Source organism: Streptomyces sp. ADI95-16, from assembly GCF_003721495.1.
GTDB classification, from domain to species: Bacteria; Actinomycetota; Actinomycetes; order Streptomycetales; family Streptomycetaceae; genus Streptomyces; species Streptomyces goshikiensis.
The window spans coordinates 2399046-2456406 of record NZ_CP033581.1; the positions used below are offsets into that span (position 1 = coordinate 2399046).

The window sequence follows — 57361 nt, forward strand, 5'->3', positions numbered from 1 at the left end:
AGGTGACCTGGAGGTGCAGGCCCTCGGCGCGGGCGTTCAGGCGGACGGTCTCGACCTGGTCGACCGCGACCGGGCCCAGGGAGGTCCAGGCGACGTTGGCCAGCAGGCCGAAGACGCCGTCCAGGTTCTGGCCGTGCGGCTTGACCAGGCGGTGGCTGAGCAGGTGCAGGCGCAGGTACGCGTCGTGCGCGTCCAGCGGCTTGTCCTCCAGGGAGGAGATCACCGTACGGACGGCCACGACCTCGACGCCGCGGACCGCGTCCTGGCGGAGCGCCTTCGCCGCGGCGGCGCCCAGCAGTTCCACGGCCTGCTCGGCGGTGAGGCGCTCGGAGCCGGCCGGGCCGGGCTCGGAGACCAGCTCGGGGGCGGGGAACCAGGTGTCGAGGACGGTGCCGTCGGGGGTGATGGTGGCAAGTCCGGCGGCGACGGCGCCGGTGGTACGCGTAGCAGTCATGCCTGAAACCTAACCGGCGACGGGCTGCGGTCGCGAACCGGTCTCATGTGCCGGTCGTGCCGCGTGTCGGCCCTGCCGCAGCGACACCCACAGCACCGCCGCGCCTGCCCCCGCCGCCAGCACCGCGCACAGCGGCCACAGCAGCCCGGGCGCCGCGGAGTACAGCGCTCCGCCGAGCGGCGCGCCGAGCACCACGCCGCTGACCGAGACACCGGCGTACAGGCTCTGGAACCGCCCGATGGCGTGCTCGGGGGCCTGGTCGGCGACGTACGCGGTCGCGGTGGTCTTGTAGAGGATCTCGCCGAGGCTGAGCAGCACCATCATGGCGACGGCGGCGGCGACGCCGATCCCGGCGAGCAGCGCCGCGTACCCGGCCCCGACGAACAGCAGTCCGACGCCGACGACGCGCAGCGGCGGGCGGTTGCGCAGGGCGCCGGCGGCGGGCAGTTCCAGGACCAGGATGACGGCGCCGTTGAGGGCGAGGATCAGGCCGTAGGCGCGGGTGTCGAGACCGTGGTCGTCGAGGAAGACGGGGAAGGTCGAGTACTGCTGCCGGTAGACGACGTCGACGACGAGGACCGCGCCGAGGAGGACGAGGACGGCGGGGCGGGCCCGCAGTTCGCGCCAGACGCCGCCGCGGTCGTGGCCCTCGCCCGGGGCGGCGGCGCGCCGGGCCGCGCCGCGGGCCGGGACGACGCGGGCGGTCCACAGGGCGAACAGGAGGGTGCCGAGGCCGTCGCCGACGAAGAGCCAGTCGTAGGAGAGGCCGGTGGCGATCAGGCCGCCGAGCGGCGGGCCGAGGGTGAAGCCGCCGTTGGCGACGCAGCGGACGACGGCGAAGGCCTGCCGCCGGGCGCCCTCCGGGACGATCACCGCCACCAGGGCGGAGTTGGCGGAGCGGACGACTCCGAGGGTGTACTGGGCGAGCGGCAGGGCGAGGTAGAGCGCGGTGGTGGGCAGCAGTGGGAGCAGGGTGAGGGCGGCGCCGCCGAGGACGGAGGCGGCGAGCAGCACGCGGCGGTGGCCGTAGCGGTCGCCGTACCAGCCGCCGGTGAAGTTCCCGGCGACCACGCCGATGCCGCCGATGCCGGTGACCAGGCCCGCCTCGGTGACGCCGAGGCCGCGGGGGCCGGTCAGGTACACGAAGACGAAGACGAAGGTGAAGCTGGCGACGGCGTTGACGAACACGCCGGCCGACAGCAGCCAGACCGCTCTCGGTACGTCCTTGAACCCTTGCAACACGCCCGGTCCCCCCGCGCCATCCGCCAGTCAGTTCCTTTTGGGAACGAACTCTGTCAGCATGGCGGTCGAAGGTCAACGACCAATGAGCGGAGCACTCATGGCCCAGCGGACGCAGCTCGGCGACGCGGACTGCGCCATCGCCCAGGCCCTCGACGTGGTGGGCGACTGGTGGACGCTCCTGATCGTGCGCGACGCCGCGCGGGGGCTGCGCCGCTTCGAGGAGTTCCAGCGCGAGCTGGGCATGTCGCGGAAGGTGCTGGCCGAGCGGCTGCGGCTGCTGGTCGAGGCGGGGGTGCTGACGCGGGAGCCGTACCAGGACCGCCCGGTACGGCACGAGTACCGGCTGACCCCGCGCGGGCGGGGGCTGCTGCCGGTACTGGTGGCCCTCCAGGACTGGGGGGACGGCTGGGTGCTGGGAGAGGGAGAGATGACCGCGACGACGGACGAGGCCTCACGCGAGGCGGTACGGGTGCACGCGCTGCGGGGTACCCGGGTGCCGGAGCTGCTGCTGCCGGACCGGTTCGGGGAGCCGCGCGACCCGGTCGCGGACACGGAGTTCACGGTGCTGTACTGCTTCCCCGGCGCGTACGCGCGGGCGGACGCGTATCCGCCCGGGTGGGCGGGGATCCCGGGCGCGAAGGGGTGCACGCTGGAGTCGTGCACGTACCGGGACCAGCTGGCGGAGTTCACGGCGGCGGGGGCGACGGTGCACGGGGTCTCCACGCAGCGGCCCGACGAGCAGCGGGCGTTCGCGGAGGCGGAGAGGCTCCGCTTCCCGCTGCTGTCGGACGCGGAGTTGGCCCTGACGACGGCCCTGCGGCTGCCGACGTTCCGGGCGGCGGGGGTGAGCCGCCTCAAGCGGCTGACGCTGGTGCTGGACCGGGACCGGGTCGTGCGCGAGGTGATCTACCCGATCCGGGACATCGAAGCCAGCGTCACCACGGCCCTCACAGCCGTCCGCACCGCCCGGCCGGCCTAGCCTCCGTCGTCACAGTGTCGCCGGTCGGGCCCGCGGCGCCGGGCGATGCGGGCCGGGCGCGCCACAGTGCCGACAAGGCCCGGGGGCGCGGGGGCGAGCTCCCCGGCGAGGGCGCCGCGCGGGCATCGCCGCAGTGCCGACAGGGCCCGGGGGCGCGGGGCGAGCTCCCCCGGCGAGGGCGCCGCGCGGGCATGGCCGCCGTCGGCGCCGGCGACGGGGTCAGCCCTCCCGCAGGACCCGGGCGAGGACCTCGCGGGCGTACGGCTCGTCGTACGGGGTGTCCGTCAGGAGGACCTGGAGGCAGATGCCGTCCATGACCGCCACCAGGGCCCGCGCCGTCACGGGGTCCGTCCACGGCGCGAGGGCGGTCGCCACCGCCTCGTACCACTCCGCCGCAACCGGCCGCAGCGCCGGCCGCCGCAGCGCGGCGAGGTAGAGCTCGTACTCCAGCTCCACCCGCCCCCGGTCCGCGGCCAGCAGGCCGCCCAGCAGCCGCGCCAGGGAGCCCGCCAGGTCCCCGGCGGGGGTGGGGGCGGCGGGCAGCGTCACCGTGAACGCCTGGTTCGCCTGTCGCAGCGCGGCCACCAGCAGCTCGTCCAGGGTCTTGAAGTGGTACGTCGTCGAGCCCAGCGGGACATCCGCCTCCGCCGCCACGCTCCGGTGGCTCAGCCCCGCGATGCCCTTCGCGCCGACCACCCGGATCGCCGCGTCGATGATCCGCTGCCGCCGCTCCGGGTCGTACCGGCGCCCACCGGCGGCCGGCCCGGCGCCCGCGCCCGCCATCAGTGCGCGCCCCCGAGGTTCAGCAGGACCACCCCGGCGACGACCAGCACCAGCCCCGCGATCTTGGCCGCCGTGGCCGCCTCCCCCATGAAGAGCATGCCGATCGCGGCGATGGCGGCGGTCCCGACCCCCGCCCATATGGCGTACGCGGTACCGACCGACATGGTCTTCAGCGTCTGCGCGAGCAGCGTGAAGGCGATGAGGTAACCGGCCACCGTCACCAGCGACGGCCACAGCTTCGAGAAGCCGTCGCTGTACTTCATGGCGGTGGTACCGGCGACCTCGGCGGCGATGGCCGCGGCGAGAAGTACGTAAGGAGGCATGCGTACAAGAGTACACATCGCTGTGTACGGGCGTACACAGCCACCGGCGTCAGCCGATCGTGAACCAGGCCGAGCGGGCCTTCTTCCACTCCGCGTGCGTGAGGTCCTTCGCCTCGGTCCCGTCCCCGTACAGGTCCGCCGAGCCGCTGTCCGTGATCAGCTGCACCCGCGCGCCCGCGGCCGTCAGGTCCGGCACGTCCACGATGGCCTCCCAGCCGCCCGGGTCGGTCGTCGGCAGGTCCGCCCGCTTGACCGGGGCGTGCCCGGCGACCCCGTCCCACGCGTACAGCGCGTACGGGTCGCTGTTGTCGTCCGCGGCCCAGGATCCGGCGAGGATCAGGTACTGCCCGGCCGCGTTCTTGCGCAGGTCGCGGATGGCGAGCCCGCCGAGGTCCAGCTCGATGCCCGCCCCGAAGGCGGCCTTGGTCCCGCTGGAGAGCACCTTGTCGAAGTTGGTCACCGGCACGATCAGCGCCTTGCCGCCCGCCACCGCCGGCGCGAGCGGGGCCCGGAAGCCCAGGTAGGCCGTGGTCGTCGAGCCGGGCGCGAACTCCAGCCCCTCCACGTTGAACCCGTCGATCTGCTTCGGCGCCTCGCCGTCCGCCGTTCCCGCCGCGAAGCCGTAGCGGTCGCCGTTCGCCCTGTCCCAGGCGACCAGGTCGTCGCGGAGCTTCTTGTACGAACGCCCGTACCCGAGCTGCGTCGCCGGCCCCGATCCGCTCACCGTGGTGGTGAACACCGTGTTCCGGGGCGCCTTGTACTCGCCGTCCTTGTTGTTGCCGAGCGAGCCCGTCCAGTAGACGGTGTCGCCGATCCGGGTTCCGCCCTCGATGTCGACCTCCTTGGCGACCCCGAGCTGCGAACTGAAGTCCCAGGTCTTCACCGGCGCGCCCGAGCCGGACCGGTCGTACAGCCGCAGCACGTTGGACTCGTCGTCCGCGACGACCGCGTACCCGCCGCCCACGTCCACGGCGGCCGACGCGTCCGCGGACCCGGTGAGGTAGCGCGCGTCGGCCGGGTTCTGGACGGCGCCGGACGCCGCGTACGACAGCGTCTTGGTGGCGGTCTTGCCACCGAGCCCGGTCACCTTGACGGTGAGGTTCGTGTAGCCGCGCCCGCGCGCCGTGACGGCCAGGCGGCGCACCGCCCCGGTCCCGGTGACGCTCACGTCCCCGGTCCCGGCGACCGAGGCCTTGCTCGACGCGGACGCGCTGACGGTCAGCGCCGAGACGTCGGCCCCGCTCTGGGCCACGGTCACGTCCACCGTGGGGTCCCCGACCGCGCCCACGGCGCCGGAGAGGTACCCGGCCGACAGCGCGATGGTCGGCGTCCCGTAACTCGCCGCGTGCGCCGGCAGGTTCAACCCGGCGAGCACGAGTCCCGCGATCGCGGCGATCCCCAGCTGCTTCTTCACGATGTCCTCCACGAATCGACCCGGCCCGAGCGGCCGTCGAGAAGATTCGGCCACCGTGGCCAACTCCCGGTGCACGCCGCCCGTCCGCCGGGCGAACAGCAGGAAGGGCCCCCGGCACAGTGCCGGGGGCCCTTCCTGGAGCGGGGTGACTCAGACGTTGAAGCCGAGCGCGCGCAGCTGCTCACGGCCGTCGTCCGTGATCTTGTCCGGGCCCCACGGGGGCATCCAGACCCAGTTGATGCGAAGTTCGTTGACGATGCCGTCCGTCGCCGACTTCGCCTGGTCCTCGATGACGTCGGTCAGCGGGCAGGCCGCCGAGGTCAGCGTCATGTCGAGGGTGGCGATGTTCGCGTCGTCGACGTGGATGCCGTAGATCAGGCCCAGGTTGACGACGTCGATGCCCAGCTCGGGGTCGACCACGTCGTAGAGGGCCTCGCGGACCTCCTCCTCGGTGGCCGGCTTGATGGACGCCTCGGGCGTCGCGTTGTCGGTCATACCGTCTTCCTCTCCGCGCCGCCCAGCACCTGGGCGGTCGCGTCCTTCCACGCCATCCAACTCAGCAGAGCACACTTCACGCGCGCCGGATACTTGGAGACGCCGGCGAACGCGATCGCGTCCTCCAGCACCTCCTCCATCTCCTCGTCCGGCTCGACCTTGCCCTTGGACTGCATCAGCTCCAGGAACACGGCCTGGATCTTCTGCGCCTCGGCCAGCTCCTTGCCGACGAGCAGCTCGTTCAGCACGGACGCGCTGGCCTGGCTGATGGAGCAGCCCTGGCCCTCGTACGAGACGTCGGTGAGCGTCTCGCCGTCGTACTTCACGCGCAGCGTGATCTCATCGCCGCAGGTCGGGTTGACGTGGTGCACCTCGGCGTCGCCGTCGCGCAGGCCACGCCCGTGGGGGTGCTTGTAGTGGTCCAGGATCAGTTCCTGGTACATCGAATCCAGCTTCACAGCGTCCTCGTAGTCCTCGTCGCCCTCGTCAGCCGAAGAAGTTCCGTACGTGCTCCAGCCCGTCGATCAGTGCGTCGACCTCGGCCGGAGAGGAGTACAGGTAGAAAGACGCCCGCGTGGTCGCGGGAATTCCGTACCGCAGGCAGACCGGGCGCGCGCAGTGGTGTCCCACGCGGACCGCGATGCCCTGCTCGTCCAGGACCTGACCGACATCGTGCGGGTGGATGTCACCGAGCGTGAACGAGATCGCGGCGCCGCGGTCCTCGGCCGTGGTCGGGCCGATGATCCGCAGGTCCGGCACCTCCAGGAGGCGCCCCACCGCGTACTCGGTGATCGCGTGCTCGTGCGCGGCGATCTTGTCCATGCCGATCGAGGTGAGGTAGTCCACGGCCGCGCCGAGGCCGACGGCCTGGGCGATCGGGGGCGTACCGGCCTCGAACTTGTGCGGCGCCGGGGCGTAGGTCGAGGAGTGCATCGAGACGGTTTCGATCATCTCGCCGCCGCCCAGGAAGGGCGGCAGGTCCTCAAGCAGCTCCTGGCGGCCCCACAGGACGCCGATGCCGGTCGGGCCGCACATCTTGTGACCGGTGAAGGCCACGAAGTCGGCGCCGAGCGCCTGGACGTCCAGCGGCATGTGCGGGGCGGCCTGCGAGGCGTCGATCAGCACCAGCGCGCCGACCTCCTGCGCCCGCCGGACGATCGCGTCCACGGGGTTGACCGTGCCCATGATGTTGGAGACCAGCGTGAAGGAGACGATCTTCGTCTTCTCCGTGATGACCTCTTCGATGTTGGACAGGTCGAGCCGGCCGTCGTCGGTGAGGCCGAACCACTTCAGCTTCGCGCCGGTGCGCTGCGAGAGCAGCTGCCACGGCACGATGTTGGAGTGGTGCTCCATCTCCGTGATGGCGATCTCGGTCTCGTGGTCGACCCGGTAGGGCTCGTCCGCCCAGCCGAGCATGTTCGCGACCAGGTTGAGCGACTCCGAGGCGTTCTTGGTGAAGATCACCTCGTCGCGGCTCGGCGCGTTGATGAAGGCGGCGACCTTGTCGCGGGCGCCCTCGTACAGCGCCGTGGCCTCCTCCGCGAGCACGTGGACGCCACGGTGCACGTTGGCGTTGTGCCGCTCGTAGTACTCGTTCAGCGCGTCGAGCACCTGGCGCGGCTTCTGCGAGGTCGCCGCGTTGTCCAGGTAAACGATCTTCTTCCCGTCGTGGACCACACGATCCAGAAGGGGGAAGTCCTTGCGGATCGCCTCGATGTCGAGGAGGCCAGGCAGCTGTGTCACGCGGTCGCGCCACCCTTCACGTACTTGTCGTAACCCTCGGCCTCCAGCTGGTCGGCGAGCTCGGCGCCACCGGACTCGGCGATGCGGCCGTTCGCGAACACGTGCACGAAGTCGGGCTTGATGTAGCGCAGGATGCGCGTGTAGTGGGTGATCAGCAGGGTGCCGACCTCACCGGTCTCGCGGACGCGGTTGACGCCCTCGGAGACGATGCGCAGGGCGTCGACGTCCAGACCGGAGTCCGTCTCGTCGAGGATCGCGATCTTCGGCTTGAGGAGCTCCAGCTGGAGGATCTCGTGGCGCTTCTTCTCGCCGCCGGAGAAGCCCTCGTTGACGTTGCGCTCGGCGAAGGCCGGGTCCATGTGGAGCTGCTCCATCGCGGACTTGACCTCCTTCACCCAGGTGCGCAGCTTCGGCGCCTCGCCGCGGATGGCGGTGGCCGACGTGCGCAGGAAGTTGGAGACCGAGACGCCGGGGACCTCGACCGGGTACTGCATGGCGAGGAAGACGCCGGCGCGGGCGCGCTCGTCGACGGACATCTCCAGGACGTTCTCGCCGTCGAGGGTCACGGTGCCACCGGTGATGGTGTACTTCGGGTGACCGGCGAGGGAGTAGGCCAGGGTGGACTTGCCGGAGCCGTTCGGACCCATGATGGCGTGCGTCTCACCCTGCTTGACGGTGAGGTCGACGCCCTTGAGGATCTCGCGGGCGCCGGTCGCCGAGTCGCCGGTCTCGACGGAGACGTGCAGGTCGTGGATTTCAAGCGTTGCCATGGATACCTCAGGACTCCTGGGTGAGGGAGACGAGCACGTCGTCCCCTTCGATCTTTACGGGGTATACGGGTACGGGGCGCGTCGCGGGCAGGCCCGAGGGCTTGCCGGTGCGCAGGTCGAAGGCCGACCCGTGCAGCCAGCACTCGATCATGCAGTCCTCGACCTCGCCCTCCGAGAGCGAGACGTTCGCGTGCGAGCAGATGTCGTTGATCGCGAACACCTCCCCCTCGGTGGAGACGATGGACACCGGCGTGCCGTCGAGCTCCACCCGCTTGGGTGTGCCCTCCTCCAGCTCGCTCAGCGCACAGGCCTTGACGTAGGTCATCAGACGGACGCCTGCAGCTCGGTCTCGATCTTCGCGAGCAGCCGCTCCTCGATGTCCGCGACACCGATCTGCTGCACGAGCTCCGCGAAGAAGCCGCGCACGACGAGGCGGCGCGCCTCTTCGGCCGGGATGCCGCGGGCCTGGAGGTAGAAGAGCTGCTCGTCGTCGAAGCGGCCGGTGGCGGAGGCGTGGCCGGCGCCGACGATCTCGCCGGTCTCGATCTCCAGGTTCGGCACCGAGTCGACCCGCGCGCCGTCCGTGAGGACGAGGTTGCGGTTCATCTCGTAGGTGTCGGTGCCCTCGGCGCTCTTCTCGATGAGCACGTCACCGATCCAGACCGCGTGGGCGCCCTCGCCCTGGAGCGCGCCCTTGTAGACCACGTTCGACGTGCAGTGCGGGGCGTCGTGCGTGACGAGGAGGCGGTGCTCCTGGTGCTGGCCGGCGTCCGTGAAGTACAGGCCGAAGAGCTCGGCCTGGCCGCCGGGGCCCGCGTAGCTGATCCGCGGGTGCAGGCGGACGACGTCGCCGCCGAAGGTGACGACGACCGACTTGAACGAGGCGTCCCGGCCGATCAGCGTGTTGTGCTGGGAGCAGTGGACGGCGGTGTCGTCCCAGTCCTGCACGGACACGACGGTGAGCTTGGCGCCGTCGCCGACCAGGAACTCCACGTTGGCGGCGCGGACGCCGTCACCGGTGTGGTCGATGACGATGACGGCCTCGGCGAAGGCCTGCACGTCGAAGACGGTGTGGCCGAAGGTCGTGCCTCCCTCGCCGTGCAGCGAGACGCGCACCGGCTCGGTCAGGACGGCCTCCTTGGGCACGGTGACGACCGTGGCCTTGGCGAAGGACGTGAACGCCTGGGCGGCGACCCGGTCCACCGGGGTGCCGGCCTTGCCGATGCGGGCGTCGTCGCGCTCGACGGACTCGATCGTGACGCCCTCCGGCGCGTCGATCTGGGCCTTCATGCTGCCGTCGGCGACCGCGGTGCCGTCGTGCAGACCACGCAGGCGGGCGAGCGGGGTGAACCGCCACTCCTCCTCGCGGCCGTGCGGCACGGGGAAGTCCGCCACGTCGAAGGACGGCGGCGCGCTCATCCGGGTGGCGACGGTGGACTCTGCGGCCACCGCGATCGAGCCGGCGGTGGTCGAACCCACCGGAATGTTCTGAGCCTCAGCCATGGCTGTCGTGTTGCTCGCTCTCTTAAAAAGAACTGCCTGCGTCAAAGAATGTTGCGAAGTCCGGACGGCCGGTCGGGACTAACCGACCGAGCCCTCCATCTGCAGCTCGATCAGCCGGTTCAGCTCCAGGGCGTACTCCATGGGCAGCTCGCGCGCGATGGGCTCGACGAACCCGCGCACGATCATGGCCATGGCCTCGAACTCGGTCATGCCGCGGCTCATCAGGTAGAAGAGCTGGTCGTCCGAGACCTTGGAGACGGTCGCCTCGTGGCCCATGGACACGTCGTCCTCGCGGACGTCCACGTAGGGGTACGTGTCCGAGCGGGAGATGGTGTCGACCAGGAGCGCGTCACACAGCACGTTGGACTTGGAGCCGTGCGCGCCCTCGCCGATCTCGACCAGGCCTCGGTACGAGGTGCGGCCGCCGCCTCGCGCCACCGACTTGGAGACGATGTTCGAGGAGGTGTTCGGCGCCATGTGGACCATCTTGGAGCCGGCGTCCTGGTGCTGGCCCTCGCCCGCGAAGGCGATGGACAGGGTCTCGCCCTTGGCGTGCTCGCCCATCAGGTAGACGGCCGGGTACTTCATGGTGACCTTGGAACCGATGTTGCCGTCGACCCACTCCATGGTCGCGCCCTCGTACGCCACGGCGCGCTTGGTGACCAGGTTGTAGACGTTGTTCGACCAGTTCTGGATCGTCGTGTAGCGGCAGCGGCCGCCCTTCTTCACGATGATCTCGACCACGGCGCTGTGCAGCGAGTCCGAGGAGTAGATCGGGGCGGTGCAGCCCTCGACGTAGTGGACGTACGCGTCCTCGTCGACGATGATCAGCGTCCGCTCGAACTGGCCCATGTTCTCCGTGTTGATGCGGAAGTAGGCCTGGAGCGGGATGTCGACCTTGACGCCCTTGGGGACGTAGATGAACGAGCCGCCCGACCACACGGCGGTGTTCAGCGACGCGAACTTGTTGTCGCCGACCGGGATGACCGTGCCGAAGTACTCCTGGAAGAGCTCCGGGTGCTCCTTCAGCGCGGTGTCCGTGTCGAGGAAGATGACGCCCTGCTCCTCCAGGTCCTCGCGGATCTGGTGGTAGACGACCTCGGACTCGTACTGGGCCGCGACACCGGCGACGAGGCGCTGCTTCTCCGCCTCGGGGATGCCGAGCTTGTCGTACGTGTTCTTGATGTCCTCGGGCAGGTCCTCCCAGGAAGCGGCCTGCTTCTCGGTGGAGCGCACGAAGTACTTGATGTTGTCGAAGTCGATGCCGGAGAGGTCGGAGCCCCAGGTCGGCATGGGCTTCTTGGCGAAGAGCTTCAGGCCCTTGAGGCGGAGCTTCAGCATCCACTCGGGCTCGTTCTTCTTCGCCGAAATGTCCCGGACTACGTCCTCCGACAGGCCACGCTTCGCAGCGGCGCCGGCCGCGTCGGAGTCGGCCCAGCCGTATTCGTAGGTGCCCAGGCCATCGAGCTCAGGGTGAGCAGTCTCCGTGGTCATGCGGGGTTCCTCCCGGCCGTACTTGCAGATGCTGATGTGTCGGTCTGTGTGGCGCCAGCGCCTCGCGGAATGAACGTCGTGCACACTCCGTCGCCGTGGGCGATGGTGGCGAGGCGCTGCACATGCGTCCCGAGCAGGCGGGAGAAGACCTCGGTCTCCGCCTCGCAGAGCTGCGGGAACTGCTCGGCGACGTGTGCGACCGGGCAGTGGTGCTGGCAGAGCTGTTCTCCGCTGTGCGGACCGGGAGCGCTCTTCGCCGTAGCAGCGTACCCGTCCGCGGTCAACGCCTTGGCAAGGGCCTCGGCGCGCTCCGCGGGGGGCGCCGCTTCGAGGCTCTCCCGGTAGGTCTCGGCCTGCGCGTCCATCCGCGCCCTGGCGAAGGCGGCCACTGCGGCCTCGCCCCGCTCCCCGCCGCCGGCGCTCTGCGCGATCCAGCGCATGGCGTCCGCCGCGAGCGAGTCGTAGGACTGGTCGAACGCGTCGCGGCCGCAGTCGGTCAGCGCGAAGACCTTGGCGGGCCGACCCCGGGTACGCGCGCCGTAGACGCGCTGCTCACGGGCTTCGACCACGTCGTCGGCGACGAGCGTGTCGAGGTGGCGGCGGACGGCGGCCTGGGTGAGGCCGAGACGCGCGGCGAGGTCGGCGACGGTGGACGGCCCGTGGTCCAGGATGGAGCGCGCCACCCGGTTGCGGGTGGACCGCTCCCCGGTAGCGAGTTCCCCCTGGGGGGTCTCGATCATCCGTTCGCCGTATTTCACAACGCCATTGTTGCGTAATTAGTCGAGTGCCGACAAGCCGTGACCGACGCCACTCCTGGTGGCATCCATCACTAAGGGTTACCTAATTTATCCACGCAGAGTTAAACGGCGGCCAGCATTCCGCGCTTGCTCCGGCCCTCGAATACTCCGCGAAATGCCTCCCACCAGCAATCCCCCGGCCGCCGGGGGCCTGACCGGCATGAACATCACCTTCGGAAAATGTCACGGAAACCGACCGGCTCCACCAGGGCCATCCGACGGAAAAGAGGCTCGGCACCCGGGATCCAGGCCCTCTTCCGGCTCTCCGTAGACTCACCCGCATGAGCAACGACCCCGCCGTGGAGATCCGCGGACTGGTGAAGCGGTACGGCCCCAAAACCGCGGTGGACGGCCTGGACCTCACCGTCCGCACCGCATCGGTCACCGCGGTCCTCGGCCCCAACGGCGCGGGCAAGACCACCACCGTCGAAACGTGCGAGGGCTACCACCGCCCCGACGCCGGCACCGTCCGCGTCCTCGGCCTCGACCCCGTCGCCCAGGCCGAGGACCTGCGCCCGCGGATCGGCGTGATGCTCCAGTCCGGCGGGGTCTACTCCGGCGCCCGCGCCGTCGAGATGCTCCGCCACATGGCCAAGCTGTACGCCAACCCGCTCGACGTGGACACCCTGGTGGAACGCCTCGGACTCGGCAGCTGCGGCCGCACCGTCTACCGCAGGCTCTCCGGCGGGCAGCAGCAGCGCCTGGCCCTCGCCATGGCCGTCGTCGGCCGCCCCGAGCTGGTCTTCCTGGACGAGCCGACCGCCGGCCTCGACCCGCAGGCCCGCCGCGGCACCTGGGAGCTCGTACGGGAGCTGCGCGCCGACGGGGTGTCCGTCGTCCTCACCACCCACCACATGGACGAGGCCGAGCAGCTCGCCGACGAGGTCGCGATCATCGACACCGGCCGGGTCATCGCCCACGGCACCCCCGAGCAGCTCTGCCGGGGCGGCGCCGAGAACACCCTGCGCTTCACCGGCCGCCCCTCGCTCGACCTCGCCTCGCTGCTGAAGGCCCTGCCCGACGGCACCGAGGCGGCCGAGCTCACCGCCGGCGTCTACCGGGTCACCGGCGACGTGCACCCGCAGCTGCTGGCCACCGTCGCCTCCTGGTGCGCCCAGCACGGGGTGATGCCGGACAGCCTCGCGGTGGAACGGCACACCCTCGAAGACGTCTTCCTCGAACTCACCGGTAAGGAGCTGCGCGCATGAGCGCCGGTACGTTCACCCCCGCCGCGGGGGCCGCGCCCGTGTCCCGCATGATCCTCGCGCAGACGGCTCTGGAAACCCGGATGCTGCTGCGCAACGGGGAGCAGCTGCTGCTCACCGTGATCATCCCGGCGCTGCTGCTGGTGCTGTTCTCCACCGTCGACATCATCACCGTGCCCGTGCGCGAGGGGAGCGCCGCGCAGGAGCCCGTGGACTTCCTCGCCCCCGGCGTCCTCGCCCTCGCCGTGATGTCCACCGCCTTCACCGGCCAGGCCATCGCCACCGGCTTCGACCGGCGCTACGGGGTGCTCAAGCGGCTCGGCGCCTCCCCGCTGCCGCGCTGGGCACTGATGTCCGCCAAGACCCTGTCGGTGCTGGTCACCGAGGTGCTGCAGATCGCGCTGCTGACGGTGATCGCCCTCGCGCTGGGCTGGTCCCCGCAGGGGAACCCGCTGTCGGTCGCCATGCTGATCCTGCTCGGGACCGCCGCCTTCTCCGGGCTCGGGCTGCTGATGGCGGGCACCCTCAAGGCCGAGGCCACCCTGGCCGCCGCCAACCTGGTCTTCCTGCTGCTGCTGGTGGGCGGCGGGGTGATCGTGCCGCTGGACAAGTTCCCCGCGGCGGTGCAGTCCGTACTGGGGCTGCTGCCCATCTCGGCGCTGTCCGACGGGCTGCGCGAGGTGCTCCAGCAGGGGGCTTCGCTGCCGTGGGGCGACGTGGCCGTGCTGGCCGGCTGGGCCGTACTCGGCCTGGGCGCCGCGGCGCGGTTCTTCCGCTGGGAGTGAATCCCTTCCGCTGGGGTCCGCCTTCCCGCGACTATGGACGCCTCCACCTCTGAGGTGGACGACCACGAAGCCGGGGGGCGGGTATGGCGCAGCGGGAAGCCGTTCTACGGCTGGACGGACAGTGGGCACACATCCGCTCGGGCGCGGCGCACACCGAACCCGGTGAGCGCGACCGGCTGCTCGGAGAGCTGATCACCGCCCTGCGGTCGCTGCCCGAGGACCCCGAGTGCGTGGCGCGGCTGGGGCTGCGGCTCGCCGACCAGGCCGCGCTGCGCTTCGCCGCCGGGGACCGCGGCGGCGCCCTCGCCACGATCGAGGAGGCGCTGCGCAGCTCCGAGCGCGCGGCCCCGTACTCCCCGGAGTTCGCCCGCTGGTACGCGCGGGGTCTGATCAACCAGGGCGTCTGGCTGGCCTGGCCCCTCAGCGACGCGGACCGGCTGCCCCGGCACCCGCTGGGCCGGGCCTCCGAGGAGGGGCCGAGCGCCATGGAGCGGGCGGCCGGCGAGCGCGCCCGGGACGTGACCCGCGCGGCCGTGGCCCTCTGGCAGTCCCTGGACCAGCACGACCCGGTCAACCGGCGGGGCCTCGCGCAGGCCAAGGTCTTCCTCGGCGACCGGCTGGCGGAGCTGGGCCTCGCGACCGACGCGGTGGCCTGGGCGGTGGACGCGGAGGCCGATTTCCGCTCGCTGCTGCTCACGCACCCCGGCTCCGAGGAGTCCCCGGAGGCGGAGGACGCCCTCGACCACATCGGGCGGCAGCTGGAGCTGCGGCTGCGCTACCTCGACTTCGACGCGCTGGTCAGACTGCGCTCCGAGGGGCTGCTGCCCGAACGGCTGCTGCCGCAGGCCGTGGTGGGTGCCCGGATCCGCGGGGTGCCCGAGCCGGAGATCGCCGGGCGGCTGCGCCTGGGCGCCGACCAGGTGGCCACGATGCTGGAGGTCACCTCCTGGCTCGCGGTGTGGCGGGTCGACGTACGGGGTCCCGACGGGCTGTGGAACACGCTGGAGCATCCCTGGCACAGCGCGGCGGAGGTGCGGGGCGGCTCGGCGCGGGAGGTGGCGGGCGAACTGCTGAAGGGGTTCGCGGCCTCCCCGGACCACCCCGGCGAGGGCGGCCACTGGCGGCTCGGCATCTGGTGGCAGCAGGAGGGCGACCCGGCGGGCGCCGTGTTCCGGCGGGTCATCGGCCCCGACGCCGACCCCGGAAGCGACCCCGGCACCGGCCGCGACGCTCCCGCGCCGACCCCCTCGTGAAACTTTGCACAAGGCGCCGATTACGATGGGCGCCGTGTTGAACCCCCTCGCATACATCGCCAGCCGCTGGACCCCGTCACCCCGGATCGTCCAGCGGGCCGCGTTCGCCGCGCTCCTGATGAGCGTGGCCATCGTCGTCACCGGCGGTGCGGTGCGGCTGACCGGATCCGGTCTCGGCTGCGACACCTGGCCCAAGTGCACTGACGACAGCCTGATCGTGACCCAGGAGCAGGGCTTCCACGGGGCCGTCGAGTTCACCAACCGGATGCTGACGTACGTACTGTGCGCGGCCGTCGGCTGGGGCATCGTCGCGGCCCGCTCGGCCAAGCCCTGGCGCCGTTCGCTGACCCGGCTCGGCTGGACCCAGTTCTTCCTCGTGATGGGCAACGCCGTCCTCGGGGGCATCACCGTCCTGACGGGGCTCAACCCGTACAGCGTGGCCGGGCACTTCCTGCTCGCCACCTCGCTGATCGCCGTCACCACCATCACCTGGCAGCGCACCCGCGAGGGCGACGACGCCCCCCGGCCGCGCGTGCCCGGTCCGGTACGCAAGCTTTCCTGGGCGCTGATCGTCACCACCGTGGTCCTGATCGCGGCGGGCACGGTGGTCACCGGTTCCGGTCCGCACGCCGGCGACCGCAGCGAGATCAAGCGGATGCCCTTCGACTGGTCGGCCACCGCCCATGTGCACGCCGTCTCCGCCTGGCTGGTGTGCGCGCTCGCCGTGGCGATGTGGCTGGTGCTGCGCGTGGTGGACGCCCCGGTCGACACCCGGGCGCGCGCCCGTGACCTGCTGGTCGTCCTGCTCGCCCAGGGCGCCATCGGCTACGTCCAGTACTTCACCCAGGTGCCCGAGGCGCTGGTCGCGGCCCACATGCTCGGCTCCTGCCTGGTGTGGATCGCCGTCCTCCGGGTCGCGCTGAGCCTGCGCGAGCGGACCGCGGACCCGCTGGCGGCCCCCGCCCCGGCGCTCGACGACGCGAAGCTCTCCACGGTCTGACCGGCGCGCAGGGAGCGGACGGCGCGGACGCGGGCGGGCCCGCGAGGGGCCGGCCCGCTCAGTCGCGCTCGTCCAGCCGGTAGACCCGGCGGGCGTTGCCTGCCGCGAGCATCGCCGCCACCCGGTCGGCGTCCCGCCAGGACCAGGCCCCGTCGCCGACCCAGCCGCCCAGCACCCGGCTCAGCGCCTCCCGGAACACCAGGGCGCCGACCGCGTGCAGTTCCGGCAGCCGCCGCCCGCCGCTGGAGAACAGCAGCTTCCCGAAGGGCGCGAGCTCCAGCAGCTCGGCCAGTACCCCCGCCGCCCGCGCCCCGGTGTGCGCGAGGGCCACGCCGAGATCGGCGTACACGTGCGGGAAGCCGGCCGCGAGCCGCGCGCTCTGGCGGTGGTACGGGTGGCCGCCGAGCAGTACCAGCCGCGTGCCCAGGCCCGCGGTGGCCCGTACGAACTCCGTCAGCCGCACCGGACCGCCCGGCTCCGGCCGCGCCCCCGGCCCCGGCCGCCCCGCGCCGGTGTGCAACTGGAGCGGCAGCCCCGAAGCCACCGCGCTCCACAGCAGGTGCCTCAGGAGTACGGGGTCCCGTACCGCCCCGCCCTTGACCCGCCCGGCCAGCCACCGCCCGGCGGCCCCGCGCACCTCGCCGGGACCGGGCGGTTCGGGCGCGAGGGCGGCGGAGTACCCCGCGTCGGCGCCACAGGTGAAGGCGACGGCCCCCGCCGCGGCGTGGTGGACGGCCCCGGAGAGGTTGGCCAGGAACGCGCCGACCGTCCCGGAGGTGTCCGCGATCTGCTCGGCCAGCAACTCCAGCCGTACGAGTTCATGCGCCTCGGCGTTCCCGGCGCGGGCCAGTTCCTCGGGCTCCGTGAGGTCCCCCGGTTCCCCGGTGTCGACCAGGAAGGTGCCGATCCCGGAGCCGCGCAGCAGCAGCCGCCCGGATTCGATCACGCCGAGCTCGCGCCGCCGGGCCAGATAGCGGGCGGGCTCGCAGTGGGGCTCCAGCCCCAGCAGCGGCGGGCACCAGCGGCGCACGGCGAAGCCGGTCTGGGTGTCGAAGAAGGTGGTCCCGGCGGCGGGCGGGCCGGCCGAGGGGATCAGCTGGGCCTCGAAGGTGCCGAGTCCCAGCTCCGTACGGAGCACTCCGTGGCAGTACTGGTCCACCAGGGACGGCGTTTCGATCATCCGGGCATCCCGTTGCGGACGTGAGGAAGGGGCTTCCACACGTCCTAACGAGAAAGCGGGGTGTGAGGTGTTGCTCGTGCTGTTGACCGAGGATCAGGCGGCCCGGTTCGCGGGCCCGCCCAGCTGGATGCCCGCCATCCGGGTCCACTCGTACGGGCCGGTCTCCACCTTCGCGGCGAACTCGCCGTCGAACTCCTCGTGGAGGGTCAGCCCGGCCTTCTCCGCGGCCAGCCGGGCGGTCTCGTACGCCGGGGCGACCAGGTCGCCCCAGGCGCCGTCCGTCCCGACGAGCACGATGCGGGTGCCGGCCTGGCCGATGTGCGCGAGGTGGCCCTCGGCGCCGCCGTGCTCCTTGGCGAACGCGCCGATCTGCTTGGCCAGCCTCGCGGCCTTGCGGTCCTGCTTCTTCGCCGCGGCGCCTGCGGTGCCCTCGGTGCCTGCGGTGTCTGCCGTGGTGTCTGCCATGTACGGCATGCTACCGGCGAGTAATCAGCGGAGGAAGGGATCCACGGCGACGGCGACGAAGAGGAGCGACACATAGGTGATCGACCAGTGGAACAGCCGCATCTCCTTGAGCTTCGCGCCCGTCACCCCGGACTTGGCCCGCGCGTTCAGCGCGTGCGCCTCCCACAGCCACCAGCCGCCCGACACCAGCGCGACCGCCGTGTAGAACCAGCCGGTGTACCCCAGCGGGGTCAGCAGCAGCGAGACCGCCACCATCACCCAGCTGTAGATGACGATCTGACGCGCCACGGCCCGGTTGCCGGCCACCACGGGCAGCATCGGCACGCCGACGCGCGCGTAGTCGTCCTTGACCTTCATCGAGAGCGGCCAGTAGTGCGGCGGCGTCCAGAAGAAGATGACGAGGAAGAGGATGACGGCGGCCCAGGAGACCTCGTTCTTCACCGACGACCAGCCGATGAGCACCGGCATGCAGCCCGCGATGCCGCCCCAGACGATGTTCTGGGCGGTGCGCCGCTTCAGGAGCATCGTGTAGACCACGACGTAGAAGAGGAGCGCGCCGAGCGACAGGGCGGCCGACAGCCAGTTGACGAGCAGGCCGAAGAACAGCGTGGAGACCACACCGAGGGCGATGCCGAAGACCAGGCACTCCCGGGGGCTCACCATGCCGGTCACCAGCGGCCGCTGCGCGGTCCGGTCCATCAGCGCGTCGATGTCGCGGTCGATGTACATGTTCAGCGCGTTGGCGCCGCCCGCGGACAGATAGCCGCCGAAGCAGGTCACGAGTACCAGCCACAGCGACGGCACCCCCTGCTCGGCGAGGAACATCACCGGCACTGTGGTGATCAGCAGAAGTTCAATGATCCGCGGCTTGGTCAAAGCCACGAAAGCCATGAACCGGGCCCCGAACGGCCGGTGACCGGGGCTCGTCCCGAGTACCCCCGCTGGACGGGATTCGACGGCCGTCACGCACACCCCTGAGAGAGAATCCAGCAAGCTCCGACACGGACCCCCTCCAAAATGAAGGCCCGGTAAAGGCTTGCGCGTACCACGCCACTCTAGACGTTGCGCTTACGTCGCCCCGCGCGGGGGTCGCCTCGTGTTGGGCCGATCGGATACCGCACGTGGGGGGCGTCAGGTGAGAGGGGTAAGCCCCGTATGAGCACTGGCCGCCGACCTGATGAAGCAGGGCTCAATCTCGAATAGCCGCACACCTTTGCGGGGGTAGGCTCGGAATCGCGCCGGTGCACCGTTCGTCACCGGGAAACGACATGTGGAGAGGAGCCCTGACTCACGGTGAGCACCAAGCCGACGACCACAGAGCTCAAGTGGACCGAACTGGACCAGCGTGCCGTCGACACGGCCCGCGTCCTTGCCGCGGACGCGGTCCAGAAGGTCGGAAACGGCCACCCGGGCACGGCGATGAGCCTGGCCCCCGCCGCGTACACCCTGTTCCAGAAGGTCATGCGGCACGACCCGGCCGACCCCGAATGGGTCGGCCGTGACCGCTTCGTGCTCTCCGCGGGGCACTCGTCCCTCACGCTGTACACGCAGCTCTACCTGGCCGGCTTCGGCCTGGAGCTCGACGACCTGAAGGCCTTCCGCACCTGGGGTTCCAAGACCCCCGGCCACCCGGAGTACGGCCACACGACCGGCGTCGAGACCACCACCGGCCCGCTGGGCCAGGGTGTCGCCAACGCGGTGGGCATGGCCATGGCCGCCCGCTACGAGCGCGGTCTCTTCGACCCGGAGGCCGCCCCGGGCGCCTCCCCGTTCGACCACATGATCTACGCGATCGCGGGCGACGGCTGCCTCCAGGAGGGCATCTCCTCCGAGGCGTCCTCGCTGGCCGGCCACCAGAAGCTCGGCAACCTGGTGCTGCTGTGGGACGACAACCACATCTCCATCGAGGGTGACACGGAGACGGCCGTCTCCGAGGACACCATGAAGCGCTACGAGGCGTACGGCTGGCACGTCCAGCGCGTCGAGCAGCAGCCGAACGGCGACCTCGACCCGAAGGCGCTGTTCGCCGCCCTCCAGGCCGCGAAGGCCGAGACGGAGCGCCCCTCCTTCATCGCGATGCGCTCGATCATCGCCTGGCCGGCCCCGCACGCCCAGAACACCGAGGCCGCGCACGGCTCGGCACTGGGTGACGACGAGGTCGCCGCCACCAAGCGCGTGCTCGGCTTCGACCCGGAGAAGACCTTCGAGGTCTCCGACGAGGTCATCGCGCACACCCGCGAGGTGCTGGACCGCGGCCGCGAGGCCAAGGCCGCCTGGGACAAGGAGTTCTCCGCCTGGCGCACCGCCAACCCGGAGCGCGCCGCCGAGTTCGACCGCATCAACGCCAACGAGCTGCCCGCGGGCTGGGAGGACAAGCTCCCCGCCTTCGAGACCGGCAAGGGCGTCGCCACCCGCGCGGCCTCCGGCAAGGTGCTCGAAGCGCTCGGCCCGGTCATCCCGGAGCTGTGGGGCGGCTCGGCCGACCTGGCCGGCTCCAACAACACCACCATCGACAAGAACTCCTCGTTCCTGCCGAAGGACAACCCGCTGCCGGAGGCCGACCCGTACGGCCGTACCGTCCACTTCGGCATCCGCGAGCACTCCATGGCCGCGTCCATGAACGGCATCGCGCTGCACGGCCACACCCGCATCTACGGCGGCACCTTCCTGGTGTTCTCCGACTACATGCGCAACGCCGTCCGCCTGTCCGCGCTGATGCACGTGCCGGTCACCTACGTGTGGACGCACGACTCCATCGGCCTCGGCGAGGACGGCCCGACCCACCAGCCGATCGAGCACCTCGCCTCGCTGCGCGCCATCCCGGGCCTGAACGTGGTCCGCCCGGCCGACGCGAACGAGACCGTCATCGCCTGGCGCGAGGTCCTGCGCCGCCACACCAAGGTGTTCGGCAAGGGTGCCCCGCACGGTCTGGCGCTGACCCGCCAGGGCGTGCCGACCTACGACCGCAACGAGGACGCGGCCAAGGGCGGCTACGTGCTCTTCGAGGCCACGGGCCCCGAGGGCGAGGCCGCCGACGCCCAGGTCGTCCTCATCGGCACCGGCTCCGAGGTCCAGCTGGCCGTCGCCGCGCGCGAGGCCCTGCAGGCCGAGGGCATCCCGGCGCGCGTCGTCTCGATGCCGTGCGTGGAGTGGTTCGAGGAGCAGGACCAGGACTACAAGGACAGCGTCCTGCCCCCGTCCGTCAAGGCGCGCGTCGCGGTCGAGGCCGGCATCGGCCTGACCTGGCACCGCTACGTGGGCGACGCGGGCCGGATCGTCTCGCTGGAGCACTTCGGCGCCTCCGCCGACGCCAAGGTGCTGTTCCGCGAGTTCGGTTTCACCCCCGAGGCCGTGACCGCCGCCGCCAAGGCCTCCCTCGCCGCCGCCGCGCGCTGACGCCGGTACAGAACCAACGTAGGAGATGTAATCCCATGACAGACGCACTCAAGCGCCTCTCCGACGAGGGCGTGGCGATCTGGCTGGACGACCTGTCCCGCAAGCGCATCACGTCCGGCAACCTGGCCGAGCTCATCGACCAGTCGCACGTGGTCGGTGTCACCACCAACCCGTCGATCTTCCAGAAGGCGATCAGCAGCGGCGACGGCTACGAGCAGCAGCTCGCCGACCTCGCCGCCCGCAAGGTCACCGTCGACGAGGCCATCCGCATGATCACGACGGCGGACGTCCGCGACGCCGCCGACATCCTGCGCCCGGTCTTCGACCGCACGGACGGCCAGGACGGCCGCGTGTCGATCGAGGTCGACCCCCGGCTGGCCCACGAGACCACGGCGACCATCGCCGAGGCCAAGCAGCTCGCCTGGCTGGTGGACCGCCCCAACACGCTGATCAAGATCCCGGCGACCAAGGCCGGCCTGCCGGCGATCACCGAGGTCATCGGCAAGGGCATCAGCGTCAACGTCACGCTGATCTTCTCGCTGGAGCGCTACCGCGCGGTCATGGACGCGTACCTGTCGGGTCTGAAGAAGGCCAAGGCCGCCGGCCTGGACCTCTCCCTGATCCATTCGGTCGCCTCCTTCTTCGTGTCCCGCGTGGACTCGGAGATCGACAAGCGCCTGGACGCCGTCGGCACCGACGAGGCGAAGGCCCTGAAGGGCAAGGCGGCCCTCGCCAACGCCCGTCTGGCCTACGAGGCCTACGAAGAGGTCTTCTCCTCCGACCGGTGGAACGCCCTGGAGCGGCTCGGCGCCAACAAGCAGCGCCCGCTGTGGGCCTCGACCGGCGTCAAGGACCCGGCGTACAAGGACACCCTGTACGTGGTGGACCTGGTCGCCCCGAACACGGTGAACACCATGCCGGAGGCCACGCTGGAGGCCACCGCCGACCACGGCCAGGTCACCGGTGACACCGTCCGCGGCACCTACGCGCAGGCGCGCGCCGAGCTCGACGCGATCGCCAAGCTGGGCGTCTCGTACGACGATGTGGTCCAGCTGCTCGAAGACGAGGGCGTCGAGAAGTTCGAGGCGTCCTGGAACGACCTGCTGAAGTCGACCGAGGCGGAGCTCGCGCGCCTCGCCCCCACGGAGGCCTGAACACTTTGTCTGTAAACGGAGCGAACCCGCTTCGTGACGCACAGGACCGGCGGCTCCCGCGTATCGCGGGGCCGTCCGGCCTGGTCATTTTCGGCGTTACGGGTGACCTGTCGCGCAAGAAGCTGATGCCTGCCGTCTACGACCTGGCCAACCGCGGCCTCCTCCCGCCGGGTTTCTCGCTGATCGGGTTCGCCCGGCGCGAGTGGCAGGACGAGGACTTCGCCAAGGTGGTCCACGACGCGGTCAAGGAGCACTCGCGCACGCCCTTCCGTGAGGAGGTCTGGCAGCAGCTGGTGCAGGGCTGCCGCTTCGTCCAGGGCGACTTCGACGACGACGAGGCCTTCGAGACCCTGAAGGCGACGATCGAGGAACTCGACAAGGCGCAGGGAACGGGCGGCAACTTCGCCTTCTACCTGTCCGTCCCGCCGAAGTTCTTCCCGAAGGTGGTCCAGCAGCTCAAGGACCACGGTCTGGCGCAGAAGGAAGGCTCCTGGCGGCGCGCCGTCATCGAGAAGCCCTTCGGCCACGACCTGAAGAGCGCCGAGGAACTCAACAAGGTCGTCCACGAGGTCTTCCCCCGGGACGAGGTCTTCCGGATCGACCACTACCTCGGCAAGGAGACCGTCCAGAACATCCTGGCGCTCCGCTTCGCCAACACGATGTTCGAGCCGATCTGGAACCGGTCGTACGTCGACCACGTGCAGATCACCATGGCCGAGGACATCGGCATCGGCGGCCGGGCCGGCTACTACGACGGCATCGGCGCGGCCCGTGACGTCATCCAGAACCACCTGCTCCAGCTGCTCGCGCTGACCGCGATGGAGGAGCCCGGCTCCTTCCACCCGAAGGCGCTGGTGGCGGAGAAGCTGAAGGTGCTGACCGCCGTGGAGCTGCCCGAGGACCTGGGCAGGCACACCGTGCGCGGCCAGTACTCGGCGGCCTGGCAGGGCGGCGAGAAGGTCGTCGGGTACCTCGAAGAGGACGGCATCGACCCCAAGTCGAAGACCGACACCTACGCGGCCATCCGGCTGGAGATCAACAACCGCCGCTGGGCGGGCGTCCCGTTCTACCTGCGGACGGGCAAGCGCCTGGGCCGCCGGGTGACCGAGATCGCGGTGGTCTTCAAGCGGGCCCCGTACCTGCCGTTCGAGTCGGACGCGACCGAGGAGCTGGGGCAGAACGCCCTGGTCATCCGGGTCCAGCCGGACGAGGGCGTGACGGTGCGGTTCGGCTCGAAGGTGCCGGGCACCTCCATGGAGGTGCGGGACGTCACGATGGACTTCGCGTACGGCGAGTCCTTCACGGAGTCCAGCCCCGAGGCCTACGAGCGGCTCATCCTCGATGTCCTCCTCGGCGACGCGAACCTCTTCCCGCGTCACCAGGAAGTCGAGCTGTCCTGGAACATCCTCGACCCGATCGAGGAGTACTGGGACAAGCACGGCAAGCCCGCGCAGTACCCGGCGGGCACCTGGGGACCGGTCGAGGCGGACGAGATGCTCGCACGAGACGGACGGAGCTGGCGCCGGCCATGAAGATCGACCTCACGGAGACCACCTCCAGCAAGATCAACGCCGCGCTGGTGCAGGCGCGCCGGGACATCGGCACGCCGGCCATCGGCATGGTCCTCACGCTGGTGATCGTGACCGACGAGGAGAACGCGTACGACGCGCTCAAGTCGGCGAACGACGCGTCCCACGAGCACCCCTCACGGATCGTCGTCGTCGTCAAGCGGGCGGGCCGTTCCGTGCGCAGCCGCCGCGACGCCCGTCTCGACGCGGAAGTCCGCGTCGGGGCGGACGCCGGCAGTGGCGAGACGGTGGTGCTCCGGCTCCACGGTGAACTGGTCGACCACGCCCAGTCCGTGGTCCTCCCGCTCCTCCTGCCGGACGCCCCCGTGGTCGTCTGGTGGCCGGACGGTGCTCCGCCGGACCTGGCGGGCGACCCGCTGGGCGCGCTGGGGCAGCGCCGGATCACGGACACGTACGCCTGTGAGGACCCCATCGGGTACCTGTCGGCCCGTTCGGGTGCGTACGCGCCCGGTGACACGGACCTGGCGTGGACCCGGATCACGCCCTGGCGCTCGATGCTGGCCGCCGCACTGGACCAGCAGACCGTCTCGGTCGTCACCTCGGCGGTCGTCGAGGGCGAGGACGAGAACCCGAGCTGCGAGCTGCTGGCCATGTGGCTGGCGGACCGCCTCCAGGTCCCGGTCAAGCGGACGGTCTCGGGCGGCCCCGGTCTGACCTCGGTGCGGCTGCGCACCAAGGACGGCGAGATCGTCCTGGACCGTGCGGACGGGGCCCTGGCCACGCTGTGCATGCCGGGTCAGCCTGACCGCGGGGTGGCGCTCAAGCGCCGCGACACGGCCGAGCTGCTGGCGGAGGAACTGCGCCGGCTGGACCCGGACAACACGTACGAGGCCTCGCTGAAGTTCGGCGTGGCCCGGCTGGAGGCCTCCGCGGAGGCGGCTCCGGCGAAGGCGACCGACTCCCCGGAGACGGTGACCGGCCCCAAGGCCGACGCCGCGGCCGCGAAGCCGGCGGCCAAGCCGGCCCCGAAGCCGGCGAAGAAGGCCTCGGCCAAGTAACCCGTACCCGCTGCGCGGGACCCGCCCCTCGAACGCCGGCGAGGCTGGATCTTCAGCCCGTCCGGCGTTCGGGGACCGGGGTCCGGGGCACAGGCCCCGGGAAACGGGGAAGGGGCGGGGCGGGGAGCAAGCACCGCGCGGCGGCACCCACCCGTATCAACGACAAGGCGGCAGCACATGGGTATGACGACTCCCCAGGTCGTCGTCCACCGGGACAAGGAGCTGATGGCGCAGGCCGCGGCGGCCCGGCTGATCACGAAGGTCGTGGACGCGCAGGCGGCCCGCGGCTCCGCGTCGGTGGTCCTGACCGGCGGCCGCAACGGCAACGGGCTGCTCGCGGCCCTCGCCGCGGCGCCCGCCCGGGACGCGATCGACTGGGCGCGGCTGGACCTCTGGTGGGGCGACGAGCGCTACGTCCCCGCCGACGACCCCGAGCGCAACCACACGCAGGCCCGCGAGGCGCTGCTGGACTCCGTCCCGGTGGATCCGGCGCGCGTGCACGTGATGCCCGCCTCCGACGGTCCGTACGGGGCGGACGTGGACGCGGCGGCGGCGGCGTACGCGGCGGAGCTCGCCCGGGCCGCGCGCCCCGAGGACCACGGACCGGTCCCCCGCTTCGACGTGCTGATGCTGGGCGTCGGACCGGACACGCACGTGGCGTCCCTGTTCCCGGAGCACCCGGCGGCGCGCGAGACGGAGCGCACGGTGGTCGGCGTGCACGGCGCGCCGAAGCCGCCGCCGACCCGGGTCTCGCTGACCCTCCCGGCGATCCGGGCGGCCCGCGAGGTCTGGCTGCTGGCGGCCGGCGAGGACAAGGCCGGCGCGGTGGCGATCGCGCTGGGCGGCGCGGGCAGCGTCCAGGCCCCGGCGGCACAGGCCTACGGCCGCTCCCGGACCCTGTGGCTCCTGGACCGCGCGGCCGCCGCGAAGCTGCCGGCGGGCCTGTACCCCCCGGCCGCGTCCTGACGGGCGGGTCCTGACGGGCACGTCCGACGGCCGCGTCCTGACGGGCACCTGGGCGGCCGCGTCCTGACGAACACCCCCGCGGGGTCCGGAGGCAGCGCTTCCGGACCCCGCGGGCGTTCGGGTCAGTCCCGGCCGCGCAGCGACCGGTAGGTGGCGACCAGCGCGCGCGTGGAGGCGTCCATGCCCGCCACGGGCGCACCGTCCGTCAGCGCCGGCTCGACCCTCTTGGCGAGGACCTTGCCCAGCTCCACACCCCACTGGTCGAACGAGTCGATGTTCCACACCGCGCCCTGCACGAACACCTTGTGCTCGTAGAGGGCGATCAGCTGGCCCAGCACCGAGGGCGTGAGCTCGGCGGCCAGGATCGTGGTCGTCGGGTGGTTGCCCTGGAAGGTCTTGTGCGGGACCAGGGCCTCCGCGACGCCCTCCGCCCGTACCTCGTCGGCCGTCTTGCCGAAGGCCAGCGCCTGCGTCTGCGCGAAGAAGTTCGCCATCAGCAGGTCGTGCTGGGCCTCCAGGGCCGGCGGCAGCTCCCCGACGGGCCGGGCGAAGCCGATGAAGTCCGCCGGGATCACCTTCGTGCCCTGGTGGATCAACTGGTAGTACGCGTGCTGCCCGTTGGTGCCCGGCGTACCCCAGACCACCGGCCCGGTCTGCCAGTCCACCCGGTTGCCCTGCCGGTCCACGGACTTGCCGTTGGACTCCATGTCCAGCTGCTGGAGGTAGGCCGTGAAGCGGGAGAGGTAGTGGCTGTACGGCAGGACGGCGTGCGACTGCGCGTCGAAGAACGCCCCGTACCAGATCCCCAACAGGCCCATCAGCAGCGGCGCGTTCTCCTCCGGCGGGGCCGTGCGGAAGTGCCGGTCCATCTGCTCGAAGCCGTCCAGCATCTCCCGGAAGGCGTCCGGGCCGATCGCGATCATCAGCGAGAGCCCGATCGCGGAGTCGAAGGAGTAGCGGCCGCCGACCCAGTCCCAGAACCCGAACATGTTGGCCGGGTCGATGCCGAAGTCGGTGACCTTCTCGGCGTTGGTGGACAGCGCCACGAAGTGCCGCGCCACGGCGGCCCGGTCGCCGCCGAGACCCGCCAGCAGCCACTCCCGGGCGGAGGTGGCGTTGGTGATGGTCTCGATGGTCGTGAAGGTCTTCGACGCGATGATGAACAGCGTCTCGGCCGGGTCCATCCCCCGCACGGCCTCGTGCAGGTCCGCGCCGTCCACGTTGGACACGAAACGCAGCGTCAGATCCCGGTCGGTGAAGGCGCGCAGCGCCTCGTACGCCATCGCCGGGCCCAGGTCGGAACCGCCGATGCCGATGTTGACGACGTTCCTGATGCGCTTTCCGGTGAAGCCGGTCCACTCCCCCGACCTGACCTGGCCGGAGAACGCCGCCATCTTGTCGAGGACCGCGTGGACCTCGGGGACGACGTTCTCGCCGTCCACCTCGACGACCGCGTCGCGCGGCGCGCGCAGGGCGGTGTGCAGGACCGCCCGGTCCTCGGTCGTGTTGATCTTGTCCCCGCGGAACATCGCCTCGCGCAGCTCCGCCACGCCCGTCGCCGCGGCCAGTTCGCGCAGCAGTGCGAGCGTCTCGTCGGTCACGAGGTGCTTCGAGTAGTCGATGTGCAGGTCGCCGACCCGCAGGGTGTAGCCGGTGCCCCGGCCCGGATTCGTCTCGAACAGGTCCCGCAGATGCGTCTGCCCCAGCTCGTCCCGGTGCTTTCCGAGTGCCTGCCACTCGGGGGTCCGGTTGAGCCTCGCGCGGCTTTCTGCGTTCATCTCGGACATCAGCCCTCTTCCATCCTGTCGTGCCCCGCCGGTCACCAACCTAAGGGATCAGCAGGCGGGCAACGGACACAAAGAGGCCCGGCCCGCAGGAAGGATTCCTGCGGGCCGGGCCTCGCTCTCACGTTCGTTCGGATGTTCAGATCTCACCGCGGAGTTTGGCGAGCGCCTCGGCGAGGATCGCCTCGCCGTCGGCGTCGGTGCGCCGCTCCCGCACGTACGCCAGGTGCGTCTTGTACGGCTCGGTGCGCGGCGGCGCGGGCGGGTTGTCCCGGTCCTGGCCGGCCGGGAACCCGCAGCGCGGGCAGTCCCAGGTGTCGGGCACCTGAGCGTCGCTGGCGAAGCTCGGCTGCGTCTCGTGCCCGTTCGAGCACCAGAAGGAGATGCGCAGGCGGGGCGCGGACTCGCCGCGCTCGGCCTCACCCATCGGCCCCGCTCCGACCCGGCTACCACGGATCGCGTTGCCACTTGCCACGGTCGTAACTCCCTGCGTGATGGTGCCGCGGAGCGTGAGTGGAATATCCGCTGCGGGCGCCCCAGTCTACGTAAGGCCCAACGCGCGTCCAGCGACCGGAGTTACTCGCTCCGGGTGCGGACGCCGGTTCCCATGATAGGCAGGGGGGACCCGGCGGACGGCCGAAACGGCCAGAACCGTCAGCTGCCCGACTTCATCAGCAGGCCGAGCGCGACGATGCAGGCGAACCAGAGCAGACCGATGACGACGGTGATCCGGTCCAGGTTGCGCTCCGCGACCGAGGAGCCTCCGACGGACGACTGCATACCGCCGCCGAACATGTCGGAGAGGCCGCCGCCCTTGCCCTTGTGCATCAGCACGAGCAGCATCAGCAGGGCGCTGAACACGATCAGGGCGATCGAGAACCCCATAATCACGGCTGATTCCTACTTTCTGGCTTTCCGGCTCTACTGAGATGTGCGCGGGGGCCAGCGGCTGGTGGTTCAGCCCCTGGCCCCCGCAAGGGTACGACGGATCCGCCCTACCGCATACTCACTGGTCGCGGAAGCGGACGATCTTGACGAACTCGTCCACGTCCAGCGCGGCGCCGCCGATCAGGGCGCCGTCCACGTCGGGCTTGGCCATGATCGCGGCGATGTTGCCGGACTTGACCGAGCCGCCGTACTGGATGCGGACCTTGTCGGCCAGCTCCTGCGAGTAGAGCTCGGCGAGGCGGCCGCGGATCGCCCCGCAGACCTCCTGCGCGTCCTCGGGGGTGGCGACCTCACCGGTCCCGATGGCCCAGACGGGCTCGTACGCGATCACGATGGACTCGACCTGGTCGGCCGGGACGTCCTTGAGGCCGCCGTCGACCTGCGCCAGCGTGTACGGGACCTGCTCGCCGGCCTTGCGGACGTCCAGGCCCTCGCCGACGCACAGGATCGGGGTGATCCCGTGCTTGTAGGCGGCCTTCACCTTGGCGTTGCAGAGCTCGTCGCTCTCGCCGTGGTACTGGCGGCGCTCGCTGTGGCCGACGGCCACGTACGAGCAGCCCAGCTTGGCCAGCATGGCGCCGGAGATCTCGCCGGTGTAGGCACCGGAGTCCTGCGCCGAGAGGTCCTGGGCGCCGTACTTGATCTTCAGCTTGTCGCCGTCGACCAGGGTCTGGACCGAGCGCAGGTCGACGAAGGGCGGCAGGACCGCGACCTCGACGGCGTCGTAGTCCTTGTCGGCCAGGGCGAAGGAGAGCTTCTGGACGTGCGCGATGGCCTCAAGGTGGTTGAGGTTCATCTTCCAGTTGCCCGCCATCAGCGGGGTACGGGTGCTCATTAAGGGTCAGACCTCCAGTGCGGCGAGGCCGGGGAGCGTCTTGCCCTCAAGGTATTCGAGGGAGGCGCCGCCGCCGGTCGAGATGTGTCCGAAAGCGTTCTCGTCGAAACCGAGCGTGCGCACGGCCGCGGCCGAGTCGCCGCCGCCCACGACGGTGAAGGCGCCGCTCTCGGTGAGCGCCTGCGCGATGGCCTTGGTGCCGTTCGCGTAGTCGGGGTGCTCGAAGACGCCGACCGGGCCGTTCCAGAAGACGGTCTCGGCGTCGGCGATCTTCGACGCGTACAGCTCGCGGGTCTTGGGACCGATGTCCAGACCCTCCTTGTCGGCGGGGATCTTGTCCGCGTCGACGGTGATGAACTCGGCCGGGGTCTTGCCCTTGAGGTCGGGGAAGTCCGAGGAGGCCAGGATGTCCACCGGGAGGACCAGCTCGACGCCCAGCTTCTCGGCGCGCGCCAGGTACTCCAGGACGACGGGGATCTGGTCCTCCTGCAGGAGGGAGATGCCGATCTCGTGGCCCTGGGCCTTCAGGAAGGTGTAGGCCATGCCGCCGCCGATGAGGATGCGGTCGGCCTTGCCGAGCAGCTGGTCGATGACGGCCAGCTTGTCGGAGACCTTGGCGCCGCCGAGGACGACCACGTACGGGCGCTTGACGTCGGCGGTGAGCTTCTTGAGGACACCGACCTCGGTGGCGATCAGGTAGCCGGCCGCGTGCGGGAGGCGCGCCGGGAGGTCGAAGACCGAGGCGTGCTTGCGGTGCACGGCGCCGAAGCCGTCGCCGACGTAGACGTCGGCCAGCTCGGCGAGGCGGTCCGCGAAGGCGCCGCGCTCGGCGTCGTCCTTCGAGGTCTCGCCGGCGTTGAAGCGCAGGTTCTCGATGACGGCGACCCGGCCGTCGGCGAGGGCGGCGACGGTCTCCTTGGCGGAGGCGCCGACGGTGTCGGTCGCGAAGGCGACGTCCTGGCCGAGCAGTTCACCGAGGCGCTCGGCGGCGGGCGCCAGCGAGAAGGCCGGGTCCGGCTCGCCCTTGGGGCGGCCCAGGTGCGAGGCGACGACCACGCGGGCGCCGGCCTCGGCGAGCTTGGCGATGGTCGGCAACACGGCGCGGATGCGGCCGTCGTCGGTGATGGTGCCGCCCGCGAGCGGCACGTTGAGGTCGGCGCGGACGAAGACCCGCTTGCCGCGGACGCCCTCGGCGAGAAGTTCGTCGATCGTCTTCATTGCTTTTGCTACTCCTTATACCGGTCCAGGCTGTTGCCCATCCCGGGCGTGAGGAACGAACAAGCGACAGGGCCCGCGCCGCGCTCCATCGCGCTGCCGGACCCTGTGCTCACATCGTGGTGCCTTGCCCTGGGACTATTAGAGCTGACCGCCGACGAAGACGGTGAGGTCGACCAGACGGTTGGAGTAGCCCCACTCGTTGTCGTACCAGCCGACGACCTTCACCTGCGTACCGTCCTGAACCATGGTCAGGGAGGAGTCGAAGGTGCAGGAGGCCGGCCAGTTCACGATGTCGGAGGAGACGATCGCGTCCTCGGTGTAGTCGAGGATGCCCTTGAGCTGGCCCTCAGCGGCCTTCTGGAAGGCGGCGTTGATCTCTTCCTTGGTGGTCTCGCGGGAGAGCTCCAGGACGAGGTCGGTGACCGAGCCGGTCGGGACCGGGACGCGCATCGCGATGCCGTCCAGCTTGCCCTTGAGCTGCGGGAGGACCAGCGCGGTGGCCTTGGCGGCACCCGTGGAGGTCGGGATGATGTTCTCGGCGGCGGCGCGGGCACGACGCAGGTCCGAGTGCGGGAAGTCCAGGATCCGCTGGTCGTTCGTGTACGCGTGGACCGTGGTCATCATGCCCTTGACGATGCCGAAGTTCTCGTCGAGGACCTTGGCCATCGGCGCCACGCAGTTGGTGGTGCACGAAGCGTTGGAGATGACGTGGTGGTTGGCCGCGTCGTACTTGTCCTGGTTGACGCCCATCACGATCGTGATGTCCTCGTCCTTGGCCGGAGCCGAGATGAGGACCTTCTTCGCGCCCGCGGCGATGTGCTTCGCGGCGTCGGCCTTCTTGGTGAAGATGCCGGTCGACTCGATGACGATGTCCGCGCCCAGCTCGCCCCAGGGGAGGTTCGCGGGGTCGCGCTCGGCGAACGTCTTGAACGTCTTGCCGTCGACGGTGATGGTGTCGTCGGTGTGGGAGACCTCGGCCTTGAGGCGACCCAGGATGGTGTCGTACTTGAGCAGGTGAACCAGGGTGGCGTTGTCAGTCAGGTCGTTGACACCGACGATCTCGATGTCCGCTCCCTGCTCCAGGAGCGCCCGGAAATAGTTGCGGCCAATTCGGCCAAAACCGTTGATGCCTACGCGGATCGTCACGAACCGATCTCCTCGTATGTGCGCCGGTAAGTCCGCCGGCGAGCTGTATGGGATGTCCCCGACCGCTTACGACCCTACCTCTCCGTGAGCTTCGGAGTGACATCGGTCGAGGCCTGACACTCCCCCGACTGCCTGGGGGGACTCCGCGACGCCCTGTACCAATCGCTCCGGCACCGGGCGCCCGGAATTCGGGCCCCGTCACGCACCGTGAGGGGTGACGGGGCTCGTGCTCAGCGGTTCAGCGAACGAAGGGCCTTACCGACGAGTACGGCTCGATCCGCCGCTGCCGGCACGTGTTCCAGGCCGAAGCCGAGCAGAACCGTGTGACGCGTTGTGATGGCCGCGTAGGACTTGAACAGCTCCGCGGAGCGGGACCAATCCCCGGGAATCTCAGGACTTCCGGCCGGTGCGCCCTGCGCGGTCCAGGTCCCGAGGGAGGTCTCGAAGCCCTCGGCGGTCTGGTCGGTGCCGCCGACGGACAGCCGCGCCTCGTCCGCGAAGACCCCGCGGCCGCCGGAGCCCGGGTCGGTGATGGAGGACAGGGACACCTCCACCTTCTTGCCCGCGTACGCGCTCAGGTCGAAGGCGACCTGCTTCCAGCCGCCGGAGGATCCGGTGAAGCTGTTCCACGTACCGCTGGTGCCCTGCGCGGTGCAGCCGCCGGCGCCCAGCGTGAGGTAGCTGCGCAGGAACGGGTGGCCGTTGATGAAGTACCCGGCCGCGCAGTCCTCCGGGACGGCGGAGCTGCTCAGGCCGCCCGCGTCGGGCAGCGTGGTCCAGTCCCCGGCCCCCGTGGTGTGGGCCTCCAGGACGGCGTGGTCGTAGCCCTCCTCGGTGTTCCAGTTCAGGGCCATCTTCAGCTGCGGCTTGTCGGCGGCGCTGACCCCGGTCAGGTCGATCGTCCGGACCAGTCGCTTCCAGTCGCTGTCCGTGTGGACGGCCGCGGCCATCCCGGCGCCGGCGAAGGGGGCGTACGGATTCACGACCCCGGCGTACTGGCCCGCCTGCGCGCTCTTGAACTGCGGGAACTGCGCGGCGGCGAGGGTGTCGGAGGTGGCCGTGTAGGAGCCGGGGGCGTTCAGCGGGTTGTCCGCCGCGTCCCCGAGACCGCCCTTGGCGCCGTTCAGGGCGCCCGCGCCGGTGAAGCCGGTGGCCCCCTTGGCGCTCGCGCGGCCGTAGGCGCCGAGGTAGTACTGGCTGAAGTCGTTGGTGACGGCCCGGCCGACCTGGGCGTTGCCGCCCGCCAGCTCACCGGCCTCGATCAGCTTTCCGCCCTCGTTGAGGAAGTCCCGTACGGCGAGCTGGGTTTCGCCGCCGGGGGCCTTGGCGCCGGTGTAGTGGACGGCTGTGCCGAAGTGCGAGAGCACCCCGAGGTGGTGCGGGACGCCCTGGACGGCCACGTCCCAGACGGCCGCGGACGTGCCGTTGGCGCGCAGGGCGTCGACGTACTCCTTGGCGTGCACGGCCTTGGCGCCCTCCTCGGCGATCACCAGGACGTCCGCGCGCGGCCGCTCGGCCACCTTGTACGTGAAGTGCTCGCTGGAGACCTGCTTGTCGGAGCGGTCGAGGCCGGTGAACCACACCTCGACCGAGTCACCCGGCTTGGCGCCGTCCACCTTGGCCCGGTACTCGTCGAACCAGTTGTTGTCCTCGCCGCCGTAGACGTCGCCGCCCTTCCAGGCCCTCAGTCCGTCGTCGTGCGTACGGCCGCCGTTGATCCGGAACTTGAGCTGCTTGTCGCGCAGCGCCTTTCGGGCGGTGACCGAGACCGTCTGGTCCTCGCCCTTGGCCACGTAGGAGGTGGTGAACGGGTCGAGCGTGAATTCGGCGGCGCTCAGGCCGACCGAGGACTTCGGCTGGTCCGGGCGCGCGGCGCTCTCGCCGACGGACAGCGCGAAGGCGACGTTCTTGGCGAACTCCGCCTGGATGAGCTTCTCGTCGTCCGGGAAGTTGAACCCGGAGGCGCAGTCCTCGGGCTTCCACCGGTCGTCCGGGTCGGCGGCGGAGGCCGTCTGGCAGGTGGTCATCTCCGGCGTGAACATCATGACGCCGTTGACGTTGGCGGCGTGGCCGTCGGCCTCGCCGTTGGTGGTGTAGAGCTCGGAGGAGATCTGCGGGTAGTAGCCCGGGATCGCGGAGTTCTCCGGGGTTCCGGCGAGCGCCTTGTAGGCCGCGTCGTCGGGGGTGGGGGTGGCCACCTGCCAGCCCACGCCGTAGAGCAGCAGCTCGGAGGCGGAGTGGTAGTTGATGGCGTACGTGAAGCCGATGCGCTTCTCGAACGCGTCGAGGGCGGTGGTCTCGGGCTCGGAGGACGCCTTGGTGCCCCGGTAGGTCTCGCTCGCCGGGGTCGGGGAGGAACCCTCGTTGTCGTAGCCCCACTTGTAGGCGAAGTTGCGGTTGAGGTCGACGCCGTCGCCGGAGGTGATCTTGCCGTCGCCGTTGTTGTCGCGCAGGTTCTTGCGCCAGAGCCGCTCGCCGTCGGGGGCGTGGGTGTAGTCGTACCCGTCGGGGTTGGCGGAGATCAGGAACCACAGCTCGGTGGAGTCCACCAGCTGGGTGATCCGCTGGTCCTTGCCGTAGTTGTCCAGGGTGTGGTGCATCAGCCGCCGGGTCATCTCGGGGGTGATCCACTCACGGGCGTGCTGGTTGGACATGTACAGCACGGACGGCTTCTCGCCGTCGCGGGTCTTCTTCGCGTTCTTGGTGACCTTGAGGGCGAGGATGTCCTTGCCCTGGACGGTCTTGCCGATGGAGACGACCTTGGTGAGGCCGGGGTTCTCCTGGGCGGTCCGCAGGATCTCCTCCTGGAGGCCGCCCTTGCCGCTGTACGGGCGGAAGACCCCGTCTCCGGCGGCCTCGGTACGGGCCGCGGCTTTGGCGGGAACCCTGCGCTCGGCGAGCTTGACGCCCTGGGCGGCGAGGTCCTTGGCCTGGCCCGCGGTGAGGAAGAGCTCCACCTTGGCGGTCCCGGTCCGCGGGGCCCGCTCGGAGAGCTCGTGGGCGTCCTGGCCGGCGGCGAGGACGAGCGGGACCTGTTCGCCGGTGATGTCGGCGTCGTAGACCCGCACCTCGTCGGCGTCGGGCGCCGCCGTGGTCGGGGGCTGGGCCTGGGCCTGGGCCTGGGCCGTGACGGGAAGAGCGGCCAGTGTGGTTCCGAAGACGAGTGCGCTTGCGGCGAGGATCGATCTCGCGCGGTGCCTCATGTGCCCCCCTGGGCGTCGTCTGCCACCAAAGCGTTCGCCGACAGGCTCACGATCAGCCCATGCTCATGTCAATGGGGCATGCCGAAAGGGGCCCGCACGAGTGATCGCGCGGGCCCCTGTCCGGCGTACGACGGCCGGCCGGTGAGCGGGCTCAGCCGGCCATGTTGTCGGCCAGCTCCTCGCTGAGGTCGAGGTTCGACTCGGTGCCGGGGATGCCGAGGTCCTGCGCCCGCTTGTCGGCCATGGCCAGCAGCCGGCGGATCCGGCCCGCGACCGCGTCCTTGGTCAGCGGCGGGTCCGCGAGCGCGCCCAGCTCCTCCAGGGAGGCCTGCTTGTGCTCCATGCGCAGCCGGCCCGCCGCGGCGAGGTGCTCGGGGACCTCCTCGCCGAGGATCTCCAGCGCGCGCTGGACGCGGGCTCCGGCGGCCACCGCGGCCCGCGCCGAGCGGCGCAGGTTGGCGTCGTCGAAGTTGGCCAGGCGGTTGGCGGTGGCGCGGACCTCGCGCCGCATCCGCCGCTCCTCCCAGGCCAGCACCGACTCGTGCGCGCCGAGCCGGGTCAGCAGGGCGCCGATCGCGTCTCCGTCGCGGACCACGACCCGGTCCACGCCGCGCACCTCGCGCGCCTTGGCGGCGATGGAGAGCCTGCGGGCGGCGCCCACCAGGGCCAGGGCGGCCTCCGGACCGGGGCAGGTCACCTCCAGCGAGGAAGACCGGCCCGGCTCGGTGAGCGAGCCGTGGGCCAGGAAGGCGCCGCGCCAGGCCGCCTCGGCATCGCAGGTGGCCCCGGAGACCACCTGCGGGGGAAGGCCCCGGATCGGGCGGCCACGGCCGTCCACGAGCCCCGTCTGGCGCGCCAGCTGGTCACCGCCCGCCACGACCCGGACCACGTACCGGCTGCCGCGGCGCAGTCCGCCGGGCGCCATCACCACCAGGTCCGAGGAGTGGCCGAAGATCTCCAGGATGTCCTTGCGCAGGCGCCGGGCCGCGATCCCGGTGTCCAGCTCCGCCTCGATGACGATGCGGCCGCTCACCAGGTGGAGGCCGCCCGCGAACCGAAGAATCGCCGAGACCTCAGCCTTCCTGCAGCAGGTCCGGGTGACGGGGAGGCGGGAAATCTCATCCTTCACCGCGGGCGTCATCGCCATGGGCCGATCCTTCCATGCATCCGAAAAATACGGTCGTACGCGGCGGCCAGCAGCTCCGGATCGTGCTTCGGAGAGCCGTCCTGCCTGGCCACGGGCGCCAGCTCGACCGCGGCACCGAACCGTTTCGCGGCATCGGCGAGGGACTCGCGGTCGGGCACGGCGGCCTCGTCGGCCAGCACCACGTCCAGGGCGAGTTTAGGGGCGTGTCGGGCCAAAACCTCCAAATGACGCTGCGGAGAGAAGCCTTCTGTTTCGCCGGGCTGCGGCGCGAGGTTCAACGAGAGGACCCGCCGGGCCTTCGTCACCATCAGCGCGTCGAGCAGTTCCGGCACCAGCAGGTGCGGGATCACGGAGGAGAACCAGGACCCCGGTCCGAGCACCACCCAGTCCGCGTCGAGGACGGCCGCGACCGCCTCCGGCACGGCCGGCGGGTCGCTGGGCACCACCTGTACGGAGAGCACCTCTCCGGGGGTCAGCGCCACGGTCGCCTGCCCCCGTACGGTGTCCACGTCCTCCGGGCGCGCCGGATCATGGCCCTTGACCAGGGCCTGGAGCTCCAGCGGCACGGCGGACATGGGCAGCACCCGGCCCTGCGCGCCGAGCAGCTTGCCGACCAGGTCGAGGGCCTGGACGGGGTCCCCCAGCTGTTCCCACAGGGCGACGATCAGCAGGTTGCCGACCGCGTGCTCGTGCAGGTCGCCGGCGGACTGGAAGCGGTGCTGGATGACGCGGGCCCAGGTCTGGCCCCAGTCGTCGTCCCCGCACAGCGCGGCCAGCGCCTTGCGCAGGTCGCCGGGCGGCAGCACGCCGAGCTCTTCCCGGAGCCGGCCGCTGGAGCCGCCGTCGTCGGCGACGGTGACCACGGCCGTGAGGTCACCGGTGATCCGGCGCAGGGCGGTGAGGGAGGCCGAGAGGCCCTGTCCACCGCCGAGCGCCACCACCTTGGGCGTCGCGCCGCGGCGACGGCCGGTGCGGGCGCCGCCGTCCTCGCCCCGGCCCGAAGTGAGCCGGCGCAGACGGCGCAGCCGCAGGGTGCGTCCGGTCACTCGCGCCCCATGTCCCGGTGTACGACGACGGTCTCGACTCCCTCGGAGGCAAGGCGGGCGGCGAGCTTCTCGGACATGGCGACACTGCGGTGCTTCCCGCCGGTGCAGCCGACCGCGATGGTCACGTACCGCTTGCCCTCGCGGCGGTAGCCGGTGGCGATGAGCTGGAGCAGCTCGGTGTAGCGATCGAGGAACTCCTTGGCGCCGGGCTGGCTGAAGACGTACCCCGACACCTCCGGGTTGAGCCCGGTGAAGGGGCGCAGCTCGGGGACCCAGTGGGGGTTGGGGATGAAGCGGCAGTCGACGACGAGGTCGGCGTCGACGGGGAGGCCGTACTTGTAGCCGAAGGACATGACGGTGGCCCGCAGCTCGGGCTCCTCGTCGCCCGCGAACTGGGCGTCCATCTTGGCGCGCAGCTCGTGCACGTTGAGGCTGGAGGTGTCGATCACCAGGTCGGCGTCACCGCGCAGCTCGCGCAGCAGGTCGCGCTCGGCGGCGATGCCGTCGACGATGCGGCCGTCGCCCTGGAGCGGGTGCGGGCGGCGGACCGACTCGAAGCGGCGGACCAGCGCGTCGTCCGAGGACTCCAGGAAGACGATGCGCCGGGTGACCCCGCGCGACTCCAGGTCGGAGAGGGACTCGCGCAGGGCGTCGAAGAACTGGCGGCCGCGGACGTCGACGACGACGGCGATGCGCGCCACGTTGCCCTGGGAACGGGCGCCCAGCTCCACCATGGTGGGGATGAGGGCCGGCGGCAGGTTGTCGACGACGAACCAGCCCAGGTCCTCCAGGCACTTGGCCGCCGTACTGCGGCCGGCTCCGGACATGCCGGAGATGATCACCAGCTCGGGGATGGCCGCCTCGGCGGCCCCGCCGGGCTCCACTGTCGTGCCCGTACTCACCTGTGCTCCGTCTCGGTCGTGCGCTGCGTCTGGGTCGTGCGCTGTCTCGTGCTCGTTCATTGCCCGGTCCCCCGTTCGAACGATGTTCCCGCGTGCGCGGGCGTCTCATCCTCAATGATCTCGCCTGTCGCCGTATTGACGGCAGGGCCGGCGGGGACCGCCCCGGCGAGGGCCGCGGCCAGGGTCTCGGCCGTCTTGCGGCCTATGCCCGGCACCTCGCAGATCTGGTCGATTGTCGCCTGTCTCAGCTTCTTCACCGAACCGAAGTGCTTCAGCAGGGCCTGCTTGCGGCTCTCGCCGAGGCCGGGCACCTCGTCGAGCGGCCCGGACCTCAGCCGCTTGCCCCGCTTGCTGCGCTGGTACTGGATGGCGAAGCGGTGGGCTTCGTCACGGACCCGCTGGAGCAGGTAGAGGCCCTCGCTGGTGCGGGGCAGCACGACCGGGTCGTCCTCGCCGGGCAGCCAGACCTCCTCCAGCCGCTTGGCCAGGCCGCACACGGCGACGTCATCGACGCCGAGCTCCTCCAGGGCCCGCTTGGCGGCCGCGACCTGGGGCTGTCCGCCGTCGACGACGACGAGCTGCGGCGGGTACGCGAAGCGCTTCGGGCGGCCGTCGTCCTCGGTGAGGGGGTCCTCCCCCTCCTCGGGGGACCACTCGCCCGTCTTGAGCTTCTCCTGGAGGTAGCGGCGGAAGCGCCGGGAGACCACCTCGTGCATGGAGCGGACGTCGTCCTGCCCCTCGAAGGACTTGATCTGGAAGCGCCGGTACTCGCTCTTGCGGGCCAGCCCGTCCTCGAAGACGACCATGGACGCCACGACGTCGTCGCCCTGGAGGTGCGAGATGTCGAAGCACTCGATGCGCAGCGGGGCGCTGTCCAGCTCCAGGGCCTCGGCGATCTCCTCCAGGGCCCGGGAGCGGGTGGTGAGGTCGCTCGCGCGCTTCGTCTTGTGCAGGGCCAGGGACTGCTGGGCGTTGCGGTGGACGGTCTCCATGAGGGACTTCTTGTCGCCGCGCTGTGGAATGCGCAGGCTGACCTGGGCGCCGCGGCGCTCTGCGAGCCACTGGCTCAGCGCGGGCGTGTCCTCGGGGAGCGCCGGGACCAGCACCTCCTTGGGGACGGCCTCGCCCTTCTCCTCCCCGTACAGCTGCTGGAGCGCGTGCTCGACGAGGCCGGCCGTGTCGACCGCCTCGACCTTGTCGGTGACCCAGCCGCGCTGGCCGCGGACCCGGCCGCCGCGCACGTGGAAGATCTGCACGGCCGCTTCGAGCTCGTCCTCCGCGACCGCGATCAGGTCGGCGTCGGTGGCGTCGGCGAGCACGACGGCGTTCTTCTCCATGGCCCGGCGCAGCGCCCCTATGTCGTCGCGCAGCCGGGCGGCCTTCTCGTACTCCATCTCCTCGGCGGCCTCGTGCATCCGCTGTTCGAGGCGGGAGAGGTAGGTGCCGGTGCGGCCGGCCATGAAGTCGCAGAAGTCCTCGGCGAGTTCGCGGTGCTCCTCGGGGGTGACCCGGCCGACGCAGGGCGCGGAGCACTTTCCGATGTAGCCGAGCAGGCAGGGCCGGCCGATCTGGGCGGACCGCTTGAACACCCCGGCGGAGCAGGTCCGTACCGGGAAGACCCGCAGCATCAGGTCGACGGTCTCGCGGATCGCCCAGGCGTGCCCGTAGGGGCCGAAGTAGCGCACGCCCTTCTTCTTGGGGCCGCGCATGACCTGGACCCGGGGGTACTCCTCGTTCATCGTGACGGCGAGGGAGGGGTAGCTCTTGTCGTCCCGGTACTTGACGTTGAACCGGGGGTCGTACTCCTTGATCCAGGAGTATTCGAGCTGGAGCGCCTCGACCTCGGTGGAGACGACGGTCCACTCGACGGAGGCGGCCGTCGTCACCATGGTGGCGGTGCGGGGGTGCAGGCTCGCCACGTCCTGGAAGTAGTTGGCCAGGCGCTGGCGCAGGCTCTTGGCCTTCCCGACGTAGATCACCCGGCGGTGCTCGTCGCGGAACCGGTAGACCCCCGGCGAGTCGGGGATCTGGCCCGGCTTGGGGCGGTAGCTGGAAGGGTCGGCCATGCCATCCACCCTACTTGCGGCCTCCGACAACGGGGCCGCACCACAGCCCCCGACTCCCCCGCCCCTCCAGCCCCGCCGGCCCCGCCGGCCCCGCCCGCGCTTGAGGCGCGGGTCCGGCACCCCTTCCAGCCGTGCCGGCGTTTGAGGCGCGGGTCGGGCACCCCCCGCCAGCCCCGCCGGCGTTTCAGGCGCGGGTCGGGCACCCCCCTCCAGCCCCGCCGGCGTTTGAGGCGCGGGTCCGGGCAGCGCCCGGGGAACGGTGGAAGGGCGGGGTGGGGTGGGCCCCACGGGGTCCGGCCGCCTGGCGGACGGCCGGCGGGCCCGCGGGGCCCACCCCGGACTCAGCCGGACCGCCGCGCCCGCGCCACGGCGCCGGCGCCGACCACCAGCACCCCGGCCAGCACCCCCGCCCCCGCGGCCAGCGGAACGGCGGGTCCGGGCCCGGCGCTCAACGGGACGGCGCCGCCGGCCCCGGCGGAGCCCGCCTCGGCCGAGTACCCCCCGGCCTTGCCGGACTTCGCGTACGCCGACCCCGGCAACTTGTCCCCGTACGCCCGAACCACCCGCTCGCGGTACGCGGCGAGGCTGACCCCGCCCCCCACCGCCCGCCCCGCGTCCTCGTCCAGCGGCAGCACCCGCCCGCCCCCGGCGACGTACCACGCGTCGATCTGCGGCTCGCGGAACACCACCCCCCCCGGGGAGTTTCTCCGCGCCGAGCGACGCGTAGCGGAACTCGTCGTCTCCGGTCGCGATGTTCACGACCTGCCAGCCGGCCCCGGTCTTCGCCGTCCACAGCGCGGCCCGCTGTCCGTCCGAGGCCACCGCCTTGCTGGCGAGGAACTCCAGCCGGGCGACGGGCGCGCCCGGCTTCCCCGCCACGAAGTCCGGGGAGAGGTAGTGCACCGGTATCGCCTCCCCCTCCACCCGCGGCCGCGCGGCGGCGGCCGCGACCTTGCCCTCGCGGGCGAAGAACCGGGACAGCGTGGCCAGGGTCCCGGGGGCGGCGGCGGCCCGCGCGGCCTCGGCCCTGATCTCCGCGGTGGCCACCGGGGGCTGCGGCACGGCAGCCGCGGGTGCCTCGGCGGCGGCCGCCGCCCGCGGGGCCAGTACCAGGACGGCCGTCGCGGCCAGGACGGCGGCGGAGCAGGCGCGCTCGTTCATGGCGGTCACGCCCCGATCCGGTGGAGCGAGTGGGTCCAGGAGAAGGTGCCGTTGTCCACGTACCAGGCGTGCGAGGCCCAGTTGTAGCGGTCGCTGGAGGGCCAGGGGTCGCCCCAGTACACCCAGCTGTCGGCGGTGTCGTACCCGTAGAGGACGTGCATGTGGCCGCCGCCGCCCGACCACTGGATCCGCGTCTCGACCGGCCGGTCGGCGTTGATCTCGCCCTGGACGGTCGGGTAGCGCAGCCAGCCGGTGACGTACGAGCCGGAGTTGACGCCGGCCCAGTTCAGGGCGGTCTGGACGTTGCCGAGGGTGGCCTGGTTGTTGGGGCAGTCGGGGCCCTGCGGGCGGTTGAAGGCGGCGTTGCAGAACTGGTTCTGCGTGTAGTTCCGGCCGAACCAGGTGGCGATGGTGTTGCCGCCGGCCGCCCAGCACCAGTTGGTCTTCTGCTGCGCCTGCATCGTGATGTTCAGGCGCTTGGAGGACAGTGCGGTGTCCGTGCCGGCGTCGGCGGCGGTCGCCGTGCCGGTGGTCGGCGCGAGGAGCAGGGTGGTGAGTAACGCGGCCAGGGAAAGCCGCCGGTGGGGATTGCGCATCGCGTTCCTCCCGAGGTGGGGAGAGTGGGGGTGGAGGAGCGCGTCCGGACGCTGCTGAGGAGCATCAGGCAGTTGTCGCGGGCAGGTCAACAGGCTTCAATACGCGGTGACCTTGCGGTGTGAACGGTGGGGCCGTGATGTGAACGGCAGCCGTCCTGTCACCTGGACCCCGGGCGTCACCGGCGCAGCCTTCCGCCCCACCGTGCGTGAATGTTCACAGGAGGTGCCGCCATGCGGTCGACCGGGGACACGGCACGGCAGCTCCCCCAGCTCCTGCGCGCCGGGCCCTTCCACGCCGCCCTGCGCGCCGCGCTCGCCGCCCGCGGGCTGCCCTTGCACCGCGTACAGCAACGGCTCGCGGCCCTCGGCATCAAGGTCGGCGTGACCAGCCTCAGTTACTGGCAGCAGGGCGCCCGGCGGCCGCGCCGCCCCGAGTCCCTGAGGGCCGTACGGGCGCTGGAGCAGATCCTCGAACTCCCCGGGGGAACCCTGCTGCGGCTGCTGGCCGCCCCGGAGGATCCCGCGCCCGGTACGCCGCGCCCGCCGGCCCGCTCTTACCGGGCGCTGGTCAGCGTGGGCGCCTCGGTCGAGGAGCTGCTGGCCGGTCTGGAACTGCCCGCCGACGGCGGCCTGCACACCGTCGGCCATCACGAGCGGGTCCGGATCGGGGCGGGCGGCGAGCTGCTGGGGCGCGCCTCTCAGCACGTCGTACGGGCCCACCGCGACGGCGTCGACCGGTACCTCGCCGTCCACCACGGCGACCCGGGCTGCGATCCGGCCCGGGTGCGGGTGCGGGCGCTGGAGAACTGCCGGACCGGGCGCGTGCGGTGGCACCGGGAGGCCGAGGTGCTGGTCGCCGAGCTGCTCTTCGACGCCAGGCTGCGCGCGGGGGACACGTACGTCTTCGGCTACGGCTTCGAGGACGGCACCGGCGGCCGCTGTACGGAGTACGTGCGCGGCTTCAGCTACAGCGGCGGGCAGTACGTGCTCCAGGTCCGCTTCGACGAGGCGGCGCTGCCGGTGCGCTGCCGGCGCTTCAGCCGGAGCGGCCCCGGGGCGCCGCGCGGCGGGCTCGCCGACCTCACCCCGAGCGGGCGGCACCGGGCGGTGCACCTGGTGGAGCCGGGGGTGCGGCGCGGACTGCTGGGGATCGCCTGGGACTGGGAGTGAAGCGGGCGGGCGGGCGCACCCCGCCGGCACCCCCGGCGGGAGGGGCTCAGCCCGCGATGAGCTTGCCGCCCTCGGCCCTGACCGGGACGGCGGGCAGCGGGTCGGTGGCCGGGCCGCGCAGCACCTTGCCGGTGGCCGCGTCGAAGCGGCTGCCGTGGCAGGGGCAGGTGCCCTCCCCCTCGACGATCTTGTCGAGGACGCATCCGGCGTGCGTGCACTGCGCGCTGAACGCCTTGTACTGGCCCTCCGCCGGGCAGCTGACGATCAGCTTCCGCTCGCGGTACAGCTTGGCGCCGCCGACCGGGACCTCGGTCGCGGCCCCGAGCTCCACCGGCTCGGCCGGGACCGCCGGGGAGCCCGCGCCGCTGTTGCCCTCGGTGGAGCACGCCGCGAGGCTCAGCCCGGCTCCGGCGGCCCCGGCAAGGGCGGCGGCGCCCTTGAGCACGGTACGGCGGGCTGCGGACTGCGACGCGGACATGCGGATCTCCTGGCGGGACGGTTCGGTTCGGCCCACCCGACGATACCGGCGCCCGATGGGGTAGCTTCCCCCGCGTGATCGTCGTCGGTGGAGAAGCCCTGATCGACCTGGTGCCCGCGGCGGCGCCGCCCGGCGCGCTGCTGCCCCGGCCGGGCGGCGGCCCGTACAACACCGCGCTCGCGCTGGGCCGGCTCGGCGCGCGGGTGGCGTTCTGCTCCCGCGTCTCGACGGACGGCTTCGGCGAGAGCCTGCTGGCCGGGCTGCGGGCGGCCGGGGTGGACCTGTCGCTGGTCCAGCGCGGGCCGGAGCCGACCACGCTGGCCGTGCCCTCCCTGGCCCCGGACGGCTCGGCCGCGTACGGCTTCTACGTGGAGGGCACGGCGGACCGGCTGTTCACGCTGCCGCCCGCGCTGCCGGCCGGCGTACGGGCGCTCGGGCTCGGCACCTGCTCGCTCGTGCTGGAGCCGGGGGCCAGTGCCTACGAGGCCCTGCTGCGCCGGGAGTCGCGGCGCGGGCTGCTGACCCTGCTCGACCCGAACGTCCGGCCGGCGCTGATCGCGGATCCGGCGGGGTACCGGGCGCGGTTCGAGGGCTGGCTGCCGTACGTCTCGGTGCTCAAGCTGTCGGAGGACGACGCGGCCTGGCTCGGCGGGCGGGTCCGCGACTGGCTGGCGGCGGGCCCGTCGGCGGTGGTGCTCACCCGCGGCTCCGAGGGGCTGACGGTGTGGACCCGGGAGGGCGCGGAGCACTCGGTGCCGGCCCGCCGGGTCACGGTGGCGGACACCATCGGCGCGGGCGACACGGTGGGCGCGGCGCTCCTGCACCGCCTGGCGGGGCACCGGGCCGGGCCCGTGGACTGGCCCGGGGTGCTGGCGTACGCCGCCCACACGGCGGCGCTGACCTGCACCCGGGCGGGCGCCGAGCCGCCCTACGCGGCCGAGCTCTGACGCCTCAGCGGGCGACGGCGGGCGCGACTCCTCGACCGGGCGGACCACGTCGGCGCCGCCCCCGGAAGCGCGGGGTGAGGCAGCCTCCACCGCTCCCCGGGGAACGGTGCAAGCGCGGGGGGGGTGCCCCTATGGGTTTGGTCAAGGTGATGGGGCGGGTTGTGGTTCGTAGAAGGTGCCGTCTCGGAGCATGGCGAACAGGACGTCGGCTCGTCGTCGGGCGAGGCAGAGGAGGGCTTGGGTGTGGTGCTTGCCCTGGCTGATCTTCTTGTCGTAGTAGGCCCGGGATCGTGGGTCGGCGAGGGCGGCGAAAGCGGAGAGGAAGAAGGCCCGTTTGAGCTGCTTGTTTCCTCTCCGGGAGGGTTGTTCGCCGCGGATGGAGGAGCCGGAGCTGCGGGTCGTTGGGGCGAGGCCGGCGTAGGCGGCGAGGTGGGCGGCGGAAGGGAAGCTGGATCCGTCGCCGACGTCGATGAGGATGCGGGCTCCGGTCCTGACGCCGATCCCCGGCATGGACGTCAGGACCTTGGAAAGAGGGTGGTTCTCCAGCAGTTCCTCGATCCGAGCGGCGAGGAGTTTTCGCTGGTCAAGCACTGCCTGGAGAGAGTTGGCGAGGCTGGGAACAATCAATGTGGCCGCGTCCGTGCCCGGGACGATGACGGTCTGCTCGTCCAGAGCCGTGAAGATGTCGTCGACGAGACGCTCCGCCATCCGCGGGGCCTTCGGACGTATCAGCGTCACGAGCCGACGGCGTCCGGCCTTGCGGATCTGGGCCGGGGATCCGAACTGGTTGAGGAGCTTGAGCACGGCCGGGTGCTGGACTCGTGGGCCCAGGACCCGTTCCAGGGACGGGTGGATCTGCGTGAGAAGGCCCCGCAGGCGGTTGCTGATCCTCGTCGCTTCGCCGGCCAGGTCGTCGTCGAAGCCGACGATCATCTCGAGCTCGGCGATGGTCTCTTCTTCGCGGTCGACCGAGCGGAGAGTGTGGGGCATGACGCGGGCTGCGTCCGCGATGACGAACGCGTCGCGGGCATCGGTCTTGGCCTCGCCCGGATAGAGATCGGCGATCCGCCTCATCGTCAGCCCCGGCAGATAGGCCACCGGGCAGCCCATGTCCCGGGCCACTGCCAGTGGCAGAGCTCCGATCGAGGCCGGCTGGTCCACGACCACCAGCACGGTTCCGTGCTTGGCCTGCAGTTTCCCGAATACCTCGCGGAGCTTGGGTTCGCTGTTGGGCATCCGTTTGTCGAAGGCCTTCTTCCCGGCCGGGGTGACGGCGGTGGCGTGGTGTTCGCCCTTGCCGACGTCCAGGCCTAGGAAGGCGCCGATGCCGCTGATTTCGATCACGTGCATCCTCCGGTCGTCCCCGTCGCCCGGCCGTCCCACGGCACCGATCGCCACATCCACATTACGAAGAGCCTCCCGACCTGCGGAAAGGCCGGTGGTCATGCCCCTAATCAGCGGTCTGTCGATGCCTCCGGAGCCGGTGACACCACCCCCCAAGCCATGCGATCGACAGGGGGAGAAAGTCATGCCAACTCCGGAGGCCGGGCGCCCCATTGCGGGGCAACCAAAACGGTAATGGGGGGGGCAGCCTCCACGGCGCCCGGGATCCGAGGCGGCGCCCCGACGCCCGGCGGGGGCCGGGGCAGAGCCCCGAGGAACGATGCAAGCGCGGGGTGGGGCAGGCTCCGCCCGCAGGGCCAGCCCCGGGCACGGCCCCCAGGAAGCCCCCGGCGGCACCCCCGGGCGGCGACCCCCGGGGTCCGGGCCCCCGGGGGCGACCCCCCGGGGGGTGCGGACCCCGGGCGGCCCGGGGCCCGCGTGCCCCCACACGACCCGCGGCAGCGGTCAGGCCTTGCGGGCCCGCGCCGTCGCCGTCTTCTTCACCGTCGCCGTCTTCTTCGCCGCGGCCGCCTTCTTCGCCGGCGCCGCGGTCTTCTTCGCGGCGGCCTTCTTCCGCGCCGCAGGCACCGGCACCGGCACCGGCGCCGCCTCCAGCACCCGGTCCGCCCCCAGGATGTCCCGCAGGAACTTGCCGGTGTGGCTCGTGCCCACCGACGCGACCTGCTCCGGCGTGCCCTCGGCGACGACGAGGCCGCCCCCGTAACCACCCTCCGGGCCCATGTCGATGACCCAGTCCGCGGTCTTGATGACATCCAGGTTGTGCTCGATGACGATCACCGAGTTCCCCTTGTCCACCAGCCCCGACAGCACCTTGATCAGCTTCGAGATGTCCTCGAAGTGCAGACCCGTCGTCGGCTCGTCCAGCACGTACACCGTCCGCCCCGTCGACCGCTTCTGCAGCTCCGACGCCAGCTTCACGCGCTGCGCCTCACCACCCGACAGCGTCGGCGCCGACTGCCCGAGCCGCACGTACCCCAGCCCGACCTCGTTCAGCGTCCGCAGGTGCCGCGCGATCGTCGGCACCGCCTCGAAGAAGTCCAGCGCCTCCTCGATCGGCATGTTCAGGACTTCCGCGATGGACTTGCCCTTGTAGTGGACCTCCAGCGTCTCCCGGTTGTACCGGTCGCCGTGGCACACCTCGCACGGGACGTACACGTCCGGCAGGAAGTTCATCTCGATCTTGATCGTGCCGTCGCCGGAGCAGTTCTCGCACCGGCCGCCCTTCACGTTGAAGGAGAAGCGGCCCGGCAGGTAGCCGCGCACCTTCGCCTCCATCGTCTCGGCGAACAGCCTGCGCACGTGGTCGAAGACGCCCGTGTACGTGGCCGGGTTGGACCGCGGCGTCCGCCCGATGGGCGACTGGTCGACATGCACGACCTTGTCGACCAGGTCGTCGCCGTCCACCCGCGTGTGCCGCCCCGGCACCGACCGGGCGCCGTTCAGCTCGCGCGCCAGGTGGGTGTACAGGATGTCGTTGACCAGGGTCGACTTGCCGGACCCCGAGACACCCGTGACCGCCGTGAGCACGCCCAGCGGGAACGACACGTCGATGTCCTGGAGGTTGTTCTCCCGGGCGCCATGGACGGTCAGCTTCCGCTCCCCGTTCACCGGCCGCCGGACATCCGGGATCGCGATCGATCGCTTGCCCGACAGGTACTGGCCCGTCATCGACTCGGGGTTCTTCAGCAGCTCCTTCAGCGAACCGCTGTGCACCACCTTGCCGCCGTGCTCACCGGCACCGGGGCCGATGTCCACGACCCAGTCGGCCACCTTGATGGTGTCCTCGTCGTGCTCGACGACGATCAGGGTGTTGCCCATGTCCCGCAGCCGCACCAGCGTCTCGATCAGCCGGTGGTTGTCGCGCTGGTGCAGGCCGATGGAGGGCTCGTCCAGTACGTACAGCACACCGACCAGGCCGGAGCCGATCTGCGTGGCCAGCCGGATGCGCTGCGCCTCGCCGCCCGACAGGGTACCGGCGGCGCGGTTCAGCGAGAGGTAGTCCAGACCGACGTCCACGAGGAAGCGGAGCCGCTCGTTGACCTCCTTCAGGACCCGCTCGGCGATCTTCTTGTCGCGGGCGTCGAGCTTGAGCCGCCCCAGGAAGTCCGCGCACTCGCTGATCGACATGGCGGCGACCTCGGCGATGGACCGCTCCATCACCGTGACCGCGAGCACGATCGGCTTGAGCCGGGTGCCCTCACAGGTCGGGCACGGCACCTCGCGCATGTAGCCCTCGAAGCGCTCGCGGCTGGCGTCGCTCTCCGACTCCGAGTGCCGCCGCTTGACGAACGGCACGGCGCCCTCGAAGGCCGTCGTGTACGCCCGCTCCCGCCCGTACCGGTTGCGGTAGCGGACCTCGATCTGCGTCTTGTGCCCGTACAGCAGGGCCTTGCGCGCGCGCAGCGGCAGCCCCGCCCAGGGGATGTCCGTACGGAAGCCCAGCTCTCCGGCGAGCGCGCCGATCAGCCGCTGGAAGTAGTCCTTGGTGTGGCCGAGGGACCACGGCGAGACCGCCCCCTCGTCCAGGGACTTGTCCTCATCCGGAATGATCAGTTCCGGGTCCACCTCCATGCGCGTGCCGATGCCGGTGCACTCGGGGCAGGCGCCGAAGGGCGAGTTGAAGGAGAAGGAGCGCGGCTCCAGCTCCTCGAAGGACAGGTCGTCGTACGGGCAGTAGAGGTGCTCGGAGAACATCCGCTCACGCTCGGGGTCGTCCTCGGCGAGGTCGACGAAGTCCAGGATCACCATGCCGCCGGAGAGCCCGAGCGCGGTCTCCACCGAGTCGGTGAGGCGGCGCTTGGCGCTGTCCTTGACGGTGAGGCGGTCGATGACCACCTCGATGGTGTGCTTCTCCTGCTTCTTCAGCGTGGGCGGCTCGGAGAGCTGGATGGTCTCCCCGTCCACCCGCGCCCGGCTGTAACCCTTGGTCTGGAGGTCGGCGAAGAGGTCGACGAACTCGCCCTTGCGCTCGCGCACCAGCGGCGAGAGCACCTGGAAGCGGCTGCCCTCGGGCAGCGCGAGCACCTTGTCGACGATCGCCTGCGGCGACTGCCGCGAGATCGGGCGGCGGCACTCGGGGCAGTGCGGCTTGCCGATGCGGGCGAAGAGCAGGCGGAGGTAGTCGTAGACCTCGGTGATGGTGCCCACGGTGGAGCGCGGGTTGCGCGAGGTCGACTTCTGGTCGATCGAGACGGCCGGCGAGAGGCCCTCGATGAAGTCGACATCGGGCTTGTCCATCTGCCCGAGGAACTGACGGGCGTACGACGAGAGCGACTCGACGTAGCGGCGCTGACCCTCGGCGAAGATCGTGTCGAAGGCCAGGGAGGACTTGCCCGACCCGGAGAGTCCGGTGAAGACGATGAGCGAGTCGCGGGGCAGGTCGAGCGAGACGTTCTTGAGGTTGTGCTCGCGAGCGCCACGAACGATGAGACGGTCGGTCACGCCAGTCCGCACCTTTCTTGAGAGAGCGGGGGCACGGGGCCCCCGTCCCAGGGTATGGGGGGCGCCTCTGCGATGGAGTGTGGTGAGTGGACTTCCGAGCGTATAGCACGCACATTCGATTTACGGCACTGCGCAGACCGCTTCACCCGATCGTGTGGCGGAAGCCCCCGGAGCACTAGGCTCGGATCCATGACTGATCATGTGCACGACCTGCGATCCGTCCGCGAGGCCAGCGACCGGCTGCTGATCGACGTCGCGAAACTGGACAACGCCGCCCTGGCCGGAGAGTCACACCTCCCCGGCTGGACCAGGGGCCACATCCTGGCCCATGTCGCCCGGAACGCGGACGCCCTCGTCAACGTCCTGGAGGGCCTCCCGATGTACGAGAGCGCCGAGGCCCGCGACAGCGACATCGAGCGCGACGCCCCGCGCCCGCTGGAGGTCCAGCTCGCCGACGTACGGGAGGCGGGCGAGCGCTTCCTGGCCCAGGAGGCGGCCGAGCAGGACTGGTCGCGCACCGTCGAGCTGCGCAACGGGGTCACCGACCTCGCCTCGAACGTGCCGTTCCGCCGGCTCGTCGAGATCGAGCTGCACCACGTCGACCTGAACGTCGGCTACGCGCTCGAAGACCTCCCGGACGAGTTCACCGGCCGGGAGATCGACTTCCTCGCCGACCGCTGGTCCGGGCGCCCGGAGGTCCCGCCGACCGCCCTGGTCGCGGCGGACGGGCGCACCTGGCGCACCGGGTCCGCCGGTGACCCGGCCGTCACCGTGTCCGGCACCGCCGCGGGTCTGCTGGCCTGGCTGGCCGGCCGCGGCGACAAGGGCGCCTCCCTGACCACCGCGGGCGGACCCCTGCCCGCCCTTCCCCCCCTCTAGGATCGGTTCATGACGTACAGCGGAGCGGTCAAGGTCGGCGGTCCGGCCGACGTGCACGAACTCCCGGACCTGATGATTTCCAAGGTCGCGGTGGGCCCCATGAACAACAACGCGTACCTGCTGCGCTGCCGGGCCACCGACGAGCAGCTGCTGATCGACGCGGCGGCGGAGCCGGAGAGCCTGCTGCGGCTCATCGGCGACGACGGCATCACGTCCGTCGTCACCACCCACCGGCACGGCGACCACTGGGGCGCGCTCGCGGACGTGGTCGAGGCGACCGGCGCGCGCACCTACGCGGGCGCCCACGACGCCGAGGGCATCCCGGTGGCCACCGACGTCCTGGTGGCCGACGGGGACACGGTGACGGTCGGGCGGGTCACCCTGACCGCCCGCCACCTGGTCGGGCACACCCCCGGCTCGATCGCGCTGGTCTACGACGACCCGCACGGGCACCCGCACGTGTTCACCGGCGACTGCCTCTTCCCGGGCGGCGTCGGCAACACCCACGGCGACCCGAAGGCCTTCGAGCGGCTGATCGACGACGTCGAGCAGAAGCTCTTCGAGCGGCTCCCCGACGAGACCTGGGTCTACCCGGGCCACGGCGACGACACCACGCTCGGCGCCGAGCGGCCGCATCTCGCCGAGTGGCGCGAACGCGGCTGGTAGTTCCCGACCGTCCCGGTCAACGCCGGGAAGGGTTGCACTCCTTCCGGTCGATGATGAGCGGACGAACGTCCTGGAGGTGTGGGGCGGGGTAATTGCTGCACCATGCAACAAGATCACCCCTCCCCCTCCTCCCCGTCCTCCCCGCCCCGCTCCCCCTCGATGCTGCGGCTCGCCTCGGCCTCCCTCGCCGGCACGGCCATCGAGTTCTACGACTTCTTCGTCTACGGCACGGCCGCCGCCCTGGTGCTCGGCCCGCTCTTCTTCCCGTCCTTCTCCCCGCTCGCCGGGACCCTCGCCGCCTTCGCCACCTTCGGCGTCGGCTTCCTCGCCCGCCCCCTGGGCTCGGCCGTCTTCGGACACATCGGCGACCGCTACGGACGGCGCCCGGTGCTGCTCGGCTCCCTGCTGCTCACCGGCCTGGCCACGGTGGCGGTGGGCTGCGTGCCCTCGTACGCCTCGATCGGGGTGGCCGCGCCGGTCCTGCTGCTCCTGCTGCGCTTCCTCCAGGGGCTCGGCCTCGGCGGCGAGTGGGGCGGCGCGGTGCTGCTGACCGCCGAGCACGCCCCCGAGGGCCGGCGCGGGCTGTGGTCGAGCTTCCCGCAGACCGGCCCGGCGGTGGGCTTCCTGCTGGCCAACGGCCTGATGCTGGGACTGTCCGCGACCCTGACCGACGGGCAGTTCACCGCCTGGGGCTGGCGGGTGCCGTTCTGGGCGGCCGGGCTGCTGGCGCTCGCCGGGCTGTGGCTGCGGCGATCGGTAGAGGAGACCCCGCAGTTCCGGGCGCTCGCGGAGACCGGCAGGCGCGCCGAGGCACCGCTGACCGAGGTGGTACGGGGCCACTGGCGGCTGCTCCCTGCTGACCGGCGGGGCCCTCGCGGTCGGGTACGCCGTCTTCTACTCGGTCACCACCTGGTCCCTCGCCTACGCGACCGAGCACCTGCGGGTGGAGCGCACCGTGATGCTCGCCTGCGTCATGGCGGCCGTCGCCCTCAAGGGGCTGGTGACCCCGGTGATGGCGCTGCTCGGCGACCGCTACGGGCGGCGGCCGCTGTGCCTGGCGGGCTGTACGGCCTGCGCCCTGTGGATGTTCCCCTTCGTGGCGCTGCTGCGGACTGCGGACCCGCTGCTGATGACCGCGGGCTGCTTCGTGGCGCTGCTGGGGATGGTGGCGATGTTCGCGGTGATCGGGGCGTACCTCCCGGAGCTGTACGCGCCGCGGATCCGCTGTACGGGCGCGGCCGTCGGCTACAACCTCGGCGGGGTGCTGGGCGGGGCACTGACCCCGATCGTGGCGACGGCGCTGGCGGACGGCGCGGGTCCGCCGTGGGGCGTCGCGGTGTACCTGACCTGCGTGGCCCTGGTCAGCCTGGTCTGCTTCGCGCTGCTGCCGGAGACGAACCCGGCGCTGGTACGGGCGAAGGAGGCGGCGGGCGCGGGCACGACGGCGGGGGCGGCCGAAGCGGCCGCCCCCGCGTAGTCTCCCGGGTCCGCGTCAGGCGTCGATGCTCTCCGGGCGGGCGGCGGACTCGGCGGCCGCCTGCTTCTTCGAGGCGATCAGGCTGGTGATCGTGGTGATCACGAGGACACCGCAGATGACGCCCAGCGAGACCGGGATGGAGATCTGCGGGACGTGCACCCCGGACTCGTGCAGGGCGTGCAGCACCAGCTTGATGCCGATGAAGCCCAGGATGACGGACAGGCCGTAGCTGAGGTGGACCAGCTTCTTGAGCAGGCCGCCGATGAGGAAGTACAGCTGGCGCAGACCCATCAGAGCGAAGGCGTTGGCGGTGAAGACGATGTACGGGTCCTGGGTGAGGCCGAAGATCGCGGGGATCGAGTCCAGGGCGAACAGCACGTCGGTGGTGCCGATGGCCAGCATCACGATCATCAGCGGGGTCAGGATCCGCTTGCCGTTGTTCCGGATGAAGAGCTTGGTGCCGTGGTACTGGTCGGCGACGCCGAACTTCTTCTCGATCGACTTGAGGAGGCGGTTCTCCTCGAACTCTTCCTCGTCCTGGTCCTGGCGGGCCTCCTGGATGAGCTTCCAGGCGGTGTAGATCAGGAACGCGCCGAAGATGTAGAAGACCCACGAGAAGTTGGTGATGATCGCGGCGCCGGCCGCGATGAAGATCGCGCGGAGCACCAGGGCGATCAGCACGCCGATGAGCAGCACGCGCTGCTGGAGCTGGGAGGGCACCGCGAACTTCGCCATGATCAGGACGAAGACGAACAGGTTGTCCACGCTCAGGGACTTCTCGGTGATGAAGCCGGCGAAGAACTCCTGGGAGGCCTGGCCCTGACCGAAGAACATCAGGCCGAGGCCGAAGAGCACGGCGAGGACGATCCAGACGACCGTCCAGATGCCGGCTTCCTTCACCGACACGTCATGGGGTTTGCGGCCGATGAAGAAATCGGCGCCGATGAGGATGCTCAGACCGAGAATGGTCAGCACCCAGGTGTACAACGAAACGTCCACTGTTCTTACGCCTCCGGCAGATGGCTCAGCACTTCGTCAGCGTCATCGCTGCCGGAGGTCTCTTCCACCCGGGCGGCCTGGAGGCCGTGGGCCGACGCCCCGGGACGACTGCGTTTCAGACACGACCGCAGTGGTCCGTATTGACGGGTACGCCGTAGCAGGAAAGCAGGAATACTCCCCTCCGCGGTCTCCAGGGTACCGGCAGAGGAGCGGAAAGGTAAAGGGAATCCCAAAGACTGGTCAGTGACGGGTCAGTGAAGGGTCACCCGGTGGTCATGGGCCGGCGCGGCCCCGCCGCCTCCGGTCAGGGCCGGGGCCCCCTGCGGGCCGCCGCGATCCGGTCGAGCGTCCGGTCCAGGACCTGGCTGCCCCGCGGCGGCAGATCCGGCTCGAAGGTCCAGTGGTGCCCGACCCAGGGATCGGCCAGATGACTGTCCGGGACCGGAGACAGCCGCGTCAGCGAACGCCACAGCGGGTCCAGCAACGGCCCGTACGCCGAGGCCTCGTCGCGGTCGGCGACCATCAGCAGGTGCACGCCGACCGCCGGGCCCTCGTCCGCCAGGTAGCGCAGCTGGGTGACCGCCCGGTCGTCGAACCCGTGCGGGAAGTCGTGGACGATCAGCAGCTGCCCGGCCGTGTCCACGTCCGGCGGCAGGTCCTCCGGGGCCCCGGCCCGCAGCGCCATCTGTACGAGGTCCACCCGTCGGGTCAGCGCGGCCAGCGTCCGCGTGACGCCGACGGGCCCTGCGGCGGGCGGACCGGCCAGCACCCCGGAGCGCACCAGCGGGGCGAGCGAGGCGGCACCGGCCCCCGCCGCGTCGATGACGTGGACGGAGAACCGGCCGCCGGGATGGACCGCCAGCAGCCGCACGGCGTGCGCGACGGCCATGTCCATGGCGGCCAGGCGCAGCCGGTCGGTGTCCATGGCCATGGCGGCCTCGGAACCCGTGCGGCCGTTGTCGATCCAGATGCCGCGCTCCAGCGGGAGCCGCATCAGCATCGGGATGCGCAGGTCGGGCCGCTCGGGCAGGTGCAGGTCGCCGAGCCGCAGGGCCAGCGGGCTCTCCTCGGGCAGGGCGGCGGCGCGGCCGTCGTGCCAGACGGGGTTGTCCCAGCGGGCGTACGGGGCCGGCAGCGCGGGCTCGACCACCTCGGTCTCCGCGACCAGCTGGGCGAGGTCCCGGTCGAGGACCGCCCGCGCCCGGTCGACCAGCTCGTCGCGGCGCTCGCGCGCGGCGTCACGGACGGCGTTCCCGGAGCCGCCGAGGCGTTGCCGGGGATCGGACAGGGCCTCGCCGAGCTCCCGGTCCATCCGGGCGTCCGCGAACTCCACCGCGCTGCGGTAGGCGGAGACCGTACGGGCCAGGTCCTCGAACATGCCCCAGACCTGGTTGTAGAGCCGCTCCTCCATGGACCAGCCGGCGGCGTCCCCGGCGACGGGGCGGGGCGGCTCGCCGGGCCCGGGGGCCTGTGCCCGCTGCGGCCCAGGCTCGGGCGGCTCGGCACTCGTCGGGCGGCGGCGCGGGTGGGCGTAGCTGATGGTGGGCGGCGCGTCACCGGACGCGGACCCCGGCGCCCCGACGTACGGATCCGGCGCCTGCCCCGCGGGCGGCGCGTCCCGCGACACCCTCACCCCCTGCGGCACCGTCGGCGCGGCCCCTGCGGGCGCGGGCACGGCGGCCTCGGACGCGACCGCGTCTGCGGGCGCGACCACGGCAGCCGTGGCGGGCACGGCCGACGCGGGCGCGGCGGGCGCGGGCGCGGCGGGCGCGGGCGTGACGGCCTCTGCGGGCACGGCCGGAGCGGGCGCCGTGGGCGCGGGTGCGGCCTCCGCGGGTGCGGGGGTGGTGGCCTCGGGCGCCGCGGCTGCCATCACCTGCGCGGCCAGCGCTACGGCGGCGGGCCCGGGCAGTCCCGCGTCGGCCAGCAGCGCGCCGAGCCCGCCGGCGTACCCCTGGCCCACGGCCCGGACCTTCCAGGCACCCTGGCGCCGGTACAGCTCCAGGGCCACGACGGCGGTCTCGGAGTCCAGCCCGTCCAGGGTGTACCCGGTGATCTCGGCGCCGTCCGGTTCCGCCACCGCCACGTACGGCGCGGGGACCGCGCCGAAGCGCACCGGGCCGCCGGGCGGCAGGACGAGCACCAGCCCGACCCGGTGCACGGCGGGCCCGACGGCGTCCAGGTCGACGGTGAACCGGTGCCGGCCGGACACCGCGTCGGGGACTTCCAGCCCGGCCAGGGCCCGGGCACCGGGGTGGGCCACCGCCTCGGGGCCGGGAAGCCGGCCCGCGTCGTCGCCGGCGGAGGCCAGGGCCAGCACCGGCGTACCCGCCGAGACCCTGATCTCCACCCGGCTCCGGGACAGGGGGTGGTTCTGCCCCCGGACCAGTTCGGCCGTCATCGTGCAGCCCTCCCCCGTGCCTCGCGCCTCGTGCCTTGTCGCCTTGTCGCCTTGGTTCCTTACAGGTGCGGCAGGATCGCCGGCATCAGGTCCTGGAAGGTCCGGCCGTTGGCCGGGTTGCCGAGGGCCGTCATCTGCCAGCCGCTCCCGACGCGGGACACCTTCGCCATGATCTGCGCGGTGTACTGGCCGCCGCCGTCGAGGGTGTAGCGGGCCAGCTCCTGGCCGTTGGTCTCGTCGACGATGCGGCAGAACGCGTTCTGCACTTCCTGGAAGGTCTGGCCGGTGAACGAGTTCACCGTGAAGACGATCTGGTCGATGTGCACCGGCACCCGCTGGAGGTCGACGAGGATCGACTCGTCGTCCCCGCCCTGGCCCACGCCGCCGACGAGGTTGTCACCCGTGTGCCGCACGGAGCCGTCGTCGCTCTGCAGGTGCCGGAAGAAGACGACGTCCACGGGCTGCTTGTCGGCGAAGAGCACCGCCGAGGCGTCCAGGTCGATCTCCCGGGTCCGCGAACCGAACAGCCCGCGCCGCTTCGCCGCCTGCCAGCCGAGGCCCATCCGGACCGCGGTCAGCGTGCCCCCGTCCGCCTTCTGCAGACTGATGGCCTGACCCTTGGTCATGTTGACCGTCACGCGCTGTCCCCTCTCCTTAGCCCGCCCTTGTGGGCCCGCAGCGTGTACCTGCGGCCGAATGCCAACCCTACTGACCAGCCACAGGTCAGGCGAGGCCCGCTTCCTTCATCTGCCGCAGCTCCTTCTTCAGCTCGCCCACCTCGTCCCGGATCCGGGCGGCCACCTCGAACTGGAGCTCGGCCGCGGCACCCCGCATCCGCTCGGTCATCTGCTCGATGAGCGAGGCCAGTTCCTGCGCCGGCCGGTCGGTGAGCGCCTCTGCGGCCTTGGCCCCCTTGGCTCCCTTGGCTCCCTTGCCGCCCTTGGCCTGGGCGGCCCTGCCGCCGAGCGCGGGCACCGGGGCCTTGGCCTCCTTGCCCTGCCGGTAGCCGGTGCCGAGCAGCTCCTCGGTGTCGACCTCCTCGCGGGCGATGGTGGCCACGATGTCGTTGATCTTCTTGCGCAGCGGCTGCGGGTCGATCCCGTTGGCCGTGTTGTAGGCGACCTGCTTCTCGCGGCGCCGGTTCGTCTCCTCGATGGCCTTCTCCATCGCGGGGGTCATCTTGTCCGCGTACATGTGGACCTGGCCGGAGACGTTGCGCGCCGCGCGGCCGATGGTCTGGATGAGCGAGGTCCCGGAGCGCAGGAAGCCCTCCTTGTCCGCGTCGAGGATGGCCACCAGCGACACCTCGGGCAGGTCGAGGCCCTCGCGCAGCAGGTTGATGCCGACCAGTACGTCGTACTCGCCGGCCCGCAGCTCGCGCAGCAGCTCGATGCGGCGCAGGGTGTCCACGTCGCTGTGCAGGTAGCGGACCTGGATGCCGAGCTCCAGGAAGTAGTCC

General features: G+C 71.5%; 49 protein-coding genes and 2 pseudogenes (2 of these 51 only partly in view). 15 read left to right on the plus strand and 36 right to left on the minus strand.

Annotated features, from left to right (window positions below):
- Both dapD and EES41_RS10410 read right to left on the minus strand, forming a co-directional pair.
- Window positions 1-454 carry the beginning of a 2,3,4,5-tetrahydropyridine-2,6-dicarboxylate N-succinyltransferase gene (dapD, locus tag EES41_RS10405; RefSeq protein WP_123077486.1) on the minus strand. The gene continues 527 nt to the left of window position 1, outside the view, so only the first 454 of its 981 coding nucleotides appear in the window; it begins with the start codon at window positions 452-454; its stop codon lies beyond the left edge, outside the window.
- Window positions 455-463: 9 nt separating this feature from the next.
- Window positions 464-1693: an MFS transporter gene (locus EES41_RS10410; protein ID WP_123077488.1), complete on the minus strand. Its 1230-nt coding sequence runs from the start codon at window positions 1691-1693 to the stop codon at window positions 464-466.
- A 100-nt stretch (window positions 1694-1793) separates the two neighbouring features.
- Between EES41_RS10410 and EES41_RS10415 the strand changes: the two genes are divergently transcribed.
- On the plus strand, window positions 1794-2675 hold the full coding sequence (locus EES41_RS10415) for a winged helix-turn-helix transcriptional regulator (protein WP_123077490.1): 882 nt from the start codon (window positions 1794-1796) through the stop codon (window positions 2673-2675).
- A 219-nt stretch (window positions 2676-2894) separates the two neighbouring features.
- On the opposite strand, the gene EES41_RS10420 is transcribed toward EES41_RS10415, so the two are convergent.
- From EES41_RS10420 to EES41_RS10470, 11 genes are all read right to left on the minus strand, one after another.
- A complete protein-coding gene (locus tag EES41_RS10420; protein WP_123077492.1) occupies window positions 2895-3458 on the minus strand; it encodes a TetR/AcrR family transcriptional regulator in 564 nt (187 codons plus the stop codon).
- Window positions 3458-3781 carry a multidrug efflux SMR transporter gene (locus tag EES41_RS10425; protein WP_037792856.1) on the minus strand — a complete coding sequence of 108 codons (324 nt, stop codon included), beginning with the start codon at window positions 3779-3781 and terminating at the stop codon, window positions 3458-3460. The genes EES41_RS10420 and EES41_RS10425 overlap by 1 nt, the downstream gene beginning before the upstream one ends.
- 49 nt (window positions 3782-3830) lie before the next feature.
- Complete coding sequence (locus EES41_RS10430; RefSeq protein ID WP_174261802.1) at window positions 3831-5183, minus strand: hypothetical protein; 1353 nt, start codon at window positions 5181-5183, stop codon at window positions 3831-3833.
- Window positions 5184-5345: 162 nt separating this feature from the next.
- Window positions 5346-5690: a metal-sulfur cluster assembly factor gene (locus tag EES41_RS10435; protein WP_008741046.1), complete on the minus strand. Its 345-nt coding sequence runs from the start codon at window positions 5688-5690 to the stop codon at window positions 5346-5348.
- Window positions 5687-6148 carry a Fe-S cluster assembly sulfur transfer protein SufU gene (sufU, locus tag EES41_RS10440; RefSeq protein ID WP_123077496.1) on the minus strand — a complete coding sequence of 154 codons (462 nt, stop codon included), beginning with the start codon at window positions 6146-6148 and terminating at the stop codon, window positions 5687-5689. The genes EES41_RS10435 and sufU overlap by 4 nt, the downstream gene beginning before the upstream one ends.
- A gap of 28 nt (window positions 6149-6176) precedes the next feature.
- Complete coding sequence (locus tag EES41_RS10445; RefSeq protein WP_123077498.1) at window positions 6177-7433, minus strand: cysteine desulfurase; 1257 nt, start codon at window positions 7431-7433, stop codon at window positions 6177-6179.
- Window positions 7430-8203 (minus strand): Fe-S cluster assembly ATPase SufC, encoded by a 774-nt coding sequence (gene sufC / locus EES41_RS10450; protein ID WP_123077499.1) that lies wholly within the window; start codon window positions 8201-8203, stop codon window positions 7430-7432. The genes EES41_RS10445 and sufC overlap by 4 nt, the downstream gene beginning before the upstream one ends.
- 7 nt (window positions 8204-8210) lie before the next feature.
- The gene (locus EES41_RS10455; protein WP_037792859.1) at window positions 8211-8528 is read right to left on the minus strand and encodes a bifunctional 3-phenylpropionate/cinnamic acid dioxygenase ferredoxin subunit; all 318 of its coding nucleotides are present in this window, start codon (window positions 8526-8528) and stop codon (window positions 8211-8213) included.
- Window positions 8528-9706 (minus strand): Fe-S cluster assembly protein SufD, encoded by a 1179-nt coding sequence (gene sufD / locus EES41_RS10460; RefSeq protein ID WP_123077501.1) that lies wholly within the window; start codon window positions 9704-9706, stop codon window positions 8528-8530. Before sufD ends, EES41_RS10455 begins: the two co-directional genes overlap by 1 nt.
- Before the next feature lie 78 nt (window positions 9707-9784).
- Window positions 9785-11200, minus strand: a complete 1416-nt coding sequence (sufB, locus tag EES41_RS10465; protein WP_123077503.1) for a Fe-S cluster assembly protein SufB — start codon at window positions 11198-11200, stop codon at window positions 9785-9787.
- Window positions 11197-11940: a metalloregulator ArsR/SmtB family transcription factor gene (locus tag EES41_RS10470; protein ID WP_123077505.1), complete on the minus strand. Its 744-nt coding sequence runs from the start codon at window positions 11938-11940 to the stop codon at window positions 11197-11199. The genes sufB and EES41_RS10470 overlap by 4 nt, the downstream gene beginning before the upstream one ends.
- Window positions 11941-12278: 338 nt before the next feature.
- Here EES41_RS10470 and EES41_RS10475 point away from each other — a divergent pair, with 338 nt between their 5' ends.
- From EES41_RS10475 to EES41_RS10490, 4 genes are all read left to right on the plus strand, one after another.
- On the plus strand, window positions 12279-13205 hold the full coding sequence (locus EES41_RS10475; protein ID WP_123077507.1) for an ABC transporter ATP-binding protein: 927 nt from the start codon (window positions 12279-12281) through the stop codon (window positions 13203-13205).
- Window positions 13202-13987 (plus strand): ABC transporter permease, encoded by a 786-nt coding sequence (locus tag EES41_RS10480; protein ID WP_123077509.1) that lies wholly within the window; start codon window positions 13202-13204, stop codon window positions 13985-13987. The genes EES41_RS10475 and EES41_RS10480 overlap by 4 nt, the downstream gene beginning before the upstream one ends.
- 83 nt (window positions 13988-14070) lie before the next feature.
- Window positions 14071-15240: a hypothetical protein gene (locus EES41_RS43810; protein ID WP_123077511.1), complete on the plus strand. Its 1170-nt coding sequence runs from the start codon at window positions 14071-14073 to the stop codon at window positions 15238-15240.
- Between the two features lie 25 nt (window positions 15241-15265).
- Window positions 15266-16240: a heme A synthase gene (locus EES41_RS10490; protein ID WP_123077513.1), complete on the plus strand. Its 975-nt coding sequence runs from the start codon at window positions 15266-15268 to the stop codon at window positions 16238-16240.
- A 58-nt stretch (window positions 16241-16298) separates the two neighbouring features.
- Here EES41_RS10490 and EES41_RS10495 read toward each other — a convergent pair whose 3' ends face one another.
- From EES41_RS10495 to EES41_RS10505, 3 genes are all read right to left on the minus strand, one after another.
- Window positions 16299-17420: an amidohydrolase family protein gene (locus tag EES41_RS10495; RefSeq protein ID WP_123077515.1), complete on the minus strand. Its 1122-nt coding sequence runs from the start codon at window positions 17418-17420 to the stop codon at window positions 16299-16301.
- A gap of 93 nt (window positions 17421-17513) precedes the next feature.
- Window positions 17514-17885 carry a hypothetical protein gene (locus tag EES41_RS10500; protein WP_037792916.1) on the minus strand — a complete coding sequence of 124 codons (372 nt, stop codon included), beginning with the start codon at window positions 17883-17885 and terminating at the stop codon, window positions 17514-17516.
- Window positions 17886-17909: 24 nt separating this feature from the next.
- Entirely contained in the window at window positions 17910-18851 is a 942-nt protein-coding gene (locus EES41_RS10505) for a heme o synthase (RefSeq protein WP_123077517.1), read from the minus strand.
- Between the two features lie 327 nt (window positions 18852-19178).
- Between EES41_RS10505 and tkt the strand changes: the two genes are divergently transcribed.
- From tkt to pgl, 5 genes are all read left to right on the plus strand, one after another.
- Window positions 19179-21281: a transketolase gene (gene tkt / locus EES41_RS10510; protein ID WP_123077519.1), complete on the plus strand. Its 2103-nt coding sequence runs from the start codon at window positions 19179-19181 to the stop codon at window positions 21279-21281.
- Between the two features lie 35 nt (window positions 21282-21316).
- Window positions 21317-22435 carry a transaldolase gene (tal, locus tag EES41_RS10515; RefSeq protein WP_123077521.1) on the plus strand — a complete coding sequence of 373 codons (1119 nt, stop codon included), beginning with the start codon at window positions 21317-21319 and terminating at the stop codon, window positions 22433-22435.
- Window positions 22436-22440: 5 nt separating this feature from the next.
- Complete coding sequence (zwf, locus tag EES41_RS10520; RefSeq protein WP_123077523.1) at window positions 22441-23967, plus strand: glucose-6-phosphate dehydrogenase; 1527 nt, start codon at window positions 22441-22443, stop codon at window positions 23965-23967.
- Entirely contained in the window at window positions 23964-25022 is a 1059-nt protein-coding gene (gene opcA, locus EES41_RS10525) for a glucose-6-phosphate dehydrogenase assembly protein OpcA (RefSeq protein ID WP_123077525.1), read from the plus strand. The genes zwf and opcA overlap by 4 nt, the downstream gene beginning before the upstream one ends.
- 183 nt (window positions 25023-25205) lie before the next feature.
- Entirely contained in the window at window positions 25206-25988 is a 783-nt protein-coding gene (gene pgl / locus EES41_RS10530) for a 6-phosphogluconolactonase (protein WP_123077527.1), read from the plus strand.
- Between the two features lie 122 nt (window positions 25989-26110).
- Here the strand turns inward: pgl and pgi are convergent, their stop codons facing one another.
- The 13 genes and pseudogenes from pgi to EES41_RS10595 all read right to left on the minus strand — a co-directional run bounded on the left by pgi (window position 26111) and on the right by EES41_RS10595 (window position 42040).
- Window positions 26111-27766 carry a glucose-6-phosphate isomerase gene (pgi, locus tag EES41_RS10535; protein WP_123082382.1) on the minus strand — a complete coding sequence of 552 codons (1656 nt, stop codon included), beginning with the start codon at window positions 27764-27766 and terminating at the stop codon, window positions 26111-26113.
- 145 nt (window positions 27767-27911) lie between these two features.
- A complete protein-coding gene (locus tag EES41_RS10540; protein WP_007263454.1) occupies window positions 27912-28247 on the minus strand; it encodes an RNA polymerase-binding protein RbpA in 336 nt (111 codons plus the stop codon).
- A 179-nt stretch (window positions 28248-28426) separates the two neighbouring features.
- Complete coding sequence (gene secG, locus EES41_RS10545) at window positions 28427-28657, minus strand: preprotein translocase subunit SecG (protein ID WP_123077529.1); 231 nt, start codon at window positions 28655-28657, stop codon at window positions 28427-28429.
- Between the two features lie 121 nt (window positions 28658-28778).
- Complete coding sequence (tpiA, locus tag EES41_RS10550; protein WP_123077531.1) at window positions 28779-29555, minus strand: triose-phosphate isomerase; 777 nt, start codon at window positions 29553-29555, stop codon at window positions 28779-28781.
- 6 nt (window positions 29556-29561) lie between these two features.
- Window positions 29562-30773 (minus strand): phosphoglycerate kinase, encoded by a 1212-nt coding sequence (gene pgk / locus EES41_RS10555; protein WP_123077533.1) that lies wholly within the window; start codon window positions 30771-30773, stop codon window positions 29562-29564.
- 138 nt (window positions 30774-30911) lie between these two features.
- Window positions 30912-31919 carry a type I glyceraldehyde-3-phosphate dehydrogenase gene (gap, locus tag EES41_RS10560; RefSeq protein WP_008741072.1) on the minus strand — a complete coding sequence of 336 codons (1008 nt, stop codon included), beginning with the start codon at window positions 31917-31919 and terminating at the stop codon, window positions 30912-30914.
- A gap of 230 nt (window positions 31920-32149) precedes the next feature.
- Complete coding sequence (locus tag EES41_RS10565) at window positions 32150-35122, minus strand: M14 family metallopeptidase (protein ID WP_123077535.1); 2973 nt, start codon at window positions 35120-35122, stop codon at window positions 32150-32152.
- A 151-nt stretch (window positions 35123-35273) separates the two neighbouring features.
- A complete protein-coding gene (gene whiA, locus EES41_RS10570; protein WP_037792880.1) occupies window positions 35274-36269 on the minus strand; it encodes a DNA-binding protein WhiA in 996 nt (331 codons plus the stop codon).
- Window positions 36260-37294, minus strand: a complete 1035-nt coding sequence (gene yvcK / locus EES41_RS10575; protein WP_229895387.1) for a uridine diphosphate-N-acetylglucosamine-binding protein YvcK — start codon at window positions 37292-37294, stop codon at window positions 36260-36262. Before yvcK ends, whiA begins: the two co-directional genes overlap by 10 nt.
- Before the next feature lie 17 nt (window positions 37295-37311).
- Window positions 37312-38277 (minus strand): RNase adapter RapZ, encoded by a 966-nt coding sequence (rapZ, locus tag EES41_RS10580; protein ID WP_123077537.1) that lies wholly within the window; start codon window positions 38275-38277, stop codon window positions 37312-37314.
- Window positions 38274-40283, minus strand: a complete 2010-nt coding sequence (uvrC, locus tag EES41_RS10585) for an excinuclease ABC subunit UvrC (protein ID WP_123077539.1) — start codon at window positions 40281-40283, stop codon at window positions 38274-38276. Before uvrC ends, rapZ begins: the two co-directional genes overlap by 4 nt.
- Window positions 40284-40624: 341 nt before the next feature.
- Window positions 40625-41561 (minus strand): annotated as a pseudogene (locus tag EES41_RS10590) (hypothetical protein).
- A complete protein-coding gene (locus EES41_RS10595) occupies window positions 41450-42040 on the minus strand; it encodes a papain-like cysteine protease family protein (RefSeq protein ID WP_123077541.1) in 591 nt (196 codons plus the stop codon). The pseudogene EES41_RS10590 and the gene EES41_RS10595 overlap by 112 nt, the downstream one beginning before the upstream one ends.
- Window positions 42041-42271: 231 nt before the next feature.
- Between EES41_RS10595 and EES41_RS10600 the strand changes: the two genes are divergently transcribed.
- Window positions 42272-43210, plus strand: coding sequence for a hypothetical protein (locus EES41_RS10600; RefSeq protein WP_123077543.1), 939 nt, complete (start codon window positions 42272-42274; stop codon window positions 43208-43210).
- Between the two features lie 46 nt (window positions 43211-43256).
- Here EES41_RS10600 and EES41_RS10605 read toward each other — a convergent pair whose 3' ends face one another.
- A complete protein-coding gene (locus EES41_RS10605) occupies window positions 43257-43688 on the minus strand; it encodes a Rieske (2Fe-2S) protein (RefSeq protein ID WP_123077545.1) in 432 nt (143 codons plus the stop codon).
- 74 nt (window positions 43689-43762) lie between these two features.
- On the opposite strand from EES41_RS10605, the gene EES41_RS10610 reads away from it, so the two are divergent.
- Window positions 43763-44635 carry a carbohydrate kinase gene (locus EES41_RS10610; protein ID WP_123077547.1) on the plus strand — a complete coding sequence of 291 codons (873 nt, stop codon included), beginning with the start codon at window positions 43763-43765 and terminating at the stop codon, window positions 44633-44635.
- A gap of 141 nt (window positions 44636-44776) precedes the next feature.
- Here EES41_RS10610 and EES41_RS10615 read toward each other — a convergent pair whose 3' ends face one another.
- Window positions 44777-45985 carry an IS110 family transposase gene (locus EES41_RS10615; RefSeq protein ID WP_164495729.1) on the minus strand — a complete coding sequence of 403 codons (1209 nt, stop codon included), beginning with the start codon at window positions 45983-45985 and terminating at the stop codon, window positions 44777-44779.
- 498 nt (window positions 45986-46483) lie between these two features.
- Complete coding sequence (uvrA, locus tag EES41_RS10620; protein ID WP_123077549.1) at window positions 46484-49480, minus strand: excinuclease ABC subunit UvrA; 2997 nt, start codon at window positions 49478-49480, stop codon at window positions 46484-46486.
- Window positions 49481-49669: 189 nt separating this feature from the next.
- On the opposite strand from uvrA, the gene EES41_RS10625 reads away from it, so the two are divergent.
- The 3 genes and pseudogenes from EES41_RS10625 to EES41_RS10635 all read left to right on the plus strand — a co-directional run bounded on the left by EES41_RS10625 (window position 49670) and on the right by EES41_RS10635 (window position 52502).
- Complete coding sequence (locus tag EES41_RS10625; protein WP_123077551.1) at window positions 49670-50359, plus strand: maleylpyruvate isomerase family mycothiol-dependent enzyme; 690 nt, start codon at window positions 49670-49672, stop codon at window positions 50357-50359.
- 9 nt (window positions 50360-50368) lie between these two features.
- Window positions 50369-51025: an MBL fold metallo-hydrolase gene (locus EES41_RS10630; protein WP_123077553.1), complete on the plus strand. Its 657-nt coding sequence runs from the start codon at window positions 50369-50371 to the stop codon at window positions 51023-51025.
- Between the two features lie 159 nt (window positions 51026-51184).
- Window positions 51185-52502, plus strand: a pseudogene (locus tag EES41_RS10635) (MFS transporter).
- 15 nt (window positions 52503-52517) lie between these two features.
- Here the strand turns inward: EES41_RS10635 and EES41_RS10640 are convergent.
- From EES41_RS10640 to uvrB, 4 genes are all read right to left on the minus strand, one after another.
- The gene (locus tag EES41_RS10640) at window positions 52518-53501 is read right to left on the minus strand and encodes a TerC family protein (RefSeq protein WP_123077555.1); all 984 of its coding nucleotides are present in this window, start codon (window positions 53499-53501) and stop codon (window positions 52518-52520) included.
- Between the two features lie 304 nt (window positions 53502-53805).
- Window positions 53806-55902: a TerD family protein gene (locus EES41_RS10645; RefSeq protein ID WP_123077557.1), complete on the minus strand. Its 2097-nt coding sequence runs from the start codon at window positions 55900-55902 to the stop codon at window positions 53806-53808.
- 59 nt (window positions 55903-55961) lie between these two features.
- The gene (locus tag EES41_RS10650) at window positions 55962-56540 is read right to left on the minus strand and encodes a TerD family protein (RefSeq protein ID WP_123077559.1); all 579 of its coding nucleotides are present in this window, start codon (window positions 56538-56540) and stop codon (window positions 55962-55964) included.
- An 85-nt stretch (window positions 56541-56625) separates the two neighbouring features.
- Window positions 56626-57361, minus strand: the final stretch of a protein-coding gene (gene uvrB / locus EES41_RS10655) for an excinuclease ABC subunit UvrB (protein WP_123077561.1). Its footprint extends 1409 nt past the window's final position; 736 of the gene's 2145 nt are visible here — the last part of the coding sequence; its start codon lies beyond the right edge, outside the window; the stop codon is at window positions 56626-56628.

Coding starts and splice junctions, on each gene's coding strand:
- EES41_RS10415 (WP_123077490.1), top strand. CDS start 1,794: ATGGCCCAGCGGACGCAGCTCGGCGACGCGGACTGCGCCATCGCCCAG.
- EES41_RS10420 (WP_123077492.1), bottom strand. CDS start 3,458: ATGGCGGGCGCGGGCGCCGGGCCGGCCGCCGGTGGGCGCCGGTACGAC.
- EES41_RS10425 (WP_037792856.1), bottom strand. CDS start 3,781: ATGCCTCCTTACGTACTTCTCGCCGCGGCCATCGCCGCCGAGGTCGCC.
- EES41_RS10435 (WP_008741046.1), bottom strand. CDS start 5,690: ATGACCGACAACGCGACGCCCGAGGCGTCCATCAAGCCGGCCACCGAG.
- sufC (WP_123077499.1), bottom strand. CDS start 8,203: ATGGCAACGCTTGAAATCCACGACCTGCACGTCTCCGTCGAGACCGGC.
- EES41_RS10455 (WP_037792859.1), bottom strand. CDS start 8,528: ATGACCTACGTCAAGGCCTGTGCGCTGAGCGAGCTGGAGGAGGGCACA.
- sufD (WP_123077501.1), bottom strand. CDS start 9,706: ATGGCTGAGGCTCAGAACATTCCGGTGGGTTCGACCACCGCCGGCTCG.
- sufB (WP_123077503.1), bottom strand. CDS start 11,200: ATGACCACGGAGACTGCTCACCCTGAGCTCGATGGCCTGGGCACCTAC.
- EES41_RS10470 (WP_123077505.1), bottom strand. CDS start 11,940: ATGATCGAGACCCCCCAGGGGGAACTCGCTACCGGGGAGCGGTCCACC.
- EES41_RS10475 (WP_123077507.1), top strand. CDS start 12,279: ATGAGCAACGACCCCGCCGTGGAGATCCGCGGACTGGTGAAGCGGTAC.
- EES41_RS10480 (WP_123077509.1), top strand. CDS start 13,202: ATGAGCGCCGGTACGTTCACCCCCGCCGCGGGGGCCGCGCCCGTGTCC.
- EES41_RS43810 (WP_123077511.1), top strand. CDS start 14,071: ATGGCGCAGCGGGAAGCCGTTCTACGGCTGGACGGACAGTGGGCACAC.
- EES41_RS10490 (WP_123077513.1), top strand. CDS start 15,266: ATGGGCGCCGTGTTGAACCCCCTCGCATACATCGCCAGCCGCTGGACC.
- EES41_RS10495 (WP_123077515.1), bottom strand. CDS start 17,420: ATGATCGAAACGCCGTCCCTGGTGGACCAGTACTGCCACGGAGTGCTC.
- EES41_RS10500 (WP_037792916.1), bottom strand. CDS start 17,885: ATGGCAGACACCACGGCAGACACCGCAGGCACCGAGGGCACCGCAGGC.
- tal (WP_123077521.1), top strand. CDS start 21,317: ATGACAGACGCACTCAAGCGCCTCTCCGACGAGGGCGTGGCGATCTGG.
- opcA (WP_123077525.1), top strand. CDS start 23,964: ATGAAGATCGACCTCACGGAGACCACCTCCAGCAAGATCAACGCCGCG.
- pgl (WP_123077527.1), top strand. CDS start 25,206: ATGACGACTCCCCAGGTCGTCGTCCACCGGGACAAGGAGCTGATGGCG.
- pgi (WP_123082382.1), bottom strand. CDS start 27,766: ATGAACGCAGAAAGCCGCGCGAGGCTCAACCGGACCCCCGAGTGGCAG.
- secG (WP_123077529.1), bottom strand. CDS start 28,657: ATGGGGTTCTCGATCGCCCTGATCGTGTTCAGCGCCCTGCTGATGCTG.
- tpiA (WP_123077531.1), bottom strand. CDS start 29,555: ATGAGCACCCGTACCCCGCTGATGGCGGGCAACTGGAAGATGAACCTC.
- pgk (WP_123077533.1), bottom strand. CDS start 30,773: ATGAAGACGATCGACGAACTTCTCGCCGAGGGCGTCCGCGGCAAGCGG.
- EES41_RS10565 (WP_123077535.1), bottom strand. CDS start 35,122: ATGAGGCACCGCGCGAGATCGATCCTCGCCGCAAGCGCACTCGTCTTC.
- whiA (WP_037792880.1), bottom strand. CDS start 36,269: ATGGCGATGACGCCCGCGGTGAAGGATGAGATTTCCCGCCTCCCCGTC.
- rapZ (WP_123077537.1), bottom strand. CDS start 38,277: ATGAACGAGCACGAGACAGCGCACGACCCAGACGCAGCGCACGACCGA.
- uvrC (WP_123077539.1), bottom strand. CDS start 40,283: ATGGCCGACCCTTCCAGCTACCGCCCCAAGCCGGGCCAGATCCCCGAC.
- EES41_RS10595 (WP_123077541.1), bottom strand. CDS start 42,040: ATGCGCAATCCCCACCGGCGGCTTTCCCTGGCCGCGTTACTCACCACC.
- EES41_RS10600 (WP_123077543.1), top strand. CDS start 42,272: ATGCGGTCGACCGGGGACACGGCACGGCAGCTCCCCCAGCTCCTGCGC.
- EES41_RS10605 (WP_123077545.1), bottom strand. CDS start 43,688: ATGTCCGCGTCGCAGTCCGCAGCCCGCCGTACCGTGCTCAAGGGCGCC.
- EES41_RS10615 (WP_164495729.1), bottom strand. CDS start 45,985: ATGCACGTGATCGAAATCAGCGGCATCGGCGCCTTCCTAGGCCTGGAC.
- EES41_RS10625 (WP_123077551.1), top strand. CDS start 49,670: ATGACTGATCATGTGCACGACCTGCGATCCGTCCGCGAGGCCAGCGAC.
- EES41_RS10630 (WP_123077553.1), top strand. CDS start 50,369: ATGACGTACAGCGGAGCGGTCAAGGTCGGCGGTCCGGCCGACGTGCAC.
- EES41_RS10645 (WP_123077557.1), bottom strand. CDS start 55,902: ATGACGGCCGAACTGGTCCGGGGGCAGAACCACCCCCTGTCCCGGAGC.